Genomic DNA, 57671 nt, shown 5'->3' with positions numbered 1-57671 from the left:
GTTCAGGGATCCCAATGCCGGTATCGCGGATCTGCACCTCAATCTGCACTTTGTTATTGCTGATCGCGCGTTTTTCGACCAGAACGTCAATGTTTCCGTTTTCGGTAAATTTAATCGCGTTCCCCACCAGATTAGTGATCACCTGCTGAAGGCGCAGCGGATCGCCAATGACATTGTCCGGCACATCATTTTTGATGTTCAGCGTCAGCTCAAGACCTTTGTCGTGCGAGGAGTGCGCGAGTAAGGTCACAATTTCATCCAGGGTGCTACGCAGCGGGAAGGGAATGCTTTCGAGGATCAGTTTGCCCGCTTCCAGTTTGGAGAAATCAAGCACGTCGTTAATGATCGCCAGCAGATTATTGGCCGAGCGTTCAATGGTATGCAGATGATCGCGTTGGGTGGGATTGAGCTCAGATTTAAGCGTCAGGCGCGTAAAGCCAATCACTCCGTTCAGCGGCGTGCGCAGCTCGTGGGACATATTGGCGAGGAATTCTGACTTAATACGGGCGGCTTCCTGGGCGCGTTTTTTCGCTAAATCCAGCTCGACGTTCTGTATCTCCATTTGCTCAAGGGTTTCGCGCAGATCCGAGGTGGCCTGATCGACGTTATGCTGCATCTCTTCGTGATAGGCCGCCAGCGACATCGCCATCGAGTTAATGCCATTTTTCAGCATATCCAGCTCGCCGAGCATAAATCCTTCGACACGACTGTCGAGTTGCCCACGGCGGATGCGGTCAACGGTATTCACCATATTACGAATGGGACTGGTGACGTCGCGCATTAAACGCCAGCCGAAAATGAGCGCAATCCCGATACAAAACAGCATCATCACGCTGGAGATAAATATTTCTTTGTACTGCTGGAGCCGCACTGACTTGAGATCCAACTCCAGCGCCACATATCCCAACATATTCTTACTGGCCTTGGCGTCTGATACGGCTGATTCATCCGGCGAATAGCTCTCCGATAAAATCGGTGTACGCAGAATCATAATATCGCCACGCCTTATCACGGTCAGTTGACGCGGGAAGGGCATGCCCTCGGCGATTTTCAGCTCGCTGGGATCGAGATGAAAATTAGAGGTGACGAACAGACGATTATTTTCGTCATACACGGAAATCGCCCGCACGATCTCTGAATGACGGCGATGCAGCACGCTGATGAGCTGCCCGAGAGAATCACGGTTTTGCAGATTCATGCCGTACTCACTCGACACCGCCAGCGGTTCGATGATGCTGGCTCCCGCATCTTCCAGTTGACGCTGCAAGTCATTGTAACGGTGCACAACAAAGAAGATGCTCAACAGCAAACCGATCAGGACGGTCGGGGCGAGAATCAAAATCATCATGCGCGCGCGCAGGCTGTAGTTGGTCATGGCGTTCCGTTATGGGACAATTAGGGTCATTATGTTTATTTGAGAAAATTCTCGGCGATGGCGCAATTCTACTCTGCAAAGCGACGCGTGACGACGCGTCAGATCATAACTGTTGAAGCCACAGACCTGGACCCGTTTGGTCAGGGCGTTGCGCGTCATAACGGCAAAGCGTTGTTTATTTCTGGATTATTACCGAATGAACGCGCCGAAGTCACCCTGACGGAAGACAAAAGCAAGTATTCGCGCGGTCAGGTAAAACGTCGCCTTAATGATAGCCCTGAACGCGTTACGCCACGCTGCCCGCATTTTGGCGTGTGCGGTGGCTGCCAGCAGCAACATGCAAGCGTTGCGCTACAACAGAGCAGCAAAAGCACTGCGTTGGCGCGTCTGATGAAGCATGACGTTAATGAGATTATCTCCGGGCAGCCCTGGGGATATCGCCGCCGGGCGCGTCTAAGCCTGAGCTATGAACCAAAAACGCAGAAACTGGCGATGGGTTTTCGCAAAGCGGCCTCGAATGACATCGTGGATGTGAAGCAGTGCCCCGTTTTGGTGCCCCATCTTGAAGCATTGCTCCCGCATTTGCGCAACTGCCTTTCCGATTTGCAGGGCGTGCGTGCGCTTGGACATGTTGAACTGGTCCTTGCTGATAATGGGCCACTGATGGTGCTGCGCCACACTGCGCCACTTTCCGCTCAGGATCGCGAAAAACTGGAACGCTTTTCGCATTCTCATGAACTGACGCTTTTTCTCGCGCCGCAAAGCGAGATACTTGAGCGCGTCTCAGGTGACGCGCCTTGGTATCTTTCTGACGGACTACGCTTAACGTTCAGTCCGCGAGATTTTATTCAGGTGAACGACGGTGTTAACCAGCAGATGGTTGCGAAAGCGATTGAGTGGCTTGATGTTCAGCCTGATGATCGGGTACTCGACCTGTTTTGCGGCATGGGGAATTTTACGCTGCCACTGGCGCAACGCGCGGCAAGCGTAGTCGGTGTAGAAGGCGTCAATGCGCTGGTCGAAAAAGGGCAGCAAAACGCGCGTCATAACACGTTGGAAAATGTGACATTTTTTCACGAAAACCTCGAAGAGGATGTCACTCAACAACCCTGGGCGAAGCACGGTTTCGACAAAATTTTGCTCGATCCCGCACGCGCAGGTGCGTCTGGCGTAATGCAGCATATAATTAAACTCGCGCCAAAACGCGTGGTCTATGTTTCCTGTAACCCAGCGACATTGGCGCGGGACAGCGAGGCATTATTAAGTGCGGGTTACCAGATTCAGCGTCTGGCAATGCTGGATATGTTCCCGCACACTGGGCACCTGGAATCTATGGTGTTGTTTCAGCTCTAGTGATTAGTTTCGGCTTGTCGAATTCGACAGGCCCTTGTCCCTAAAGGAGAGGACGATGGTTGCGGTAAGAAGTGCACATCTCAACAAAGCTGGTGAGTTTGACCCACAAAAATGGATCGCAAGTCTGGGGATTTCCAGCCAGCAGTCGTGTGAACGCTTAACCGAAACCTGGGCCTATTGTCTGCGCACGACGCAGGGCCATGCTGATGCTGATTTGCTGTTATGGCGCGGCATCGAGATGGTCGAAATCCTCTCCATGTTGAACATGGATATCGAAACGCTGCAGGCCGCATTGCTGTTCCCCCTTGCGGATGCCGACGTGGTCAGCGAGGACGTGCTGCGTGAGAGCGTAGGGAAATCCGTTGTTGAATTAATACATGGCGTGCGGGATATGGCCGCCATTCGTCAGCTTAAGGCGGCTCACACGGATTCGGTCTCTTCCGAACAGGTTGATAACGTTCGCCGCATGCTGCTGGCGATGGTGGATGATTTCCGCTGTGTCGTCATTAAGCTGGCCGAACGCGTTGCCCATCTGCGTGAAGTGAAAGATGCGCCTGAAGATGAGCGCGTCCTGGCGGCAAAAGAGTGCACCAATATCTATGCACCTCTCGCTAACCGTTTAGGCATCGGACAGCTGAAATGGGAGCTTGAGGATTACTGCTTCCGCTATCTGCACCCTGCGGAATACAAACGCATTGCCAAACTGCTGCACGAACGCCGTATCGATCGCGAGCACTATATTGACGAGTTCGTCGGCGGATTACGTCAGGCAATGAAAGAAGAAAACGTGCGCGCAGAGGTATATGGCCGACCGAAACACATCTACAGTATCTGGCGCAAAATGCAGAAAAAGCATCTTGCCTTTGATGAGCTGTTTGATGTGCGTGCGGTGCGTATCGTCGCCGATCGTTTGCAGGACTGCTACGCCGCGCTGGGGATAGTGCATACTCACTTCCGTCATTTACCGGATGAGTTTGACGATTATGTCGCCAATCCAAAGCCGAACGGCTATCAGTCCATTCACACTGTTGTGCTGGGGCCTGGCGGCAAAACGGTTGAAATTCAGATTCGTACCAAACAGATGCATGAAGACGCCGAACTGGGCGTCGCGGCACACTGGAAATACAAAGAAGGTCCGTCCACCGGAACGCGTACCGGCCATGAAGATCGTATTGCCTGGCTACGTAAGCTTATCGCCTGGCAAGAAGAGATGGCCGATTCGGGCGAATTGCTCGACGAAGTGCGCAGCCAGGTCTTCGACGACCGGGTGTATGTCTTTACGCCAAAAGGGGACGTTGTTGACCTGCCGACAGGTTCAACGCCGCTCGATTTTGCTTACCACATCCACAGCGATGTGGGGCATCGCTGCATCGGCGCGAAGATTGGCGGCCGTATCGTGCCGTTTACTTATCAGCTCCAGATGGGTGATCAGATAGAAATCATCACCCAGAAACAGCCGAATCCAAGCCGCGACTGGCTGAACCCGAACCTGGGTTATGTCACCACCAGCCGTGGCCGTTCCAAAATCCATGCCTGGTTCCGCAAACAAGATCGCGACAAAAATATCATCGCGGGTCGCCAGATCCTGGACGATGAGCTGGAACATTTAGGCATCAACCTGAAAGAAGCGGAAAAACACCTGCTGCCGCGCTACAACTTCAACGAAATGGATGAGCTGTTGGCGGCCATTGGCGGGGGCGATATTCGTCTCAACCAGATGGTGAATTTCCTGCAGTCGACGTTCAATAAGCCGAGCGCGGCTGAACAGGATGCGGCTGCGCTGAAACAGCTTCAGCAGAAGACCTACACGCCGCCACATCGCAGTAAAGACAATGGCCGCGTGGTGGTTGAGGGCGTCGGCAACCTGATGCACCATATTGCCCGCTGCTGCCAGCCGATTCCCGGCGATGAGATTGTCGGCTTTATTACTCAGGGTCGGGGGATCTCGATTCACCGTTCGGACTGTGACCAGTTGGCTGAGCTGCAATCTCATGCGCCAGAACGCATCGTGGATGCGGTGTGGGGCGAAAGCTATTCCGCGGGTTACTCGCTGGTGGTGCGCGTCACCGCCAATGACCGTAGCGGTTTGCTGCGTGACATCACCACAATTCTTGCCAACGAGAAGGTCAACGTACTGGGCGTGGCCAGCCGCAGCGACACGCGCGAGCAGCTCGCCACCATCGATATGACAATCGAAATCTACAACCTGCAGGTGCTGGGCCGCGTGCTGGGCAAACTGAATCAGGTGCCTGATGTGATTGACGCCCGTCGTCTGCACGGCGGTTAATCCTCTTTATACCAGCCGGGTAAGGCGTCATCGCCGCCCGGCGTTTCTCATTTTTACCAGGAACTCCTCATGACCCAAATCGACCGCCTGCTCGGCATAATGAAACGCCTGCGTGACCCGGAAAACGGCTGCCCGTGGGACAAAGAGCAGACTTTCGCCACTATCGCGCCCTACACCCTCGAAGAAACCTACGAAGTGCTGGACGCTATTTCGCGTGAAGATTTTGACGATCTGCGCGGTGAGCTGGGCGATTTGCTGTTCCAGGTGGTGTTTTACGCGCAAATGGCTCAGGAAGAAGCGCGTTTCGATTTTGACGATATTTGCGCGGCCATCAGTGACAAACTTGAGCGTCGTCATCCGCACATTTTTGGAGAGGCAACGGCAAACAACAGCACCGAAGTGCTGGCCCGTTGGGAGCAAATCAAAAGTGCTGAACGTGCTGAAAAATCACAGCATTCCGCGCTGGATGATATTCCGCTGAACCTGCCTGCCTTAATGCGCGCCCATAAAATTCAAAAGCGTTGCTCAACCGTGGGCTTTGACTGGACCTCATTAGGACCTGTGCTGGACAAAGTGCATGAAGAAATCGATGAAGTCATGCACGAAGCTAAACAGGCTGTAGTCGATGAAGCCAAACTGGAAGAGGAGATGGGCGATCTGCTGTTTGCTACGGTAAATTTATCTCGTCATTTAGGCGTGAAAGCGGAGACCGCGCTGCAAAAAGCCAACCTGAAATTTGAGCGCCGCTTCCGCGAGGTTGAGCGTATTGTCGCCGCTCGTGGCCTGGAAATGACCGGTGTTGACCTCGATTTGATGGAAGAGGTGTGGCAGGAAGTAAAACGCCAGGAACATGATCTCTAACGAATTTTTGCGATCAAGCGCAATTTGTGTGATTTTTTAAATGACAAGCGCTTGATTTGCGTCAAAAACAATTAACCAAAAGCGGCTATTTTCTCACTCCCTATGTTTGTCAAAGCCTGAGTCAGGAGACGGAGAATGAAAGTTTGTGGCACTCGCCGTGTTCGGGTATACTACTTTCCCGTCCTGGTTATTCCATCATTCCAACCTAACTTCTCAGGTTCAGCATGACAACGAACTATATTTTTGTGACCGGCGGGGTTGTATCCTCTCTGGGTAAAGGCATTGCCGCAGCCTCTCTCGCGGCCATTCTTGAAGCCCGTGGCCTCAATGTGACCATGATGAAATTGGATCCGTACATCAACGTTGATCCAGGCACCATGAGCCCAATCCAGCACGGCGAAGTGTTCGTTACCGAAGACGGCGCTGAAACCGATCTGGACTTAGGTCACTACGAGCGCTTCATTCGCACCAAGATGAGTCGCCGCAACAACTTCACTACGGGTCGTATCTACTCCGACGTTCTGCGTAAAGAGCGCCGTGGCGACTACTTAGGCGCAACCGTTCAGGTTATCCCGCATATCACTAATGCAATCAAAGAGCGCATCGTTGCCGGTGGCGAAGGCCACGACGTTGTGCTGGTTGAAATTGGCGGTACAGTCGGTGATATCGAATCGCTGCCATTCCTGGAAGCAATTCGTCAGCTGGCGGTAGATATTGGCCGTGAACACGCGCTGTTTATGCACCTGACGCTGGTGCCGTACATGGCTGCTGCCGGTGAAGTGAAAACCAAACCGACTCAGCACTCCGTGAAAGAACTGCTCTCTATCGGTATCCAGCCGGATATCCTGATTTGCCGTTCCGATCGTGCCGTTCCAGCCAACGAACGTGCGAAAATTGCATTGTTCTGTAACGTTGCTGAAAAGGCTGTAATTTCTCTAAAAGACGTCGATTCCATTTATAAAATCCCGGGCCTGTTGAAATCACAGGGGCTGGACGATTATATTTGTAAACGATTCAGCTTGAACGTTCCTGAAGCTAACTTGTCCGAATGGGAACAAGTTATTTACGAAGAAGCGAATCCGGCAGGCGAAGTGACTATCGGTATGGTTGGCAAGTACATTGAACTGCCAGACGCCTATAAGTCAGTTATCGAAGCGCTGAAACACGGTGGTCTTAAGAATCGCGTCACTGTTAACATCAAGCTGATTGATTCGCAGGATGTTGAAACGCGTGGCGTCGAAATTCTGAAAGATCTGGATGCTATTCTGATCCCTGGCGGCTTCGGCTACCGTGGAGTAGAAGGCAAGATCGCCACCGCACGCTTTGCGCGTGAAAATAATATTCCTTACCTTGGCATTTGCCTGGGTATGCAGGTTGCGTTGATTGAGTTTGCCCGTAACGTCGTGGGTATGGAAAACGCGAACTCTACGGAATTTGTGCCAGACTGTAAGTACCCTGTTGTGGCGCTTATCACCGAATGGCGCGATGAAGACGGTAACGTCGAAGTTCGTACCGAGAAGAGCGATCTGGGTGGCACGATGCGTCTTGGCGCACAGGCTTGTCAGGTTTCTGAAGACAGTCTGGTTCGCAAGATGTATGGCTCGACGACCATTACCGAGCGCCATCGTCACCGCTACGAAGTCAACAACATGCTGCTGAAACAAATTGAAGCTGCGGGTCTGCGTATTGCGGGCCGTTCCGGAGATGATCAGTTAGTCGAGATCATTGAAGTGCCAAACCATCCTTGGTTTGTTGCTTGTCAATTCCACCCGGAATTTACTTCAACGCCGCGTGATGGGCATCCGCTGTTTGCAGGCTTCGTAAAAGCCGCCAGCGAGTACCAGAAGCGTCAGGCGAAGTAAAAAAAGTTAGAACGACAACGCGTACCTTGAGTACGCGTTGTTTGTCTGGAGTTTTAGTTTAACTTGTACTGAGGAAAATCTAATGTCCAAAATTGTTAAAGTCATCGGTCGTGAAATCATCGACTCCCGTGGTAACCCTACCGTAGAAGCTGAAGTTCACCTTGAAGGTGGTTTCGTTGGTATGGCTGCTGCGCCGTCAGGTGCTTCTACTGGTTCCCGCGAAGCGCTGGAACTGCGCGATGGCGACAAATCCCGCTTCATGGGCAAAGGCGTACTGAAAGCTGTTGGCGCGGTTAACGGCCCAATCGCTCAGGCTGTTATTGGCAAAGATGCCAAAGACCAGGCTGGCATCGACAAGATCATGATCGATCTGGACGGTACTGAAAACAAATCTAACTTCGGTGCGAACGCAATCCTGGCTGTGTCTCTGGCAACCGCTAAAGCTGCTGCTGCTTCTAAAGGTCAGGCGCTGTTCGAACACATCGCTGAGCTGAACGGCACCCCAGGCAAATACTCCATGCCGGTTCCGATGATGAACATCATCAACGGTGGTGAGCACGCGGACAACAACGTTGATATTCAGGAATTCATGATTCAGCCAGTTGGCGCGAAATCCCTGAAAGAAGCGGTTCGTATGGGTTCTGAAGTGTTCCATAACCTGGCTAAAGTTCTGAAAGCTAAAGGTATGAACACTGCTGTTGGTGACGAAGGTGGCTATGCGCCAAACCTGGGTTCCAACGCAGAAGCACTGGCTGTTATCGCTGAAGCGGTTAAAGCTGCAGGTTACGAGCTGGGCACCGACATCACTCTGGCGATGGACTGTGCAGCATCTGAATTCTACAAAGACGGTAAATACGTTCTGGCTGGCGAAGGCAACAAAGCCTTCACCTCTGAAGAGTTCACTCACTTCCTGGAAGATTTGACCAAACAGTACCCAATCGTGTCTATCGAAGACGGTCTGGACGAATCTGACTGGGACGGTTTTGCATACCAGACTAAAGTTCTGGGCGACAAAATCCAGCTGGTTGGTGACGATCTGTTCGTAACCAACACCAAGATCCTGAAAGAAGGTATCGAAAAAGGCATCGTTAACTCCATCCTGATCAAATTCAACCAGATCGGTTCTCTGACCGAAACTCTGGCTGCGATCAAAATGGCGAAAGACGCTGGCTACACTGCCGTTATCTCTCACCGTTCAGGCGAAACTGAAGACGCTACCATCGCTGACCTGGCTGTTGGTACCGCTGCTGGCCAGATCAAAACCGGTTCTATGAGCCGTTCTGACCGCGTTGCTAAATACAACCAGCTGATTCGTATCGAAGAAGCGCTGGGCGAAAAAGCACCGTACAACGGTCGTAAAGAGATCAAAGGTCAGTAATACTGAACTTTCGATTTAAAGAAAAACCCGCTTCGGCGGGTTTTTTTATGCCTGCGTTACAACAGTAGCGGAAGCGTCGCGCTGGCCGTTTGCTGACTGGCATCACCGTATCGATCGTCCAGTGAAATCAAAGTCATTGCCAGAAGCTCTACAAGCAGCATCACGCCGACTTTGGCATTCAGCGCCCCGGCGCTGAGCGGGCCTTCTGGCTTTGCAGCCACCAGCAATATATCGCTCAATGATGTCAGCGGACTGCGCGGGGTATTGCTCAACGCCAGCACCTGCGCGCCACGTTTTCGCGCGAGTTTTACGACGTGCAAAAGATCCCGCGTCGAGCCGGAACTCGAAATGGCCACCACCAGATCGTCAGACGTTAAGGTCGTCGCATTCATCGAAGCACGATGCATATCGCTAAATAGCTGTGCCGACTTGCCGAGACGAAGCAATTTGTAGTGCAGATAATCACCGATAATGGCGCTTGCCGCCACGCCATAGATGTATATGGAGCGCGACTGATGTAATGCCTGAGCGGCTTTTAACAAAATTTCCCGGTCGAGCAGACGAGAAGTATCCTGTAGCGCCAGAATCGACTCTTCGACGATTTCGTCAATCTCATCGCCTTTCTTTACGGGTACATGCTCACGCTTAACATCCAGCGCCAGCGCCATTTTAAATTCGGTATATCCCTTACACCCTAGCGTACGGCATAGCCGCGTCACGCTCGCTTCGCTGGTGTCGCTTTCACGCGCCAGCTCGGTAATCGTCAGGTAAAGCACTTTCGAAGGATCGTTGAGGATAAACGATCCTAACTTTTGCTGCGTAGGACTGTATCCAGAGACGCCTTGGCGCAGCCTGAGCAGCAGGTTTTCATTTTCTGACATGCCTGGTCCTTGATGCGTTTTTCTAGCGCTAGTGTGGCGGAAAGCGGGGGAAAGATGCCAGTCATTTTAAAAAAGTATGATCCCTCTCCGCTTTTTTGATGATAATTTTCATTTTATAAACTTAATGTGGTAAAAATTTTCATCAATTAAAGAGAGAGTGAAAATCATGATGCAAATGTTCAGTGGTGCCTCATCAGGCGTGTGGTTTGAAAAAGCCCAGCGTTTTGGTAAGTCGTTTATGTTACCCATCGCCGTGTTGCCTGCGGCGGGTTTACTATTAGGTATTGGCGGCGCGTTATCAAATCCGAACACGCTTACGGCCTATCCGTTTCTGGATATCGGCTGGCTGCAGGCCATTTTCACCATTATGAGCAGCGCGGGTTCGATTGTTTTTGCAAACCTGTCGGTGCTGTTTGCGGTTGGCGTCGCGGTTGGTCTGGCGAAAACGGACAAAGGCACGGCTGGGCTTGCAGCATTGCTCGCGTTTCTGGTGATGAATGCCACCATCAATGCCTTGCTGATTCTGACCGGCAAGCTCGCGCTGGAAAATCCCGGTGCCGTAGGGCAGGGAATGACGCTTGGCATTCAGACGCTGGAGACCGGCGTCTTTGGTGGCGTGGTGATTGGTCTTGTCACCTGCACTCTGCATCACCGGTTCAATAAAATCGCATTGCCGCAGTTCCTCGGCTTCTTCGGCGGCTCACGCTTTGTGCCGATTATCAGCTCCCTCGCCGCCATCGTCGTCGGCGCGGCGATGACGGTCGTATGGCCGCACTTTCAGAAACTGATTTTTGGACTGGGCGGCCTGGTGGATGCCACGGGTTATCTCGGCACACTGCTGTATGGTTTTATCCTGCGCATGCTAGGCCCGTTCGGTTTGCACCATATTTTCTATCTGCCTTTCTGGACGACGGCGCTGGGCGGCAGTGAGATCGTGAACGGTCATCTGGTCGAAGGCACGCAGCGGATCTTCTTTGCGCAACTGGCTGACCCGAATACCCAACAGTTTTACCTCGGCACGTCACGCTTCATGTCCGGGCGCTTTATCACCATGATGTTTGGCCTGATCGGGGCGTGTCTGGCGATGTATCACACCGCCAAACCCGAGAATAAAAAGCGCGTGGCGGGGCTGTTAATTTCCGCAGCGTTGACCTCTTTCCTGACAGGAATTACCGAGCCGATTGAGTTCTCGTTCCTGTTCGTGGCACCGGTGCTTTATGTCATCCACGCTTTATTCGATGGACTGGCATTTATGCTCGCCCACATTCTGCATATCACCATTGGCCAGACGTTCTCCGGTGGTTTTATCGATTTCATTCTGTTTGGCGTTCTGCAAGGCGAGGCCAAAACGAACTGGATGTATGTCCCGCTGGTCGGCGTGCCGTGGTTCTTCCTCTATTACTTCACCTTCCGCTTCATGATCACGCGTTTTGGCTATGCCACGCCGGGGCGCGAAAAAGAGGCGGTGGTCGAAAGCACCCTCCCGCAAAGTGAACGCGCGGCGGCGGTGATTGCAGGGCTGGGCGGCAAAGACAATCTGGACGAGGTGGACTGCTGTGCGACGCGGTTACGTGTGACGGTCAAGGATGGCGGAAAGGTTAATGAGGCCGCGCTGAAAGCCACTGGTGCACGCGGTGTAATCGTCCGCGGTAACGGCGTCCAGGTGATTTACGGCCCGCATGTCACCATTATCAAAAACGAAGTGGAAGAGATTTTATCGTGAAGAAAACTGTACTGGATGTATTGAAAGGCAAATTAATCGTCTCCTGTCAGGCGCTGGAAAACGAACCGCTGCATAGCCCATTCATTATGTCGCGCATGGCGCTGGCCGCAGCGCAAGGTGGCGCGGTAGCGATTCGGGCCAACAGCGTGGTAGATATCGCTGCCATTAAACAGCAGGTGTCGCTGCCGGTGATTGGCATCATTAAGCGAGATTATCCGGGCAGCGAGGTCTTTATTACCGCTACGCTCAAGGAGATCGATGAACTGATGACGGTGAATCCGGAAATTATCGCGCTGGACGCCACCGCCCGACCGCGTCCGGATGGCGAAACGCTGGAGTCGTTGGTGGGGAAAATCCGGTCCCGCTATCCGTCGGTGCTGTTAATGGCCGATATCGCCACCCTTGCGGAAGCGAAAACGGCGCAAGCGCTGGGGTTTGACTGCGTGGGCACCACGCTATACGGCTATACGGCGGAAACACAGGGCCATTCGCTTCCTGAAAATGACTGTGAATTTTTACGAGACGTGGTGGCTGCCGTCAGTATTCCTGTGGTGGCTGAAGGCAATGTCGACACGCCTGAGCGTGCTGCGCGCTGTCTTGCGCTGGGGGCTCATACGGTTGTTGTCGGGGGCGCCATTACGCGTCCTCAGCAAATCACGACACGTTTCGTCGCGGCGATTGAGGCACACAGCACCGATCGGGCATGAAACATCGGCGGGGATCTGCGATAATTAACGATTATCCCCAAAGTGAGATGACTATGCAGTACCCGATTAACGAGATGTTCCAAACCCTGCAAGGCGAGGGTTACTTCACTGGCGTTCCTGCTATTTTTATTCGTTTGCAGGGATGCCCGGTTGGTTGTGCCTGGTGTGATACCAAACATACGTGGGACAAACTGGCAGATCGGGAAGTATCGCTGTTTAGCATTCTTGCCAAAACCAAAGAAAGCGATAAATGGGGAGCCGGGAGTGCTGAAGATCTGCTGGCGATTATTGGTCGTCAGGGCTGGACAGCGCGCCACGTTGTCATCACCGGCGGTGAGCCGTGCATTCACGACCTTATGTCGCTGACCGATTTGCTGGAAAAGAACGGCTACAGTTGCCAGATTGAAACCAGCGGTACGCACGAAGTGCGCTGCTCTCACACCACCTGGGTTACCGTATCGCCAAAAGTGAACATGCGCGGTGGCTATGATGTGCTTTCGCAGGCGCTTGAGCGTGCCGATGAGATTAAACATCCCGTTGGTCGCGTGCGCGATATCGAAGCGCTGGATGAACTGCTGGCAACGTTGACCGATGAAAAGCAGCGAATCATTGCCCTGCAGCCGATCAGTCAGAAAGACGATGCGACGCGTCTGTGCATTGAAACCTGTATTGCCCGCAACTGGCGGTTGTCGATGCAGACGCATAAGTATCTGAATATTGCCTGAAAAAAAGCCCGGTTAATTCGCCGGGCTTTTTCTTACTCTCCGCGATACACGCAGCCTGCGGTACACGTCTCTTTGATCATCACCGAGCTTAACAGCGGCACCCGCGGTTTCATCTGATCCCAGATCCATTTTGCCAGCACTTCGCTGGTGGGATTTTCCAGTCCGGGAATGTCATTCAGATAGTAGTGATCGAGGCGATCGTACGTCGGCTTGAACGCCGCTTTCAGTTCGGAGAAGTCCATAATCCAGCCAGTGTGTGGATCGACTTCACCGGTAATCTCAAGACGCACCATAAAAGAGTGTCCGTGCAGACGGCCACATTTATGCCCTTGCGGGACATGCGGGAGGTGATGGGCGGCTTCGAAGATGAAATCTTTAAACAATGTGGTGGACATCATGTGCTCTCAGTAGTGCGGAAAAAACCGCCGCATAGTACCGGAAAGCACATTTTTAATCATTAACTAAAACGGCCATCCACCATTGCGGGGTTGCGTTGGGCAAATTTAAGGAATTTTATGGTTATATTTCAGTCGGTTGCTTAACCAGTTTTGTTGTTAACAACCATGACTAAAACAGGTTAGTTCTTTTGGTTATTTGTTATTTCCATCCCTTCTTTAATTGTTATTATCCCCGCCGTTAACCTTATCTTCAGTTTGGATTTTATGCCCGCCATACTTCAGTTGTCGCTGCTTGGCTGCAACTCGAACTATTCAGGACATATTACTTGAAGTCCGCTTTGCTACTGGAACATAACGACGCATGACAACACAGGCCCCACCTTCGAATTTGCTTCCTCTGAACCCGGAGCAACTGGCGCGCCTTCAGGCGGCCACCACTGATTTTTCGCCCACGCAGCTTGCCTGGGTTTCCGGCTATTTCTGGGGAATGCTCAATCAGCAACCTGGAGCGGTCGTGAATGCGCCAGCCGCAGCGGTTGAAATTCCGGCGATTACTGTTATTTCTGCTTCGCAAACGGGCAATGCCCGTCGCGTGGCGGAAGCGCTGCGTGACGATCTGCTCGCCGCCAAACTGAACGTGAACCTGGTGAACGCCGGGGATTATAAATTCAAACAAATCGCGTCAGAAAAACTGGTGGTGGTTGTCGCATCTACGCAGGGCGAAGGCGAACCCGCTGAAGAAGCGGTCGCGCTGCATAAATTCTTGTTCTCCAAAAAAGCGCCAAAACTCGACGGCACCGCGTTTGCCGTCTTTGGTCTGGGCGACACGTCCTATGAGTTCTTCTGCCAGTCCGGTAAAGATTTCGACAGCAAGCTGGCGGAACTGGGCGCTGAGCGTCTGCTGGATCGCGTGGATGCCGACGTTGAGTATCAAGCCGCGGCCGCCGAATGGCGCGCACGCATTGTGGATGTGCTGAAAGCGCGCGTGCCGAAAGACACGCCGGCGCAGGCGGCGATCAGTGCTTCAGGTGCGGTCAATGAAGTCTCTACCAGCCCGTACACCAAAGAAGTGCCGCTGGTTGCGAGCCTGTCCGTAAACCAAAAAATTACCGGTCGCGACTCTGAAAAAGACGTTCGCCATATCGAAATTGATCTGGGTGATTCCGGTTTGCGTTACCAGCCGGGCGATGCGCTTGGCGTGTGGTATCAAAACGATCCTGCATTAGTGAAAGAGCTGGTTGAACTGCTGTGGCTGAAAGGCGACGAGCCGGTCACGGTCGAAGGCAAAACGCTGCCGCTTTCCGAAGCGCTACAGTGGCATTTTGAGCTGACGGTAAACACCGCCAATATTGTCGAGAATTACGCCACGCTGACCCGCAGCGAAACTCTGCTGCCGTTGGTGGGCGATAAAGCTAAGCTACAGCATTACGCGGCGACTACCCCGATTGTCGATATGGTGCGATTCTCTCCGGCACAGCTGGACGTCGATGCTTTAGTCGGTCTGCTGCGCCCGTTAACGCCGCGCCTCTATTCCATTGCTTCGTCTCAGGCGGAAGTGGAAAGCGAAGTGCATATCACTGTGGGCGCCGTACGCTTCGATATCGAAGGTCGTGCGCGGGCGGGCGGGGCATCGAGTTTCCTTGCCGATCGCGTTGAAGAAGAGGGCGAAGTCCGCGTCTTTATTGAGCATAACGACAACTTCCGCCTGCCAGCGAATCCTGAAACGCCGGTCATTATGATTGGTCCTGGCACGGGGATCGCGCCGTTCCGCGCGTTTATGCAGCAGCGTGCAGCCGAGGAAGCGCCTGGTAAAAACTGGCTGTTCTTCGGCAATCCACACTTTACGGAAGATTTCCTTTATCAGGTGGAGTGGCAACGCTACGTCAAAGAGGGCGTGCTGAACCGCATCGATCTGGCCTGGTCACGTGACCAGAACCAAAAAATATACGTACAAGACAAACTGCGCGAACAGGGCGCAGAGCTGTGGGCGTGGATCAATAATGGTGCCCACCTTTATGTCTGTGGCGACGCCAATCGCATGGCGAAAGACGTTGAGCAGGCTTTATTGGAAGTGATTGCCGAATTCGGTGGTATGGATATCGAATCGGCGGATGAATTTTTAAGTGAGCTGCGCGTAGAGCGCCGTTATCAGCGAGATGTCTACTAATGAGCGAAAAACACCCCGGCCCACTGGTGGTCGAAGGCAAACTGACTGATGCCGAGCGCATGAAAGTTGATAGCAACTATCTGCGCGGCACCATAGCCGAAGATTTAAACGACGGTCTGACCGGCGGTTTCAAAGGTGATAACTTCCTGCTGATCCGCTTCCACGGTATGTACCAGCAGGACGACCGCGATATTCGTGCGGAACGTGCTGAACAAAAGCTGGAGCCGCGTCATGCGATGCTGCTGCGCTGCCGTCTGCCGGGTGGGGTTATTACCACTAAACAGTGGCAGGCGATTGATAAATTCGCACATGACAACACGATTTACGGCAGCATTCGTCTGACCAACCGCCAGACTTTTCAGTTTCATGGCATTCTGAAAAAGAACGTCAAGCCGGTCCACCAGATGCTGCATTCCGTCGGGCTGGACGCGCTGGCGACTGCAAACGACATGAACCGTAACGTGTTATGTACCTCTAACCCGTATGAGTCAGAGTTACACGCTGAAGCGTATGAATGGGCGAAGAAGATCTCGGAACATTTGCTGCCGCGCACCCGCGCGTATGCGGAGATCTGGCTCGATCAGGAAAAAGTCGCGACCACCGATGTCGAGCCGATTCTGGGTCAGACCTATCTGCCACGTAAATTCAAAACCACGGTTGTCATTCCGCCGCAGAATGATATCGATCTGCACGCCAACGACATGAACTTCGTGGCGATTGCGGAAAACGGCAAACTGGTTGGCTTTAACCTGCTGGTGGGGGGGGGGTTGTCCATCGAACACGGCAACAAGAAAACCTACGCCCGCACGGCGAGCGAATTTGGCTATATCCCGCTGGAGCACACGCTGGCCGTGGCCGAAGCGGTAGTCACCACGCAGCGCGACTGGGGTAACCGTACCGATCGTAAAAATGCGAAAACCAAATATACGCTGGAGCGTGTCGGCGTAGAGACATTCAAAGCGGAAGTCGAACGTCGCGCGGGGATCACGTTTGAGCCTATCCGTGCGTATGAATTTACCGGTCGCGGCGATCGCATTGGCTGGGTGAAAGGTATCGACAATAAATGGCACCTGACGCTGTTTATCGAAAACGGCCGTATTCTGGATTATCCGGGTCGTCCGCTGAAAACGGGTCTGCTGGAGATTGCTAAGATTCATAAAGGCGAGTTCCGCATCACTGCGAATCAGAACCTGATTATCGCCGGCGTGCCGGAGAGCCAGAAAGCGAAGATCGAGAAGCTGGCGCGCGAGCATACGCTGATGGATGGCGTTAAGCCGCAGCGCGAGAACTCAATGGCCTGCGTGTCATTCCCAACCTGTCCGCTGGCGATGGCAGAAGCTGAGCGTTTCCTGCCGTCATTCACCGATAAAGTGGAAGCGGTACTGGCGAAACACGGTATTCCGGATGAGCATATCGTGATGCGCGTGACGGGGTGCCCGAACGGCTGTGGCCGCGCGTTGCTGGCCGAACTTGGCCTGGTGGGTAAAGCGCCGGGTCGTTACAACGTGCATCTTGGCGGCAACCGCAGCGGAACGCGTATCCCGCGTATGTATCGTGAAAACATTACTGAACCCGAAATTCTCGATTCATTGGACGAGCTTGTCGGGCGCTGGGCGAAAGAGCGTGAAGCGGGTGAAGGCTTCGGCGACTTTACGGTGCGTGCGGGCATCATTCGCCCTGTGCTCGATCCCGCCAGAGATTTTTGGGAATAAAAGAGAGGTTGCTATGTCCTTGCTCGATCTGAATGCCCTTAACGATTTACCGAAAGTGGAACGCATTCTGGCGTTGGCAGAAACCAACGCCAAACTGGAAAAACTGGATGCCGAAGGACGCGTAGCGTGGGCGCTGGAAAATCTGCCAGGTGAGTATGCGCTCTCATCAAGTTTTGGTATTCAGGCTGCGGTGAGTTTGCACCTGGTGAACACGATCCGCCCCGATATTCCGGTGATCCTTACGGATACGGGCTATCTGTTCCCTGAAACCTATCAGTTCATTGATGAGCTGGCGGAAAAGCTCAAGCTGAACCTGAAAGTTTATCGCGCAGATCAGAGTGCGGCGTGGCAGGAAGCACGCTACGGCAAACTCTGGGAGCAGGGCGTTGAGGGTATTGAGAAATACAATGAGATCAACAAAGTCGAGCCGATGAATCGGGCGCTCGAAGAGCTGAATGTGAAAACGTGGTTTGCAGGTCTGCGTCGCGAGCAGTCCGGCAGTCGCGCCAGCTTGCCGGTGTTGGGCATTCAGCGCGGCGTGTTCAAAGTGCTGCCGATTATCGACTGGGATAATCGTACGGTTTATCAGTATCTGCAAAAGCATGGGCTGAAATACCATCCGCTGTGGGATCAGGGCTATCTGTCTGTGGGCGACACCCACACCACGCGGAAATGGGAGCCAGGAATGGCGGAAGAAGAGACGCGATTCTTTGGGCTTAAGCGCGAATGCGGATTGCACGAGGGATAATTTTTCCCTCACCCTAGCCCTCTCCCAAGGGGAGAGGGAATCACCCTGAACTCTCTTTTCGCTTCTCCCACTGGGGGAAAGACTGGCACGAAGCAGTCTTTTCTCGTCTCCCAAGGGGAGAGAGAATCACCCGGAATTCTCTTTTCACTTCACTCACTGGGAGAGTGAGTAGAACGAAGCTGTCTTTTCTCCCTCTCCCTGTGGGAGAGGGGCGGGGTGAGGGCATCAGACTACGCTACCCTTTCCCAGCTTTTGCCAACTCTTTGACCAGCGGTAGCATCACTTTCACCACGTCGCGGGTGCGGCGCTCTATGCGCTGCGGGAGCGATGCGTCAATATACTGTTGGTTATCGAGTCGCACGTCGTGCCAGCTCGTGCCGTCCGGGAACGCTTTCGATTTTGCCCGCTGCTGATACCCATCTTTTTTGCCTAACGACCAGTTGGTCGCTTCGACGTACAGCACCGGGATACCCGCTTTATCAAACGTTTCACCGTCGGTACAACACCCCGTGCCTTTTGGGTAATTCGGGTTGCGTCCTGGATTAATCGCCGCCTGAATGCCCTGACCACGCGCAATCGCCAGTGCGCGATCGCGCGTGAGCTTGCGTACCGAGTTTGGCGTCGTCTTGCCGCTGTTGAAATAGAGTTTGTCACCCACGATCAGGTTATCGAGATTAATCACCAGCAGGGTATTTTTCTTTTCAGCCGCGCTCATACGGTTAAGCAGGTTTTCCGCGCCGAGTTTGCCCTCTTCTTCGCCGCTGGTGGCGACAAAACGAATGCCGTAGTGCGTCGGGATATTTTTCAGACGTTCAGCCAGCTCAAGCATGACGCCCAAACCTGCTGCGTTATCGTCCATTCCCTGTAGCGTCAGGCCGCCGAGATTATGATCGGTGTCCTCATCGCTCATAGGCGCGAAGGTATCCAGGTGCGCCATGATGATAATCTGCTGCGCCGTTTTACCTTCATGCGCAGCAATGACCGTACTGCCCGTCACGTTGTGCCAGTTTTTACTGTTGTTGCGCGAGGTATAAATGTATCGGCTGTGAAAGGCGCGGATATCGCTCTGGTAGCCCATGTCGGCAAACTGTTGGCGCAGATAATCAGCGGAGAGCATTTCTGCTGGCGTGCCGGTCATCCTTCCCGGAAAAACGGTGGCGATGTGGCGCGCCTGTGTTGAGGCGATTTCACCGAAAGAGTTTGCTGTTGCGTGAGCCGGAAGAATAAAGCAAACGCCGAACGCCAGGGCAGCGATACGGTGGCGCATTGCGGAAAACATAGTGAGTCCTTAAAAATCGGAGCTAATTTTAACTCGCCTAGTATGAAACTGTGATCGCGCTTACACAATTTCATTTGCTCTTAAACGCCCGATATTCCGCGTGTTAAGCACTTTTTGATATGAGCTTTTCCAGGTCGTTATTCCATTGAGTAACTACTCATTCCAATTCGTAATTTCATTCACCCTGAGTCGCCCCCTATAGTCCCACTATTCCTGTTTGTGAGTGAGTTGTCACATCGCGCACTGTCCGTCTGTATCAAAGCCCGTCTGGGGCTTATGACCGACACCGTTAATACCGTGAACATCTTGCCAAAAATGCCCCCATGCCCGCCCTGAATGTGGCGGGAGAATAAGGAACGGTTATGGACCAAAAACGACTTACCCACCTGCGGCAACTCGAAGCAGAAAGCATTCATATCATCCGCGAGGTGGCTGCCGAATTCTCCAATCCCGTGATGATGTATTCCATCGGGAAAGACTCCAGCGTGATGCTGCATTTGGCGCGTAAAGCGTTTTATCCGGGCACACTGCCTTTCCCGCTGCTGCATGTGGATACCGGCTGGAAATTCCGTGAGATGTACGAATTCCGCGACCGTACGGCTAAGGCCTACGGCTGCGAACTGCTGGTGCATAAAAACCCGGAAGGCGTGGCGATGGGGATCAATCCCTTTGTGCACGGCAGCGGTAAGCATACCGACATCATGAAAACCGAAGGGCTAAAGCAGGCGCTGAACAAATACGGCTTTGATGCTGCATTTGGCGGCGCGCGCCGCGATGAAGAAAAATCGCGTGCCAAAGAGCGTATTTACTCTTTCCGCGATCGCTTCCATCGCTGGGACCCAAAAAATCAGCGCCCTGAGCTGTGGCACAACTACAACGGTCAGATTAACAAAGGCGAAAGCATCCGCGTGTTCCCGCTCTCCAACTGGACCGAGCTGGATATCTGGCAGTACATCTATCTGGAAAATATCGACATTGTTCCGCTGTATCTGGCGGCAGAACGCCCGGTGCTGGAGCGCGACGGTATGCTGATGATGATCGATGACGATCGTATTGATTTGCAGCCTGGCGAAGAGATCAAAAATCAGATGGTGCGTTTCCGTACCCTCGGCTGCTGGCCGCTGACCGGCGCGGTGGAGTCAAACGCGCAAACGCTGCCGGAGATCATCGAAGAGATGTTGGTCTCCACCACCAGCGAGCGGCAGGGGCGCGTCATTGACCGCGACCAGGCCGGCTCAATGGAGCTGAAGAAACGCCAGGGTTATTTCTAAGGAGCCGCCATGAACAATACGATTGCACAACAAATTGCTGATGAGGGCGGCGTCGAAGCCTATCTGCACGCTCAGCAGCACAAGAGCCTGCTGCGTTTTCTGACCTGCGGCAGCGTTGATGACGGCAAAAGCACGTTGATTGGGCGTCTGCTGCATGACACCCGTCAGATTTACGAAGACCAACTCTCCTCGCTGCATAACGACAGCAAGCGTCACGGCACGCAGGGCGAAAAGCTCGACCTGGCATTGCTGGTGGACGGCCTTCAGGCTGAGCGCGAGCAGGGCATTACCATTGACGTGGCGTATCGCTACTTCTCCACCGAGAAGCGCAAATTTATCATTGCCGATACTCCAGGCCACGAACAGTACACCCGTAACATGGCGACCGGGGCCTCAACCTGTGAACTGGCGATTCTGCTGATGGATGCGCGCAAAGGCGTGCTCGATCAAACGCGCCGCCACAGCTTTATCTCTACGCTGTTAGGGATCAAACATCTGGTCGTTGCGGTTAACAAAATGGATCTGGTGAACTTCAGCGAAGAGGCGTTCGAAGCGATTCGCCAGAGCTACCTGACGTTTGCCGAGCAGTTACCTGGTCATCTGGATATCCGCTTTGTACCGCTTTCGGCGCTGGAAGGGGATAACGTCGCTTCTCAGAGCGCCAATATGCCGTGGTACAGCGGCCCAACGCTGCTGGAAGTGCTTGAAACCGTCGAAATACAGCGCGTGGTGGAAAACCAGCCGATGCGTTTCCCGGTGCAATACGTGAACCGTCCGAACCTCGATTTCCGTGGTTTCTCCGGCACGATCGCGTCTGGCACGGTGAAGGTCGGCCAGCGCGTCAAAGTCCTGCCGTCAGGCGTGGAATCGGCGATTACCCGCATTGTCACTTTTGACGGTGACTTGCAGGAAGCGGGTGCCGGTGAAGCGGTGACGCTGGTACTGAAAGATGAGATTGATATCAGCCGTGGCGATCTGCTGCTGGATGCTGAGGAAAGCGTCCCTGCCGTGCAAAGCGCGTCGCTGGACGTGGTGTGGATGGCGGAGCAACCGCTGACTGCGGGCCAGAGCTACGACGTTAAAATCGCAGGTAAGAAAACGCGAGCACGCGTAGACGGTATTCAGTATCAGGTGGACATCAACAGTCTGGCGCAGCATAAGGCGGACGAATTGCCGCTGAACGGCATTGGCCTGGTGGATTTCACCTTTGACGAACCGCTGGTGCTGGATAAATACCAGCACAATCCGGTCACCGGTGGTCTGATCTTTATCGACAGGCTGACGAACGTCACCGTGGGCGCAGGGCTGGTGAACGAACCACATCTGCAGGCCAACGCGACGCCGTCAGAATTCAGCGCGTTTGAACTGGAGCTGAATGCCCTGGTACGCAAGCACTTCCCGCACTGGGGCGCGCGCGATCTGCTGGGAGGCAAGTGATGGCGGAGCATGATGAGAACGTCGTCTGGCATCCTCATCCGGTGACGGTCGCTCAGCGCGAACAACTCCACGGTCACCGTGGGGTTGTACTGTGGTTTACCGGGCTTTCAGGCTCCGGTAAGTCGACGGTTGCGGGCGCGCTGGAAGAGGCTCTGCATCATGCCGGCGTAAGCACCTATCTGCTGGACGGCGACAACGTGCGCCATGGCCTGTGCAGCGATTTGGGGTTCAGCGATGACGACCGGAAAGAGAACATTCGCCGCGTCGGTGAAGTGGCGAGCCTGATGGCCGATGCGGGGCTGGTGGTGCTCACGGCGTTTATTTCACCGCACCGCGCGGAACGCCAGATGGTGCGCGAGCGCGTCGGAGAGAATCGGTTTGTTGAAGTCTTCGTCGATACGCCGCTGGCGATCTGCGAAACGCGCGATCCGAAAGGGCTGTACAAAAAGGCGCGTGCCGGAGAACTGAAGAATTTCACGGGGATTGATGCGGTTTACGAAGCGCCTGAATCGCCAGAGATTCACCTGGATGGTCAACAATTGGTAACAAATTTAGTAAGCCAATTATTAGACCTGCTCCGACAGGACGATATTATCAGATCCTGAGACGGTATCGGATAGTGAGCTATCCGGTTGTCATCGGCCACAGGATTCGTTATGCGCAACAGTCAGAATTACATTATCAGCGGGTCGGAAACGTTATCGACCAATGACGAGACGACCTGGTCACTGCCTGGGGCCGTGGTGGGCTTCGTCTCGTGGTTGCTGGCGCTCGGCATTCCGTTCCTGATCTATGGCCGCAACACGCTGTTTTTCTTCCTCTACACCTGGCCTTTCTTTCTGGCGCTGATGCCCGTGGCGGTTGTGGTCGGCATTGCGCTGCACTCGCTGCTCAATGGCAAACTGCTTTATACCACCTTGATCACGATTGTGGCGGTTGTCGCCATCTTCGGTCTGCTGTTTTTATGGCTGATGGGTTAACTTCAGCCATAATTCAAATCGTAACGAATAATGTGCCTTTGTTGTGCTTACGTATCCGTGGCAAAAATGTGGTACATTTGCCCGCGATGTTGCGGCATCTCCGTCGCCCCAGAGTAGAGTCAGGGGCAAAGTTGTGGGATGATGATGCCGTTTTTCAGGGGGCAGGATGGGTAAACTAACGCTGCTGTTGCTGGCCTTGCTGGTCTGGCTACAGTATTCGCTGTGGTTCGGTAAGAACGGTCTTCATGACTACGGTCGCGTCAACGATGACGTGACGGCACAGCAGGCAACGAACGCAAAACTTAAAGCGCGAAACGATCAACTTTTTGCCGAAATTGATGACCTCAATGGCGGGCAAGAGGCGATTGAGGAACGCGCACGTAACGAACTCAGTATGACTAAACCGGACGAAACCTTTTATCGTCTGGTGCCGGATGCGTCTAAACGCAACCAGGGCTCAGCACAAAATAATCGATAATCAGGCCCAGGATTACGACATGGCAGTGACTTTTTCGGATGTATGCGCCGTGGTACCGGCCGCTGGCTTTGGTCGGCGCATGCAGACAGAGTGTCCTAAGCAATACCTTTCAATCGGTGATAAAACGATCCTTGAACATACCGTGGCGGCGCTGCTGGCAAATCCACGGGTGACGCGCGTCGTTATCGCTATCAGTCCGGGCGATGCCCGTTTTGCCGCCCTACCGCTGGCGAATCATCCGCAAATTACCGTTGTTGACGGTGGCACCGAACGTGCCGACTCGGTGCTGGCTGGCATTCGTGCGGCGGGGAATGCCGCGTGGGTATTGGTTCACGATGCCGCGCGTCCCTGTTTACACCCGGACGATCTCGCACGTTTGCTGGCGATAAGCGAAACAAGCGCTGTGGGCGGTATTCTGGCCGCGCCGGTACGCGACACCATGAAGCGTGCGGAGCCAGGGCTGAATCATATTGCTCACACCGTTGAGCGCGTTGATCTTTGGCACGCGCTGACGCCCCAATTTTTCCCCCGCGAACTGCTTCATGATTGCTTAACCCGTGCGCTCAACGAGGGCGCAACCATCACCGATGAAGCCTCGGCGCTGGAATATTGTGGTTTCCATCCTGAGCTTGTAGAAGGACGCGCTGATAATATCAAAGTGACGCGCCCCGAAGATTTACAGCTCGCGGAATTTTATCTTACCCGTATGACCTATCAGGAGAACGCATAATGCGAATTGGACACGGTTTTGACGTACACGCCTTTGGCGGCGTTGGCCCGATTATCATTGGCGGCGTGCGCATTCCTTTTGAGAAAGGACTGCTGGCGCACTCCGATGGCGATGTGGCGCTGCACGCCCTGACCGACGCCCTGCTGGGCGCTGCGGCGCTGGGCGATATCGGCAAGCTGTTCCCGGATACCGATCCGGCCTTTAAAGGGGCGGATAGCCGCGAACTGCTGCGTGAAGCCTGGCGACGTATTCAGGCGAAGGGCTACACGCTCGGCAACGTTGACGTGACCATTATTGCGCAGGCGCCAAAAATGCTGACGCATATCCCGCAGATGCGCGTGTTTATCGCCGAAGATCTGGGTTGTCATATGGACGACGTGAATGTTAAAGCGACCACCACCGAGAAACTTGGATTTACCGGGCGCGGCGAAGGCATCGCCTGCGAAGCGGTTGCGCTGCTGGTGAAGGCGGCCAAATGACAGAGTTTGAGAATCTGACTTATCTGCACGGAAAACCGCAGGGGGCTGGCCTGCTAAAAGCCAATCCCGAAGATTTCGTGGTGGTAGAAGATTTAGGTTTTGAGCCTGACGGCGAGGGTGAACACATTCTCGTGCGTATTCTGAAAAATGGCTGTAACACCCGTTTTGTCGCTGACGCGCTCGCGAAATTCCTTAAAATCCATGCCCGCGAAGTGAGTTTTGCCGGTCAAAAAGACAAACACGCCGTAACGGAACAGTGGCTTTGCGCCCGCGTTCCTGGCAATGCGATGCCTGATTTAAGTCAATTTGAGCTTGAAGGCTGTAAAGTGCTGGAATACGCCCGTCATAAGCGCAAGCTGCGTTTAGGCGCGCTTCAGGGCAATGCCTTCACCTTGATTCTGCGCGAAGTGACGGATCGTGACGACGTGGAAAAACGCCTGACCGCGATCGCGGAGCAGGGCGTGCCAAACTACTTCGGCGCACAGCGTTTCGGTATCGGCGGCAGCAATTTGCTGGGTGCGTTGCGCTGGGCGCAAAGTGATGCGCCGGTGCGTGACAGGAATAAGCGCAGTTTTTGGTTGTCGGCAGCCCGCAGCGCGTTGTTTAATCAGATTGTGAGTGAACGACTGAAAAAACCGGACGCGAATCAAGTTGTTGTCGGCGATGCGCTACAATTAGCGGGACGCGGCAGTTGGTTTGTGGCCACAGCGGAAGAAATCACCGATGTGCAGGCGCGCGTTGATAATAAAACGCTGATGATTACCGCCGCGATGCCCGGCTCGGGAGAGTGGGGCACGCAGGGCGATGCGCTCGCGGCCGAACAGGCGGCGATTGCCGATGCGCCAGAATTACAATCATTGCTGATGCGGGAGAAAGTCGAGGCGGCGCGCCGCGCGATGCTGCTCTATCCGCAGCAGCTTAGCTGGAACTGGTGGGACGACGTAACCGTCGAGTTACGCTTCTGGCTACCGGCAGGTAGCTTCGCCACCAGCGTTGTCAGGGAACTTATCAACACCTCGGGTGATTATGCGAATATTGCTGAGTAACGATGATGGGATACATGCACCGGGCATTCAGACGCTGGCGAAATACCTGCGCGAGTTTGCCGACGTGCAGGTTGTTGCTCCTGACCGTAACCGCAGCGGGGCGTCCAATTCATTGACGCTGGAATCGTCACTTCGTACGTTTGCGTTTGAGAATGGCGATATCGCCGTGCAAATGGGCACGCCGACCGACTGCGTGTTTTTGGGCGTCAATGCGCTGATGCGTCCCGGGCCGGATGTGGTCGTGTCGGGGATTAACGCGGGTCCAAATCTGGGGGATGACGTGATTTACTCGGGTACCGTCGCCGCCGCGATGGAAGGCCGCCATTTGGGATTCCCTGCGCTGGCGGTCTCCCTGAATGGCCACCAGCACTACGATACAGCCGCAGCGGTAACCTGTTCGATTCTGCGTGCGCTCAGCCGTGAACCGCTGCGCACAGGACGTATTCTGAATATCAACGTTCCCGATCTGCCTCTTGACGAAATCAAAGGCATTCGCGTGACGCGCTGTGGCAGCCGACATCCGGCTGACCAGGTGATTCCGCAGCAGGATCCGCGCGGCAATACGCTTTACTGGATTGGTCCTCCTGGCGATAAATGCGACGCAGGCCCGGATACCGATTTTGCAGCCGTGGATGAAGGGTATGTCTCCGTCACCCCGTTGCACGTAGATTTAACTGCGTACAACGCGCAAGATGTGGTGTCAGGCTGGCTTGAACGTGCCGGGGTGAACACGCAATGGTAAGTCAACGTGTACAAGCACTTCTGAATCAATTGCGCAGCCAGGGCATCGCCGACGAGCGTGTGCTGGAGGCTATCTCGCAGGTACCGCGCGAGAAATTTGTGGATGAGGCGTTTGAACACAAAGCGTGGGAAAACGTGGCCTTACCCATAGGACAGGGGCAGACAATCTCTCAGCCCTATATGGTTGCGCGTATGACGGAATTACTGGAGCTGACGCCGGAATCTCGCGTTCTCGAAATAGGGACAGGGTCGGGTTATCAGACGGCAATTCTGGCCCATTTCGTTCATCATGTCTGCTCTGTTGAGCGCATCAAAAGCTTGCAATGGCATGCGCGCCGTCGTCTTAAACAGCTGGATTTACATAATGTTTCTACACGTCACGGTGACGGATGGCAGGGGTGGCAAGCCCGCGCTCCGTTTGACGCTATTATCGTGACGGCTGCACCGCTTGAAATCCCCGCTGCGCTCTTGTCGCAACTGGCGAATGGCGGCATTCTCGTGTTACCCGTGGGCGATGAACATCAGCTGCTAAAGCGCGTTCGTCGGCGGGATGACGAGTACATCATCGATACTGTAGAAGCCGTGCGGTTTGTGCCTCTCGTGAAGGGAGAACTGGCCTGAGACTCGGAATTTTCCAGGGTTTTTCAGGAAAATTCAGCGTATGGTGAGGCGCAAACCGTTTGTGCGATTACGGTTAATTTTAAGTCACTGGTAGTTAACACATTCCTGGGGGATAAATGAGCGCGGGAAGCCCAAAATTCACCATCAGCCGTGTTGCGGCATTGTCACTGGTTTCACTTTGGCTGGCAGGTTGTACAAGTTCTAATAACGCCCCTGCTCCGGTGAGCTCTGTCGGTGGTAATAGCGGTTCCGAAAATTCGTCCGGCGGAATGCTAATTACCCCTCCACCAAAAATGGGCACAGCAACAACGCAACAAAATCCGCCAATTCAGCCGATGCAGCCTCCTGCTGCACAGCCAACGCAGATGCAACCAGTGCAACAAACTGTGCAGACCGAGAATGGCCGCATAGTCTATAACCGTAAGTATGGGAATATTCCCAAAGGAAGCTACACCGGCGGGAGTACGTATACGGTTAAACGTGGCGACACGCTTTTCTATATCGCGTGGATCACCGGGAACGATTTCCGTGACCTTGCGCAGCGAAATAGCGTGCAGGCCCCGTATGGCCTGGAAGTTGGGCAAACGCTTCAGGTCGGTAATGCGACCGGTACGCCATTAACGCCGGGTAACTCTGTCTCCGCAGCGGATGTCACCGCTCAAAATAACAGCGTTAAACCTGCGCAAAATACAAGCGCAGTGGTTGCTTCACAGCCCACAATTACGTATTCTGAGGACTCAGGTGAACAGAGTGCTAACAAAATGTTGCCGAATAATAAGGCGTCTGCGACTGTCGTCACAGCACCGACTACGGCACCTGTGGTTAGCTCTACCGTACCGACTGCCAGCAGTATGACCTCCAGTGCGCCTATCTCCACCTGGCGCTGGCCAACTGACGGTAAAGTATTCGAAAACTTCTCTTCCTCCGAGGGGGGAAATAAAGGGATCGATATCGCAGGAAGTAAGGGACAGGCTATTACCGCGACCGCAGATGGACGCGTTGTATATGCCGGTAACGCTCTGCGCGGTTACGGTAATCTTATTATCATAAAACATAACGATGATTACCTGAGTGCCTACGCCCATAACGATACAATGCTGGTCCGGGAGCAACAAGAAATCAAGGCGGGGCAAAAAATCGCTACCATGGGTAGCACCGGAACCAGTTCTACACGCTTGCATTTTGAAATTCGTTACAAGGGGAAATCCGTAAACCCGCTGCAGTATTTGCCGCAGCGATAATTTGGCGGGGCATGCCACTTCAGGATGTCTCGTTCAGGGATCACGGGTAGGAGCCACCTTATGAGTCAGAATACGCTGAAAGTTCATGATTTAAATGAAGACGCGGAATTTGATGAGAACGGAACCGAGTCTTTTGATGAGAAAGTCTTAGTTGAAGAGGAACCCAGTGATAACGATTTAGCTGAAGAAGAGCTGTTATCGCAGGGCGCCACACAGCGTGTGCTTGACGCGACTCAGCTTTACCTTGGGGAGATTGGTTATTCTCCACTGTTAACAGCCGAAGAAGAAGTTTATTTCGCGCGTCGCGCACTGCGTGGAGATGTTGCCTCACGCCGTCGCATGATTGAAAGTAACTTGCGTTTGGTTGTGAAAATTGCCCGTCGTTACAGCAATCGTGGTCTGGCACTGCTGGATCTGATTGAAGAGGGTAACCTGGGCTTGATCCGCGCAGTTGAGAAGTTTGACCCTGAACGTGGGTTCCGATTCTCGACTTACGCTACCTGGTGGATTCGTCAGACCATCGAACGGGCAATCATGAACCAAACCCGTACGATTCGTTTGCCGATTCACATCGTCAAAGAGTTGAACGTCTATCTGCGTACCGCGCGCGAGTTGTCCCATAAACTGGACCACGAGCCAAGTGCAGAAGAGATTGCAGAGCAACTCGATAAACCGGTTGATGACGTAAGCCGTATGCTGCGTCTCAATGAGCGCATTACCTCAGTCGACACCCCACTGGGTGGCGATTCCGAAAAAGCGCTGCTGGACATCCTGGCCGATGAAAAAGACAACGGCCCGGAAGACACCACGCAAGATGATGATATGAAACAAAGTATCGTCAAATGGCTGTTCGAACTGAACGCCAAACAGCGTGAAGTGCTGGCACGTCGTTTCGGTCTGTTAGGGTATGAAGCTGCGACACTGGAAGATGTTGGCCGTGAGATTGGTCTGACTCGTGAACGTGTTCGTCAGATTCAGGTAGAAGGTTTGCGTCGTCTGCGTGAGATTCTGCAGGGGCAAGGACTGAATATCGAAGCGCTGTTCCGCGAATAATGACCTTTTCATCAAAAAAGGCCGGTCGAAAGACTGGCCTTTTTCTTTGGGCTTAACTGGCCCGACATATTCTGTCGGGCACTGTTATCACACTAAATTCTTCAAACGATAAATCCACTCTAACGCCTGACGCGGCGTCAGAGAGTCCGGATCGAGATTTTCAAGAGCTTCCACCGCAGGTGATGTCTCTTCCGCTGGCATCAGGAGCGACATTTGTGAACCATCCACCTGAGTCGCAGCTGCATTTGGCGATAAGCTTTCCAGTTCGCGTAGCTTCTGACGCGCACGTTTAATCACTTCTTTTGGCACACCGGCCAGCGCGGCAACGGCAAGGCCGTAACTCTTGCTGGCAGCACCATCCTGAACCGTATGCATAAACGCAATGGTATCTCCGTGCTCCAGCGCATCCAGATGCACATTCGCCACGCCTTCCATTTTTTCTGGTAACTGCGTTAGCTCGAAATAATGCGTCGCAAAAAGGGTTAGCGCTTTGATTTTATTCGCCAGACTTTCGGCGCAGGCCCACGCCAGAGAAAGACCATCATAGGTTGATGTACCGCGACCAATCTCATCCATCAACACCAGACTGTTTTCAGTCGCATTATGCAGAATATTCGCCGTTTCGGTCATTTCGACCATAAAGGTTGAGCGGCCGCTCGCCAGATCGTCCGCAGCGCCCACGCGGGTGAAAATGCGATCGATAGGACCGATTTCGACTTTCTGCGCGGGAACGTAGCTACCAATATAGGCCAGCAGGGCAATCAACGCAGTCTGCCGCATGTAGGTGCTTTTACCGCCCATATTTGGACCGGTGATAATCAGCATACGGCGTTGCGGAGACAGGTTAAGCGGGTTAGCAATAAAGGGTTCGCGCAATACCTGCTCGACAACGGGATGACGGCCCTCGGTGATACGAATGCCGGGTTTATCAATAAAGGTTGGGCAAGCGTAATTTAGGGTGTCGGCGCGTTCTGCCAGGTTGATCAGCACATCGAGTTCAGCCAACGCGCTTGCGCTTGCCTGTAACTCGGCGAGATGTGGCATCAGCATATCGAACAGCTCTTCATAAAGCTGTTTTTCAAGCGCCAGCGCTTTACCTTTGGAGGTGAGAACTTTGTCCTCATACTCTTTCAGTTCAGGAATGATATAACGCTCGGCGTTCTTAAGTGTCTGACGACGGACATAGTGAATCGGGGCGTGGTGGCTCTGACCACGGCTGATTTGAATGTAATAGCCGTGAATAGCGTTATAGCCGACTTTCAACGTATCCAGACCCAAACGCTCGCGCTCGCGGATTTCCAGTTTATCGAGGTAATCCGTTGCGCCGTCGGCCAGGGCTCGCCATTCATCGAGTTCCTCGTGATAGCCAGGGGCAATGACGCCGCCATCACGAACCAGAACCGGTGGGGCTTCAACAACCGCGTGCTCCAGTAATTCGCACAGCTCTGTGAATTCACCCATCGTTTCGCGCAGTTTTTGTACGGGTGCGCTGTTCACTTCGGCCAGTTGCACACGTAATGCCGGAAGCTGCTGGAAGGCATGACGCATGCGAGCCAGATCGCGTGGGCGCGCCGTACGAAGTGCCAGGCGAGCAAGAATACGTTCTAAATCTCCCACCTGGCGCAGCACGGGTTGCAGCTCTGTAAAGCGATCCTGCAACGCACCGATGGTTTGCTGGCGGCTGACCAGCACATCCGTATCTCGCACGGGCATATGCAACCAGCGCTTGAGCATACGGCTACCCATTGGCGTGACGGTGCTGTCGAGCACGGCGGCGAGGGTGTTTTCCACGCCACCGGCCAAATTCTGAGTGATTTCGAGATTACGACGTGTAGCGGCATCCATGATGATGCTGTCCTGCTGGCGTTCCATCGTAATCGAACGGATATGGGGAAGGGTCGTGCGTTGGGTGTCTTTCACGTACTGCAACAGACAGCCTGCGGCGCACAGGCCACGCGGTGCATTCTCAACGCCAAAGCCAATCAGATCCCGCGTACCAAACTGCAGGTTTAACTGCTGGCGCGCCGTATCAATTTCAAATTCCCATAACGGACGGCGACGCAGGCCCCGACGGCCCTCAATCAGTGCCATTTCCGCAAAATCTTCGGCGTACAGGAGTTCTGCAGGATTCGTTCGTTGCAATTCAGCCGCCATCGTTTCGCGATCGGCGGGTTCACTCAAACGAAAACGACCGGAGCTAATATCCAGCGTGGCATAACCGTAACCTTTGCTGTCCTGCCAGATCGCCGCCAGCAGGTTATCCTGTCGCTCCTGTAACAGCGCTTCGTCACTGATAGTGCCTGGTGTGACGATGCGAACCACTTTGCGTTCCACCGGACCTTTTGACGTGGCCGGATCGCCAATCTGTTCGCAAATCGCGACGGACTCGCCTTGGTTGACGAGCTTCGCCAGGTAGTTTTCTACGGCATGATGCGGAATGCCCGCCATCGGAATAGGTTCACCCGCCGATGCGCCACGCTTGGTCAGTGAGATGTCGAGCAGCTGTGACGCGCGTTTTGCATCATCATAGAAAAGCTCGTAAAAATCCCCCATCCGATAAAAAAGCAGGATTTCCGGATGCTGAGCTTTGAGTTTCAGATACTGCTGCATCATCGGCGTGTGTGCGGTTAAATTTTCGATTGTGCTCATGGAGTTAAGATATCCATTTCATTGAAATTATTGCGTTTTGCGCGACCTGCTGGCCGTTAGTTACCTCTATTGTCGCATGAACAAATGACAGGGGGCAGCAAAATGTCGAGACTTTATGCTGTGTCTTCTTTCATCAACTCAATGAGCAATTTTCCGTGTTCGACTCTCACACTGACCTGCGAATGGGTTTTAAACCCTGCTTTTTCGAGCCAGTCGCCTTTTAGGCTCAGTGCCGCATGAACGCTGTAACGTTTTGGAATTTTGGTATTACGATCTTCATGGCGCTTTCTAAAGTAGCCCACTTTGAGATGGCGTTGTGACGGGGTGATCGGGATATCAGACATACAGGCTCCATTAACAGCAGACGAAAAGGGAATGAAATCACCTGTATAAAATGCCAGTGGTTATGGGCGAAAACAAATCTATAACTGGAAGCCGTCTTCAGAAAATGAAATGCAACAAATGAAATCAAGCTGAAAAGGCGATTTTAAAGATGTATTATTCATGCAATTTATTAATGGGTGATCTGTTATGTCAGGAAAACGAATCTCTCGTGAAAAAGAGACGATCGGTAAAATGATCGCGCTCTATGAAACGCAATGCCCTCAGGCATCTTGCGAGCCTGGGTATTATCAGGCCTTGAACGCGTATGCAGACAAACGACTGGATAAATGCGTTTTTGGAGAAGATAAACCAGCCTGTAAACAGTGCCCTGTCCACTGCTACCAACCTGCAAAACGAGAAGAGATGAAACAGGTTATGCGCTGGGCCGGGCCACGTATGTTATGGCGTCATCCGATCCTCACTATTCGTCATTTGATAGACGACCGCCGCCCGGTGCCGGAACTGCCCGAGAAATGCCGACCCAAAAATAAGGCTTAAACTTTACGACCACGCGCGCCTTGCATCGGACGGCAAATGATCACCATCGCTATCGCGCTGCACAGCGGGAAAAAGGCTAACTGCAACCAGGGATAAATGGCCTCTTTCGACGGCACTAAAGCATGATCAAGTTGACTGCCGAACAGGAGATTCCCCGCCAGCACAGCGCAGCCCCCGGCTGTGGCCAGCGCGCCATAATGTGCACCAAGCGTTGCCTCATCAGCAAACCAGGGGATGAGATCTTTTGCGGCGGGCACCAGCAGCATCTGGCCCAGCGTTAACAGCGTGACAAAACAGGCGGACGGCAAGAGTCGAAGCCACCCCTCCGGCGGGACTGTTGCCGCGAACAGGGCGACGCTGACAAAGGAGGCGGAGACGAACAGGAACCCAAAGGGAAGGATCCTGGTAGGACCCATACGACGCGCAAAACGTGCCAGCGGAAGTTGAAAGGCAATAATCAATACCGAGGCCAGCATAAAAAGCGGTCCCAAATCTTTTTCGCTGCCGCCAGCACGTTGAATTTCGACGGGCAGTGCCAGATAAAGTTGGTTGTAACTCAGTAACCATGCGCTGTAGGCGATAATGAAGGCGACAAAACGCGGCTGACGGAAGGTGGTCCACCACGGTGTCATTTCAAGCGTTTGCTTTTTTGCAGGCGCAGAAGGCAGCGCGAAAAACAGGACGATCAACGCCACGACAAAGACACTCGCGCCGGCCAGTGCAACCTGGCGGAAACCAAGTCCCGTCATGAGGGCTCCTGCAACCGGCCCAAGTACAGCCCCCAGCTCGCCACACACGGCAAACAGCGCAAACCACTCCGCACGACTGCGTTTGCCCCGCGCCTCACTTTGTGTTCCGGCTTTCGCCAGCAATGCTTCAATGGAGGGCGAAAACAGCGCTCCGCCAATCCCGGTCAAACAGGCTCCCACTATAATCGGCCAAAGCGATTGCCCAAACGCCAGCAGCAAATAACCCGACACGCGAATAAGACAGCCGGCCAGGATCACGATACGTGCCCCGAATCGGTCTGATAGGGCTCCACCCACGAAAAACATCCCTTGTTGGGAAAAGGTCCGCAGCCCAAGGATCAGCCCAATCAGCCCGCCGGAGAGCATCATGTCTTCGCGCAAAAAGATCGCAAGAAAGGGAACGACAGCATAAAAACCGATGTTGAAAACAAACTGGCTACCCAGTAACACAGGCGGCCAGACCTGTGCGGCTGGCCGAAAGAGAGGCAAAGACATGCGGGTTACCCGGCGTTAAGCGATGTAGTGGATATGTTTTTTGCCATGAAACGGTGAAATTTCAATTTTCGTTTCGACCCGGAAGACATCCCACAACAGCGTTTCGGTCAGGATCTCATCAGGTGTTCCGGAAGCAACGATTTCTCCATTTTGCATCACGATGAGTGCGTCACAGAACATCGACGCATGGTTGAGATCGTGGATGGCCACAATGCTGGTGACGGGTAATTCGCTGATGAGTTTCATCAACTGTATTTGATGATGAATATCCAGATGGTTCGTGGGTTCATCAAGCAGGATCTCGGTTGGTGTCTGCGCAAGCGCGCGGGCAATGTGCACGCGCTGGCGTTCACCGCCGGATAAACTTTGCCAGCCTTGCTCGCTTTTTTGGAGCATATCCACACGTTCCAGCGCAGCAGTGACGGTTTCATCGTCCTGCGTGCTCCAGTTCGAAAAAGGCGAATGATGGGGGATGCGGCCGAGTTTCACCACATCGCGAACGCGCATATTCGCTTCTGTCATTCCATGCTGTTCAACAAAAGCGACGCGGCGCGCCAGCTGTTTTTTGGTGATCTGGCTAATGTTTTTATCGTCCAGCGTGACGCAGCCCGAGTGAGGACGACGCAAGCCCGCCAGAACGCGCAGCAAAGAGGATTTACCTGAACCGTTTGGGCCAAGTAACCCAACCGTTTGCCCACGAGAAACCCTCAGTGAGACATTGTTGACGATAACTTTTTTACCCACCTTCCAGGTAATATTTTCGGCAGTGATGCTCATCACTTATTCCTTGAACGATAGATAATAAGGGCAAAGAACGGTACGCCAACCAGGGCGGTGACGACACCCACCGGCAGGCTTTGCGGTGCAATCAGCAGACGAGACGCAATATCGGCAAGCACCATCAAAATGGCACCCGCCAGGGCGCTGGCGATGAGCAATGTGCGATGCAGCGGCCCAAAGAAATAGCGCATCACATGCGGAACGACCAGGCCGACAAAGCCAATAGAGCCCGCCATGCTGACAATGGTTGCGGTAATAAGCGCTGTGACGGTGAATAGAATTAAACGCACCCACGGGACGGCGATCCCAAGCGACGCTGCGGCATCATCGCCAAACGTAAAGGCATCCAGAGCACGAGAATAGTAAAGGCAGATAGCTAATCCGGTCAGCACGACGATCAGCACCAACTGGAGCTCAGGCCATCTGACGCCGCTAAAACTGCCCAGCAGCCAGAACATCACATCACGGGCCTGCTGAGCGCTGGCGGAAGTGCTGATGGTGTAGGCGGTGATGGCATTAAACAGCTGCGAGGCGGCAACGCCCGCCAGGATAGTGCGCTCGTTACCGCCACGCGCGCCATTAGTCAGGAGCGCGACAAACACAAAGGCAGCAAAAGCACCGGCAAACGCGCCCGCGGAGAGCGAAACTGCGCCTGTCCCGATGCCTAATACCACAACAGACACTGCGCCTGTCGAGGCTCCCGCAGAGACCCCGAGAACATACGGTTCTGCGAGCGCATTTTTCAGCAGGCTCTGGAGTACTGCCCCACAAATGGCCAGCCCCGCGCCGCAGCAAGCCGCAACCAATGCACGGCTCAGGCGAAAGTCCCAAATCACACTTTCAAAAATGCGACTCAGCGGCACATCGGTGAATCCCATTTTATTGCCGATCGCGTAAAACACGGTTTGCAGCGGAATCGATAGCTCACCCACGCTGACGCCAATAGCGATGACCAGAATAAGCAAGGCAATAGAAAGGATGCAGGATGTGCCGAGAAACACCCCCTGCCGTGCCTGTTGAACGGCTGAACTCATTAGTTCAGCCCCATCTTTCTAAGCTGTTCGCCAACCTGTTCTGCGCCGTAAAGGGTACGGATAGTGGGGTTCATGGCCTGGCCGTCCATCACCACGATATGACCTTTTTTGACGGCATCAAGCTGACTGACCGCGGGATCGCTTTTCAGGAATTTGATTTTTTCTTCCGCGTTATCCAGAACCCAACGGTTACGATCGAGGCTTGAGACGACGATCACGTCAGGGTTTGCGGCGATGATGCTTTCCCAGCCCACCGTTGGCCATTCGGTTTCAGAGGTAATGGCGTTATGACCGCCCAGAACATTCGCGATAAAGCCGGATGCGCTGTTTTTACCGCCCACGTAGGCGTCTGCGGAAGGTGAGGCGCTGGAGAACCAGAAGACAAACGAAAGGTCTTTTTTGTTTTTACCAAATTCGGCACGCAAATCTGCTTCGCGTTTTTTGAAATCGGCAATCACCGCCTGACCGCGCGCTTCCACGTTAAAAATTTTAGCGAAATCTTCAATTTCCTGGTACAGGAACGTCATATCCCAGAGTTTTTGACGGCTACCGTACATGTCGCCCACGCCCTTTTTGGTGGCGCACATGCCGGGTGAAACATAGCTGTTAACGCCGACAGTCGCGAGATCTTCTCGTTTTGCCACTTTGCTTTCAGGGCCCAGCAATAACGGCAATTGTGCCGGAACAAAATCAGGATTCTGGGCGAGAACGGACTCGAGTGTCGGGATTTCGACCGTCAGCAGTTTGATTTTGGCATTTTTCTCCGCCAGTTCCGGCAGCACTTTGGTTGGCCAAAAAGCGCTGGCAGCGATCTTATCCTGCAGTCCCAACAGCAGCAAAATTTCGACGGTGTTCTGACCCAGCGCCACAACGCGCTCAGGGGCTTTGGTGAAGGTTTGCGTGTACCCGCAATTCTCGATAGTCAGAGGATAAGTGGTTGCATATACGGAGCTAACCGAAGCGAATACCAGGCCTAAGGCGCTGAGGACCTTTTTCATAAAAACGCTATCCTTCATCAATATATTATTTATTAGCAGGTCAGGGGGTTTTAATGATAATGAAACTCATTTTAATGGGTGGGATTTATACAATTTAAAATATATTGTGTCAATAACTGATAATAACGTGTTGTTATTAATTGAGAATTATGATGGCTGGAGAAATAAGTGCCGTGCGTAACACGGCATTGAGAGTGGGGTTAAACCAATAAATCTTTATCGATGCCCAAACGTTTCATTCGCGAAAGCAATGTTGTGCGCTTTAAGCCGAGACGGTGCGCTGCGCCTTTTGGCCCGGCGACGACACCGTTGGTCTCTCTCAAAATACGAACAATCAGCTGGTACTCGTCCTCACCGTCCTGCGCAATTTCCCTTGCGGGCAACGGCGGCTCTGAGATCATGACTTCCGGAAGCGACAGCTGAAGCACGTTGCCGCGCGTTAACAGCACGGCACGTTCAATCACATTTTCCAGTTCACGAACGTTGCCCGGCCACTCCATTGTGGAAAGCATGCGCAGCGTTTCCGCTGGAATGCTGTCGATATTCCGTCCCATCCGGCGAGCAATTTTGGCGGTGAAGGCTTTTACCAGCAGCGGAATATCATCCGGGCGCTCGCGTAGCGGCGGTAAGCAAATTGGGAACACGTTAAGACGGTAATAAAGGTCGTTACGAAATTCGCGGTCGGCGACCATTTTTTTCAGATCGCGATTGGTCGCGGCAATCAACCGGACATTGGTCTGAATGAGTTTGTTACTTCCCAGACGTTCAAACTCTTGTTCTTGTAACACTCGCAGCAGTTTTGGCTGCAATTCCAGCGGCATATCACCCACTTCATCCAGGAACAGCGAGCTTTTATCCGCCAGTTCAAAGCGGCCAATACGCTGGGTGCTGGCGCCGGTAAACGCGCCGCGCTCGTGACCAAAAAGATCGCTTTCAAGCAATCCTGCGGGCATTGCCGCGCAGTTCATCTTCACCATCCGTCGGCTGTTTCGATTGCTGAGATTATGAATAGCTCGGGCGATCAGCTCTTTGCCGGTGCCCGTCTCGCCAAGGATTAATACCGTGCTGTCGCTTTGCGCCACCATCTCAACTTGCTTCAGGACGCTGTACATGGCATCACTGCGGCCAATGATTTCACCGAATTCGCTGTCGACATTGTTCAACTGCTCGGTCAGCGCGAGGTTTTCGTCCACCAGCCGCTCTTTCAGACGATGAATTTCCTGGTACGCCAGCGCGTTGTCGAGCGCAATAGCAATGCGCTCTGCGATTTGGCGCAGCAGCTTAAGATTGGTGGTGGTAAAGGCTTGTTCTTCGCATTGCGCCAGTTTTAGCACGCCGAGCATGGTATTGCCGGACATCAGCGGCAGCAGGCACAGCGTCTGGATCTGATTGCCCCAGCACTGGAATAGCATCCGTTCGTAAGGTGCCAGCTCATCGCGTTCGCTCAGATTCAGCAGCAGCATCTCTTTGCTTTTAAATACCCGTTCGGAGAGCGTTCCCGATTCATCCACTTCGCTTTGCTCGTGCGCGGGATTAGTTTCATCAAGATAATGAGTGGAGTGGATCGTCAGCTTGCCCTTGCGATGGCCGCGCAACACGATGCTTATCGCGTCGATTTTAAAATAGTGGTGGATCTCTTTGGCGACTTCACTCACCAGTTCGTCCATGTCCAGCCTGGACAGTACCGCATTGGTGATGGCGACGAGAATACGGAAGTTATCGCGTTCGCGGCTCAACAGATCGTAATCGACGTTATCGGTGACGCGGCTGTGGATCTGCTCGGCCACCACGCTGACAATCTGCGTGAACGTATGCAGACGCTCATATTCCGCCTCGCTCCACGGCTGATCCGTATTGCGGATAAATTCGCAGCCACCAAAAATGCGTCCCTCAGCGGTGAGCGGCAGCAGGCAGTAATGGCCAAAAGGTGAATACAAATTGCTCTGCGCAAGCAGCGGCCAGGCCTGCTGGAATTCATCGAAGTTGCAGTGCAGGGCGTCCGGGCGCGACAAAATACGGCGAACCGGACCGTTCGCCAGCACGGTTTCGTCTTCATATTCGACAGACTTCCCCTTATCGCGCGTCGCAAAGTAGCTGGCACGACGGCTTGCGCTGTGCCACAGCACGATAGCGGCACTGTCTGCCAGCGCAGACTGCTGCACCAGACGCGTCAGGGCTTCGCTGAGCGAACCCAGATCGGGCTGCTGTAACAGTGTGCGCGTAATATCGAACAGCCCTTGCTGTCCAAGATCGCTCATCGGTGTATACGACATATTGCTTCCAAAGAAACGGGCAAAAAAATAAGAGTGCTGACCACGTTTAGCGCAGTTCTAGCAAATTCGGGGTAACGGTTCCGCGTGCGGTAAATCCAGCGTGCGTTTAATGCCGTAAAGTCCGGTCAGGCGCACCCCTTTGCGCTCAACCACTTCACCGATCACGGCGGCATCCTGACCAAGTGGATGATCGCGCAGCTGCGCCAGCACGGCTTCTGCCGCAGAACGCTCGACGCCGATTAACAATTTGCCTTCGTTGGCAAAGTTTAGCGGATCAAGGCCAAGAAGTTCGCACAGGCCGCGTACGGCGGGTTTGACCGGCAGATGTTGCTCTGTCAGCTCAATGCCGCAGCCGCTGCTGGCGGCAAATTCATGGGCAACCGCATTGACTCCCCCGCGCGTCGCATCGCGCAGGGCTTTGACCCCTGGGAGGTGACGGAGCGTCTGGATAAGCGGCGTCAGCACGGCGCAGTCGCTGCGTAATTCCCCGCCCAGGCCCAGACCTTCACGCAGGTTTAAAATCGTCGCGCCATGACAGCCCAGCGTACCGCTCACGATTAACACATCACCGACCGCCAGCCGTTGTGCGCCCCAGTGAACGTCCGTGGGGATTGCGCCCAGCCCTGCAGTATTAATAAACAGTTTATCCGCCGCGCCGCGCTGCACGACTTTAGTATCACCGGTGACAATAGCGATACCCGCTTCGCGTGCGGTGCGCGCCATGCTCTGGACGACGGCGTTTAGCGTGTCCATCGCCAGCCCCTCTTCAAGAATAAAACCGCACGAAAGATAGCGAGGGGTAGCGCCGCTGACGGCCACGTCATTGGCGGTGCCGCACACCGCCAGCTTGCCGATATCACCACCCGGAAAGAACAGCGGATCAATCACGTAACTGTCGGTGGAGAACGCCAGCCTGTCGCCCTGCGCGGTCAGTGTCGACAGGGCAATGCGCGCCTGATCTTCCTGCTCCGCCAGCCATGGGTTGGCAAAGGCTTCCAGAAACAGTTGGCTGATGAGTTTTTGCATCGCCTGGCCGCCGCTGCCGTGCGCCATTTCAACCGTGTTCATGCTTCACACTCCTGATTGCGATACTGATACCATGCGGCGCAGGCGCCTTCGGAAGAGACCATGAGCGCGCCAAATGCGGTTTGCGGATTGCAGGTGTTGCCAAATAGCGGGCACTGATGCGGTTTGCATTTACCGGTCAGCACGGCGCCGCAGCGGGCCCGTGGATCGTCACAAACCTGCTGTGGCTGCGGGCGAAAATGCGCTTCGGCGTCGAATGCGCGATACGCGGGGGTTAACTGCACGCCAGACGCCGCAATCAATCCCAAACCGCGCCATTCGCTGTCACCTTCAACGGCAAAAACCTCGGCGATGGCTTTTTGCGCCAGCGGATTTCCCGCATCGGGCACGACGCGGCGATACTGATTTACGACCACGCTCAGGGCTGCTATTTTCTGCTCAACCAGCATGTTGACGCCTTGCAGTAGATCAAGTGGTTCGAAACCAGCGACCACTAATGGCCGATGATAGTCCGCTGCAATAAAACCGTACGCCTCTGTGCCAATCACCATACTGACATGGCCGGGTGCTAAAAAAGCATCAATTCCGTTATCCGGTTCTTCCAGCAGGCTGCGCAACGTAGGGATCAGCGTGATGTGCTGGCAAAAAAAGAAGAAGTTATCGAGACCTTGCGCTTTTGCCTGTTGCAAAGTAATCGCCGTGGCGGGCATGGTGGTTTCAAATCCCAGGCCGAAAAACACCACTTTGCGCGTTGGATTTTCCGCCGCTAGCTTCAGCGCATCCACAGGAGAATAGACAATTCGCACATCCGCACCGCGCGCTCTGGCCTGTAACAGTGAACCGTTTTTGCCCGGCACGCGCATTGCATCGCCAAAAGTGCAGAAAATCACGCCCGGCTGACTGGCGATTTCGATGCAGTTATCGATACGGCCCATCGGCAGCACGCACACTGGACAGCCCGGACCGTGGATAAACTCGATGTTCTCCGGCAGCAACTGGTCAAGGCCAAACTTGAAGATGGCATGCGTGTGTCCGCCGCACACTTCCATAATCCGCAGCGGACGCTGCGCGGTGTACTCGAGTAATGTTGCCCGAATCTTAAGGTGAGCGATAAGCCGCATCACCTGTTCTGGCGCACGATATTCATCAACGTAGCGCATCGGCTATCGCTCCTCGCCATATAGCAGCGCGCCGACGTCGGGCTCGACGTCGAACATATTTTGCAGCGCCGCCAGGGTGTCGCGGGCTTCGTCCTCGTCAATCACGCTCATCGCAAAACCCACGTGGACCAGCACCCACTGGCCAAGACGCGATGCGCCAGTTTCATCCACGCACCCGACCAGCGTGAGATCAACGTCGCGGAGCACGCCGCAGACTTCTACTTTCGCCTGATTGCCATCGATGGAATGAATTTGTCCCGGAACGCCTATGCACATCGTTCGTTCTCCAGCCATGCAAGCCAGCTTTCCATGCCGTCGCCGCGCGTGGCGGAAACCAGCAGGATCTGAATATCCGGGTTCACCTCGCGCGCGTAGGCCAGGCATTTATCGACATCAAAATTCAGATACGGCAGCAGGTCGATTTTATTGAGCAACATGAGCGAGGCAGCGGCAAACATATGCGGATATTTCAGCGGCTTGTCTTCCCCTTCGGTCACGGACAGCACCGCGACTTTGTGGCGTTCGCCCAGATCAAAGCTCGCCGGACAGACCAGATTGCCAACGTTTTCGATAAACAGAATGCCCTTGTCCGCCAGCGGCAGACGCGGCGCGGCGTCGGCGATCATTTGTGCATCCAGATGGCAGCCTTTACCGGTATTCACCTGAATGGCCGGGGTGCCGGTTTCGCGGATACGCGCGGCGTCATTCACGGTTTGCTGATCGCCTTCGATAACGGCGCACGAGACGCTGCCGTTCAGGCGTTTGAGCGTTTCGGTTAGCAGAGTGGTTTTGCCCGAACCGGGGCTGGAAACCAGGTTCAGGACCAGCTGTTGACGCGCGGCAAAGCGCGCGCGATTGCGCGCAGCCAGCTGATTATTCTTGTCCAGCACGTTGATTTCGACTTCCAACATTTTGCGCTGGCTCATGCCTGGCGCATGCGTTCCCGCTTCGCCGTGGCCGTAATGCAGATCGCCTGCATCCGACGGCTTCGGTGCGAACCGAATGCCGGTTAACGCCGCTGTGGCACGCGGTGCAGGGGAGAAAGGTGCGGAGCGAAACGCGGAATGGGGGCGATGCTCATCGCCTTCGATATACAGGTTGCCTTCGGCGCAACCGCAGGTACTACACATGATTTACTCCTGGTCTATTTCGAGGCGCTGGATCTGCAAACCGTCGTCGGCCACGATGCGCAGCCCAACGTTCTGGCACTGCGGGCAGAGGCGCACTTTAGAGGACAACAGCGTGACGTACTGCTGGCAGTGTTCGCACCAGCATTCGGCCTGCTGTTCTTCTATATGCAGCTGGCAGCCTTCTGCCAGCGTGTCGCGGCACACCAGCTCAAAGCAAAAGGTGAGGGCGCTGGTTTCGACGCAGGAAAACGCCCCCACTTTCAGCCACACGCCCGTCACGCGTTTCGCGTGATGCGCTTTTGCCTGCTGTTCGATTAACTCCAGCGCTCGCTGGCAGAGGGTGATTTCGTGCATGACGCCTCCTCAATGATTTGCCCCATTAATGCAATAAAGATGCCAGCTTAATTTTGATTAGGGTGTGACGATGACACTGCTGACGAAATGACACGTCGACAGGCTGTCGTTGACAGATTGATTCGGATTAAATTCTATAAATTTCAACATGATAAAAATTGGCACAAAATCTGCTTAACAGCCGTATCTCCATTAACCGGATACCTGAGATGACTATTTGGGAAATTAGCGAAAAGGCGGATTACATCGCGCAGCGCCATCAATCACTGCAGGAACAATGGCAGCATTACTGTAATTCGCTGGTCCAGGGGATCACCCTGTCAAAAGCGCGTCTGCATCACGCCATGAGCTGTGCGGCACAAGAGGATTTGTGCTTTGTGCTGTTCGGCCACTTCATGATTTACGTCACCCTGGCGGATAACTTTAACAGCCACACCATTCAGTACTTCGTCGAGACGAAAGAGGGCGAAAGAGAGCTGATTGCGCAGGCGCAGTTGATGGCTGACGGGATGGTTGACGGTCACGTCAGCAACCGCGATCGCCAGCAGGTGCTTGAACACTATCTGGAAAAAATCGCACCTGTTTACAACAACCTCTATTCCGCGGTTGAGCACGATTTACCGGTGGATTTAAAAGCGTTGGTGAGCGAGCCGCGCACCGTCTGATGTTACGTGTCGAGACGTGTCGATATGGCACTTTTTCGTCAAAAATGACTATGTCCTGAGGACTCCCCGGTGAACCGTTTTGTAATAGCTGACTCGACGGTCTGCATTGGCTGTCACACCTGTGAAGCGGCGTGTTCAGAAACACACCGTCTGCACGGGTTACAGTCGATGCCACGTTTAAAAGTCATGCGAAATGAGAAAGAGTCTGCACCGCAGCTCTGCCATCATTGTGAAGATGCCCCCTGTGCGGGAGTCTGTCCCGTCAACGCCATCACCCGCGTTGAGGGGGCTGTGCAATTAAATGAAAGCCTGTGCGTGAGCTGCAAATTGTGCGGAATCGCCTGTCCATTTGGTGCCATTGAATTTTCCGGCAGCCGTCCGCTGCACATTCCCGCAAATGCAAATTCGCCAAAAGCGCCACCTGCGCCACCGGCTCCGGCGCGCGTCAGTACGCTGCTGGATTGGGTGCCGGGCGTGCGTGCCGTGGCGGTGAAATGCGATTTTTGTAGCTTTGACGAACAAGGCCCCGCCTGTGTTCGCACCTGTCCGACAAAGGCGCTGATTTTAGTGAATATTCGTGATATTGCGCGCAGCAGCAAACGTAAACGCGAGCTGACCGTGAATACCGATTTCGGCGATCTGTCGCTGTTCCAGACGCAAAATGAGGGGGCGAAATGAACGCTGTCGATTTGATTATCAGCGCTGTAGCGTGCCTGGCGGCGACGGCCGTTCTGTCACTCCTCTGCTCATTTTACAAGCCGCTGAGCGGCTGGGTCGCCGGGCTAGGCGGCGCAGTGGGGAGCGTGATGACGCTGGCTGCGGGCTTTGTCGTGTTGACGCGCGGACTGAATGCTGCGGCGGTGATGCCTTTTATTCACCACAGCATTGCCATTACGCCGCTCAACGCCATCTGGCTGCTGACCTTTGGCTTGTGCGGCCTGTTTATCAGCCTGTTTAACATCGACTGGCATCGTCATGCGCAGACCAAACCGAACGGGTTGTTGGTTAATTTGCTGTTGGCTACCGCCATTTGTGCCGTGGTTGCCAGCAATCTGGCGGCGCTGGTGGTGATGGCGGAAATCATGGCGCTTTGCGGGGTGTTTCTCACCGGCTGTATGCCGTCGGGCAAGCTGTGGTTTGTGCTGGGACGTCTCGGAACGCTGCTGCTGGCGCTGGCGTGCTGGTTGACGTGGCAACGTTACGGCACGCTGGATCTGGTGTTGATCAATGAACGCACACCGATGCTGCCACTGGGCGCTGACATCTGGCTGCTGGGGATGGTGGGCTTTGGTTTGCTGGCCGGGATTATTCCGCTACACGGCTGGGCTCCGCAGGCACATGCTAACGCTTCTGCACCTGCCGCGACCCTGTTTTCAACCGTGGTGATGAAAGTCGGTCTGTTCGGCATGTTGACGTTGACGCTGGTGGGTGGACAACCGCCGCTGTGGTGGGGCGTGGCGCTGCTCCTGGTCGGAATGCTCACTGCTTTCGTAGGCGGACTGTATGCCCTGATGGAACACAATATCCAGCGTCTGCTGGCGTACCACACGCTCGAAAATATCGGCATTATTTTACTGGGCTTTGGCGCAGGTGTTACCGGACTCGCATTGAACCAACCGGCCCTGATTGCGGCTGGTTTTATCGGCGGGCTATATCACCTCATCAACCACAGCCTGTTTAAAAGCACCCTGTTTCTGGGAGCGGGCAGCGTCTGGTTCCGCACCGGGCATCGCGATATCGAGAAGCTCGGCGGGATCGGTAAAAAAATGCCGTTTATCTCACTTGCCATGCTGGTCGGGCTGATGGCGATGGCCGCACTGCCGCCGCTCAACGGCTTTGCTGGCGAATGGGTTATCTACCAGTCCTTTTTTGCGCTCGGTCAGAGCGACGTGTTTATTGCACGCCTTCTTGGACCGATGCTGGCGGTGGGTTTAGCCATTACGGGTGCGCTGGCGGTGATGTGTATGGCAAAAGTGTATGGCGTGACATTCCTTGGCGCGCCGCGAACCCGTGAAGCTAAACAGGCATTTAGCGCCCCTTTCCTGATGACGATGAGCGTAGTTCTGCTGGCGATGTGTTGTATTGCGGGTGGCGTCGCGGCGCCATGGCTGCTGCCACTGCTGGGAACGGCTGTTCCGCTGCCGCTGACGACGGCGCACACCACCGTTTCTCAACCGATGATTGCGCTGCTGCTGATTGCCGCGCCGCTGCTGCCGTTCGTGCTGATGCTGTTCTTCAAACGCGATCGCCTGCCTGCCCGTTCGCGCGGCGCGGCGTGGGCCTGCGGATATGAACACGAACAATCCATGGTGATCACCGCCCACGGTTTTGCGATGCCGGTAAAAGAAAACTTTTCTGCCGTGCTGAAACTGCGAGAGAAGTTCAATCCGGTGGGCTGGATCCCCGGCTGGCAGAGTACTGCCGCGCCTGGTTTTTTCCGTCGTCTTGCCGTGATCGAGCTGGCCGTTCTGGTGGTGATTGTGATTTCACGAGGAGCCTGACATGAGTTTGTTACTGGCATTATTTCAGGCGCTGGTGTTGTTTGCCGTCGCGCCACTGCTCTCCGGCGTGACCCGTGTGGCGCGTGCGCGGATGCATAACCGTCGTGGTCCTGGCGTGCTGCAAGAATATCGCGACCTGTTCAAGCTGATGGGGCGTCAAAGCATTGCGCCCGATGCGGCGGGTTGGGTGTTTCGTCTGACGCCGTTTGTCATGGTCGGCGTGATGCTGACGATTGCCACCGCGCTGCCGGTGGTGACGGTGTGGTCACCGCTGCCTGTTTTGGGCGATCTGATCACCCTGATTTACCTCTTTGCTATCGCGCGCTTTTTCTTTGCCATTGCGGGTCTGGATACCGGCAGTCCGTTCACCGGCATCGGGGCCAGCCGCGAGGCGATGCTGGGCGTATTAGTGGAGCCGATCCTGCTGCTGGGATTGTGGGTCGCCGCGCAGGTTGCGGGATCTACCCATATCAGCTTTATCACCGATACCGTCTATCACTGGCCCGTTGCGCGCAGCATCCCGCTGATTCTGGCGCTGTGCGCCTGCGCGTTTGCCACCTTTATCGAGATGGGCAAACTGCCGTTCGACCTTGCAGAAGCGGAGCAAGAGCTGCAGGAAGGCCCGCTGACTGAATACAGCGGCTACGGCTTTGCGGTGCTGAAGTGGGGCATCAGCCTTAAACAGCTGGTTGTGTTGCAGATGTTTGTCGGCGTCTTTTTCCCGTGGGGGCAAATGATCCACTTTTCCGTCGGTGGTCTGGTGCTGGCCGTGGTGATTGCCGCGCTCAAGCTGATGGCCGGCGTCCTCATTATCGCCCTGTTTGAAAACAGCATGGCGCGACTGCGGTTTGTTGCCACCTCACGCATCACCTGGGCTGGTTTTGGTTTTGCATTTTTAGCATTCGTCTCCTTGCTGGTGGCGTGATTACAGAGAGTCAGAGCATGTCAGAAGAAAAAATAGGTCAAAACTATCTCGCCGCGCTGCATCAGGCCTTCCCCGGCGTGGTGCTGGAAGAGTCCTGGCAGACGAAAGATCAGATAACCGTCACCATTAAGGTGAACTATCTGCCAGAAGTGGTGGAGTTTCTTTATTACCAGCAGGGTGGCTGGCTGTCGGTGCTGTTCGGTAACGATGAGCGTCAGCTGTGCGGTAATTACGCGGTGTATTACGTGATGTCGATGGAGCAGGGCGTGAAGTGCTGGCTCACCGTTCGCGTCGAAGTGGATCCGAATAAACCGGAATACCCGTCCGTCACGCCGCGCGTGCCCGCGGCCGTCTGGGGCGAGCGCGAAGTGCGCGATATGTACGGTCTGGTGCCTGTTGGCCTGCCGGATGAGCGCCGTCTGGTCTTGCCTGACGACTGGCCGGACGAACTCTATCCGCTGCGTAAAGACAGCATGGATTATCGTCAGCGCCCTGCGCCAACGACCGACAGCGAAACCTACGAATTCATCAACGAGCTGGGCAGCAAAAAAAATAACGTGGTGCCGATTGGCCCGTTGCACGTCACCTCCGATGAGCCAGGCCATTTCCGCCTGTTCGTCGATGGCGAAAACATTATCGATGCCGATTACCGTCTGTTCTATGTTCACCGTGGCATGGAGAAACTGGCGGAAACCCGCATGGGCTATAACGAAGTCACCTTCCTGTCTGACCGTGTGTGCGGCATTTGCGGCTTTGCCCACAGCACCGCCTACACCACGTCGGTAGAAAACGGCATGGGAATTGTGGTGCCGGAACGTGCGCAGATGATCCGCGCCATTTTGCTGGAAGTGGAACGTCTGCATTCGCACCTGCTCAACCTGGGACTGGCCTGCCACTTTGTAGGTTTTGACTCCGGGTTTATGCAGTTTTTCCGCGTGCGTGAAGCCTCCATGAAAATGGCGGAAATCCTCACCGGAGCGCGTAAAACCTACGGTTTGAATCTGATCGGCGGGATTCGTCGCGATCTGCTGAAAGATGACATGATCCAGACCCGCTTGCTGGCGCAGCAAATGCGCCGCGACGTGCAGGAGCTGGTCGATATGCTGCTCAGTACGCCAAACATCGAACAACGTACCGTGGGCATTGGTCGCCTTGATCCGCAAATTGCCCGCGATTTCAGCAACGTCGGCCCGATGGTTCGCGCCAGTGGTCACGCCCGCGATACCCGCACCGATCACCCGTTTGTCGGGTATGGCCTGCTGCCCATGACGATTCACACCGAACAGGGTTGCGACGTAATTTCGCGTTTGAAAGTGCGTATCAACGAGGTGTTCACCGCGCTGAATATGATCGATTTTGGTCTGGATAACCTGCCGGGCGGTCCGCTGATGGTCGAGGGCTTTACCTATATTCCTAACCGCTTTGCGCTTGGCTTTGCCGAAGCGCCGCGTGGGGATGATATCCACTGGAGCATGACTGGCGACAATCAAAAACTCTATCGCTGGCGCTGTCGTGCGGCGACCTACGCCAACTGGCCGACGCTGCGCTACATGCTGCGCGGCAACACCGTCTCTGATGCGCCGCTGATCATTGGCAGCCTGGATCCGTGCTACTCCTGCACCGACCGCATGACGGTGGTCGATGTGCGTAAAAAGAAAAGCAAAGTGGTGGCGTACAAAGAGCTTGAGCGTTACAGCATCGAGCGTAAAAACTCGCCGCTGAAATAAGGACTCGTGATGTTTACCTTTATCAAAAAAGTGGTCAAAACCGGCACGGTTACCAGCAGTTATCCGCTGGAGCCGATTCCGGTCGATAAAAACTTTCGCGGCAAACCTGAACACAATCCGCAGCAGTGCATCGGCTGCGCCGCCTGCGTGAACGCCTGTCCGTCGAATGCGCTGACGGTTGAAACGGATCTGGCAACCAAAGAGCTGGCCTGGCAGTTCAACCTTGGGCGCTGCATTTTTTGCGGTCGCTGCGAAGAGGTTTGCCCAACGGCGGCGATTAAGCTGTCGCAAGAGTACGAACTGGCGGTATGGAAAAAAGAGGATTTTCTCCAGCAGTCGCGCTTTGCCCTGTGCAACTGCCGGGTGTGCAGTCGTCCTTTTGCCGTGCAAAAAGAGATCGACTACGCGATTGCGCTGCTGAAACACAACGGTGACGTCCGCGCAGAACATCACCGCGAAAGCTTTGAAACCTGCCCGGACTGCAAACGCCAAAAATGCCTGTTGCCGTCCGACCGCATCGATTTAACTCGCCATATGAAAGAGGCCAGCTGATGAGCCATTTACTCGGCCCGCGCGATGATAATGGCATTCCAGTGCCGATGACGGTGGACGAATCCATCGCCAATATGAAGGCGTCGCTGCTGAAAAAAATCAAACGCTCTGCCTACGTTTATCGCGTCGACTGCGGCGGCTGCAACGGCTGCGAGATTGAAATCTTCGCCACGCTGTCACCGCTTTTTGATGCCGAACGTTTTGGTATTAAGGTCGTGCCCTCTCCGCGTCACGCCGATATTTTGCTGTTTACCGGCGCGATGACCCGCGCGATGCGCTCACCTGCGCTGCGGGCATGGCAGTCTGCACCCGATCCGAAAATTTGTATTTCTTACGGCGCCTGCGGTAACAGCGGGGGGATTTTCCACGATCTGTACTGCGTGTGGGGCGGCACCGACAAAATCGTACCGGTCGATGTCTATATTCCTGGCTGTCCCCCGACGCCAGCGGCCACGCTGTACGGTTTCGCCATGGCGCTGGGTCTGCTGGAGCAGAAAATCCACGCTCGCGAGCCGGGTGAAATCGACAGTCAACCCGCGACGATCCTGCATCCGGACATGGTGCAGCCGCTGCGCGTTAAAGTCGATCGCACTGCGCGCAGGCTAGCGGGATATCGCTATGGTCGCCAGATTGCCGACGATTATCTGCGCCTGCTGAGCCAGGGCGAACATCAGGTGGCGCGCTGGCTGGAGGCAGAAAACGATCCGCGACTGAATGAGATCGTTGCCAACTTAAATCAGGTCGTCGATGAGGCGCGTATCCGATGAGTGAAAGGGTGGTGTTCAGTCAGCTGAGCCGTAAGTTTATTGACGAAAACGATGCCACGCCGGATGCGGCGCAGCAGGTGGTTTATTACAGCCTGGCGATTGGTCACCACCTTGGGGTGATCGACTGCCTCGAAGCGGCGTTAAGTTGCCCGTGGCAAGAATATCTGGCGTGGATTGGCACGCTGGAAGCGGGGAGCACCGCGCGGCGCAAGATGGAGGGCGTGCCGAAATATGGCGAAATCGTTATCGACAGTAACCACATCGCGATGCTGGCGAACGCGTTTGATGCGGCACTCGCAATACAATCGCCCGAGCAGCAGGCGTGGAGCAAAACCGTGCTCAGCATGCTGCACGATATTCATCAGGAGAGCGCCATCTACCTGATGGTGAGGAGAATACGTGACTGACGTTTTACTGTGTGTCGGCAATAGCCTGATGGGTGATGACGGCGCAGGTCCGCTGCTGGCGGAAATGTGCGCTGTGCATCCGCAAGGAAACTGGGTGGTGATTGATGGCGGCAGTGCGCCCGAAAACGACGTCGTCGCCATTCGCGAATTGCGCCCGGACCGGGTGCTGATTGTGGATGCCACTGATATGGGGCTGAATCCCGGCGAAATCCGTCTGGTCGATCCCGACGATATCGCCGAGATGTTTATGATGACCACCCACAATATGCCGCTCAATTATCTGGTCGATCAGATTAAAGACGATGTGGTTGAGGTGCTATTTTTAGGCATTCAGCCCGATATTGTCGGTTTTTATTATCCGATGACGCCGCCCATCAAAGAGGCAGTAGACGTGGTTTACTCTCGTCTTGCGCAGTGGGAAGGGGACGGGGGATTCGCTCAGCTGTGAGTTGTTGCCCTCGCCCTTACCCTCTCCCACAGAGAGAGGGTGAGGGCATCAGGCTAATCCAGATCCGCGCCGTTACTCGCTATCACCTTTTTGTACCACCAGAACGATTTCTTCCGAATGCGATCCAATGAACCGTTGCCCGCGTCGTCACGATCCACGTAAACAAACCCGTAGCGCTTGCTCATTTCACCCGTCGATGCCGCCACCAAATCAATACAACCCCATGAGGTGTAGCCGATAAGCGGTACGCCATCTTCGATCGCATCGCCCATTGCACGGATGTGTTCGCGCAGGTAGCTGATGCGGTAGTCGTCGTTGATCTCGCCGTTGGCGTCAAACTCGTCTTTTGCGCCCAGGCCATTTTCGACCAGGAACAGCGGTTTCTGATAGCGGTCGTACATCATGTTCATGGTGATGCGCAGGCCCAGCGGGTCGATGCCCCAGCCCCACGCGCTCACTTCGATGTGCGGATTACGCAGCGATTTAACGATGTTTGCCGCGCTGGTGTTGTTGGCATTCATGTCTGCGGAGGCACAGCGAGAGGCGTAATAGCTGAACGACACAAAATCGACGGTGTTTTTCAGCAGCGCATCATCGCCAGGGTCTTTAACTATCGTCACCCCTTTTTCGCGAAATACGCGGGCAGAGTAGGACGGATAGCGCCCGCGCGCCTGCACGTCGATAAAGAACAGATTTTCGCGGTCTTTCTCCAGCGCCATCCACACGTCTTCCGGCTTGCAGGAGTAAGGATAGAAATTACCGCCCGCCAGCATACATCCGACCTGGTTTTGCGGGTTCACTTCATGGGCGATTTTGGTCGCCAGCGCACTTGCGACCAGTTCATGGTGCGCGGCCTGGTATTTCACCTGATCTTCGTTTTCACACTCTTCAAACACCAGCCCGGCACCGGAGAACGGGCTGTGGAGCATGATGTTGATTTCGTTGAAGGTGAGCCAGTATTTCACCAGACCGTTAAACTCTTCAAAACAGGTACGGGCATAACGGGCGAAGAAATCGACCATTTTACGGTTACGCCATGAGCCATATTCAGTGACCAGATGCATCGGCACGTCAAAGTGGCACAGCGTCACCAGCGGTTCGATGTTGTACTTTTTGCACTCTTCAAAAACCGCACGATAAAAGGCGATACCTTCCTGATTGGGCAGCGGCTCGTCGCCGTTCGGATAGAGGCGGCTCCAGGCAATCGACGTGCGGAAAACGGTAAACCCCATCTCTGCCATCAGGGCGATGTCTTCTTTGTAGCGATGGTAAAAATCAATCGCCTCGTGGCTCGGATAAAATTCGTCCTCGCGCAGCGCAAAACGTTTTTCCTTACCGACCTTCACCGCCAGGCGACTGGCACCGTGGGGGATCATATCGACCGTGGTCAGCCCTTTCCCGCCCTCGCGGTACGCGCCTTCACTCTGGTTGGCGGCCAGTGCGCCGCCCCATAGAAATCCTTGTGGAAAAACAGACATTTTTACCTCGCTATTCATTTTATGCTCGTGCTTCCTGTGCCTGAACCGGCGCGGTTTGCAGGGCGCGTGCTTTTTCTGCATCGTCTTCGACCGGGATATCCTCAAAGCCGAGGAGCAGGGTCAGAACAAACGATAACACCACCGCCAATGCCATCACGCCAAACACCCATACGATCGTCATTGGGTTGGCCGGATCAAAGAATTGTACGCTGGTAAACAGGCCTGGAGCGGCCATCGAATGGCTGGCAAGACCGGCCATTCCGGCCACTGCACCGCAGATAAACCCGCTGATTAAACTCGCAATCAGAGGACGTTTCAGACGGATTGCTACACCGTACAGCGCGGGTTCAGAAATACCCGCCATGATGGCAGACGCCGCCGCCGCTAACGCCGTCTGGCGCAGTTCCGGGTTTTTGGTTTTCCAGGCGACCGCCAGAGAAGAACCGCCGAGTGACAGGTTTGCGCCAATCTCAGACGGCATCACCATCCCTTCTTTGCCCGTTTCAGCAATGGTCTGGATAATCGTCGGGGTAAATACGCGGTGCATCCCGGTCATGACCAGCAGTGGCCACAATGCGCCCATAATCGCGACCGACAGCCAGCCCAGATAACCGTGAACAGTGTAAACCAGCGCGGAGATGGCGCTACCGATCCAGATCCCCAGCGGGCCAATTAAGACGATGGCAAGCGGAGCCGCAATCAGCACGATCAGCATCGGTTTAAGGAAGTTTTTGGTCACCGCAGGGGTAATTTTGTCTACCCAGACTTCGATGTACGACAGACACCAGGTCATCACCAGCGCGGGGATCACGGTGTAGGTGTATTTCACCGCGGTCACTGGAATAAATGCGAACTCAACGTGCTCGCCCTGCGCGGCTTTCGCCATCAGTTCGATAAAACTCGGATGCACCAGTACGCCGGCGATGGCAATTGCCAACGACACGTTGGTTTTGAATTTAATCGCGGCGGACGCGGCGACCATCAGCGGCAGGAAGAAGAATGCGCCGTCGCCGATAACCGTCAGAATAGTCAGTGTCGGCGCGCCTTTTGGTAGCACACCGGTCATTTCCAGAATCATTGCCAGCAGCTTCACCATTGAGCCGCCAATGATCGCCGGGATCAGCGGAGACATCGTACCGATCAACGCGTCCAGTATTCCGGCCCCGATGCGCTTAAGCGTGAGTTTTTGCGGGCCCTGCGGCTGAGCGGGCTGCATTCCTGCCGGGAGCAGGCTCACCACTTCGCGATACGCTTGTGAAACGGTGTTGCCGATAATCACCTGGCACTGGTTGTCATTACGCACCACGCCGAGCACGCCGCTGAGGCTTTTCAGCGTCGCGGTATCCACTTTACTTTCGTCGTGCAGCACGAAACGCAGGCGCGTCATACAGTGGGTGACGGCAGCGACGTTGTCTTTACCGCCGAGCGCGCTGACGACATCGTTCGCCAGTGCAGCATAATTTTTGGCCATCGGGTGAGATCCTGTTGTCGTTTTGAGAATGGGTAGGAAACCGGTTTCACAAAATCATGAATAGTTTTCTAATATGAAACAAGATCGAAATATGTACATTTTTTATATTCGTGATAACGATCACTTTGGCATATTGAAAGCGTGAGATTCGTGCTGCGACAATGTTTACGCAGTGCAGTACACTGCGGCTCATCAGGTTGAGAGGGAAAAATACAATGACCACGATGCTGGAAGTGGCGAAGCGGGCAGGGGTGTCGAAAGCGACGGTGTCGCGGGTGTTGTCGGGCAATGGCTATGTGAGCCAGGAGACCAAAGATCGCGTTTTTCAGGCGATCGAAGAGAGCGGTTATCGGCCCAATTTGCTGGCACGAAACCTGGCAACAAGACGTACGCAAACTCTCGGGCTGGTGGTGACCAACACCTTGTATCACGGCGTCTATTTTAGCGAACTGTTGTTCCACGCCGCGCGAATGACCGAAGAGAAAGGGCGGCAGCTGATCCTGGCCGATGGCAAGCACAGCGCCGATGAAGAGCGCGAAGCGATTCAGTATCTGCTTGATATGCGCTGCGATGCGATCATCATCTATCCGCGCTTTTTGAGCGTGGAGGAGATGGATGACATCATTCAGAAACACGAACAGCCGATTATGGTGCTTAACCGCCGCCTGCGTAAAAACAGCAGCCACTGCGTTTGGTCAGATCATAAAGCCTCGTGTCAGGCGGCGGTGTCGCAGCTGATTGACATGGGGCATCGCGACATTGCGTTTATCACCGGATCGCTGGATTCTCCTACTGGGATCGAGCGCCTTTCCGGGTACAAAGACGCGCTGGCACAGCATCACATTCCCCTGAATGACGCCTTGATCGTGGAGGGAAAATGGAACCCCGAAAGCGGAGCGTTGGGCGTTTCAACGCTGCTGTCGCGCGGTGAGACATTTACCGCGCTGGTGGCCAGCAACGACGACATGGCGATTGGCGCGGTGAAACAGCTGCATGACAGCGGCGTCGCCACGCCGGGCCAGGTCTCAGTCATTGGTTTCGATGATGTATCCATCGCGCCGTACATCATTCCGTCGCTTTCCAGCGTGCGGATTCCGGTGACGGAGATGATCAAAGAGACCATCAGCCGCCTTATTTTCATGCTCGACGGTGGCGACTTTACCTTGCAGCAAACGTTCAGTGGTGAACTGATCCTGCGTGACTCGGTGATTGCCGGACCGCATGTCTAACGTCGACAGGTGTCATCGTCACTTGTGTCGATGACAGACCGTTGCCTTCGATAAATCCAGTGAAATCAGCCCACTAAAACATGGCACGGTTTATGTATGTTTTGCCGCATGAATGTCATGCTGGAGAAGCAAATGAACCGTTTTATTATGGCTGATGCGAGTAAATGTATTGGCTGCCGCACCTGCGAAGTGGCGTGTGTGGTGTCGCATCAGGCGCAGCAGGATTGTGCGTCCCTTACCCCGGAATCTTTTCTGCCGCGTATTCATGTCATTAAAGGCGTGAATATTTCGACGGCGGCTATCTGTCGTCAGTGCGAAGATGCCCCGTGCGCCAACGTCTGCCCTAACGGCGCCATCAATCGTGAAAATGGTTTTGTGCAGGTGATGCAGGAGCGCTGTATTGGCTGCAAAACCTGCGTGGTGGCGTGCCCGTATGGTGCGATGGAGGTGGTGGTGCGTCCGGTTGTGCGTAACAGTGGCGCCGGTCTGAGCGTGCGTGCGGATAAAGCCGAAGCCAACAAATGCGATTTGTGCCATCACCGTGAAACCGGTCCTGCATGTATGGAGGCCTGTCCGACACACGCGCTGGTGTGTGTGGATCGCAATAAACTTGAACAGATGAGTGCCGAAAAACGTCGTCGTGCGGCGTTTGATACGTCGTCTGCCATGCTGTTCTGACGATGAGTGACGGCGGCGTACAGCTGCGGGTGCGCGGCAAAGTGCAGGGCGTGGGGTTTCGCCCGTTCGTCTGGCAACTGGCGAATCAGCTGCATTTGCGCGGGGATGTCTGCAACGATGGCGAGGGCGTGCTGGTGCGCTTGTCGGGCGATGCGGTGGCGTTTACCGAGCAACTCTTGCAGCAGTGCCCGCCGCTGGCACGCATTGATGAAGTGGAGACGCAGCCATTTCATTGGCCGCGCCCGCCTGCGGAATTTACTATCCGGCGCAGCGCGGCTGGGTCGATGGCAACTCAAATCGTGCCGGATGCCGCCACTTGCCCCGCGTGTCTCGCGGAAATGCGCGACCCGCGTGAGCGCCGCTATCGCTATCCGTTTATCAACTGCACCCACTGCGGCCCGCGCTTTACCATTATTCGCGCCATGCCCTACGATCGTCCGGCAACGTCGATGGCGAATTTCCCGCTTTGCGCCCCGTGCGATGAAGAGTACCGGAATCCCGCTGACCGCCGCTTCCACGCCCAGCCTGTCGCCTGCCCGGACTGCGGACCGGCGCTGGAATGGCGATCCGGTAATGAACGCTGTTCACGCGAAAACGCGCTGCAAGCGGCGGTCACATCGCTCAAAGCCGGGGGGATTGTGGCCATCAAAAGCCTCGGCGGGTTTCATCTGGTTTGCGATGCTCGCAATGTTCTGGCGATCGCCCGGTTGAGGGAGCGCAAACATCGCCCGGCTAAACCGCTGGCGGTGATGGTGACGGACATCGCGCATTTACCGGCCTCCGTTCAGGAATTACTGAAATCACCTGCTGCGCCTATAGTCCTGACATCAAAAATGTTTCTCCCCGATCTGCCGCATGAGATTGCGCCCGGTCTGGATACGATTGGCGTGATGCTCCCTTCAAATCCGCTCCAACATCTGCTGATGGATGGCATGGCCTGTCCGCTGGTGATGACGTCCGGAAACCTCAGCGGTAAACCCCCCGCGATGACAAATCAGCAAGCGCTGAATGATCTGGACAATATCGCTGACGGATTTTTGCTGCACAACCGCGACATCTTGCAGCGGATGGATGATTCCGTTGTGGACGATGAAGGCGTGATGCTGCGTCGTGCGCGGGGCTACGTGCCGGATGCGATGACGTTGCCTGATGGGTTTAAGGATATTCCGCCGATACTGGCGCTGGGCGCAGACATGAAAAATACGTTTTGTCTGGTACGCGACGGGCAGGCGGTGTTGAGCCAGCATTTTGGCGATCTGGGCGATGAAGGTGTGGCGAGCCAGTGGCGCGGTGCGCTAGCGGTGATTCAGCAGATGTATCATTTTCGCCCTGAGCACACCGTGTGTGACGCCCATCCGGGCTATCGCAGCGCGAAATGGGCCAACGAAATGGCGCTGCCAACACAGACGGTATTGCACCACCATGCCCATGCTGCGGCGTGTCTGGCCGAAAATGGCTGGCCGCTGGAGGGCGGCGATGTTATCGCGCTGACGCTCGACGGTATCGGAATGGGTGAAAACGGTGCGTTGTGGGGCGGTGAGTGCCTGCGCGTAAACTATCTGACGTGCGAACACCTGGGCGGATTGCCTGCCGTAGCGCTACCCGGCGGCGATCTGGCAGCGCGGCAGCCCTGGCGAAATCTGCTCGCGCACTGTCAGGCATTTGTTCCTGACTGGCTATCGCGGCCTGAAACTCGCCCGGTGCAACAGCAAAACTGGCCGCTGCTGGCGACGGCGATCGCCCGGGGCATCAACGCGCCG

54 protein-coding genes (2 of these 54 cut by a window edge) are annotated in these 57671 nt (G+C 54.6%); 36 read left to right on the top strand and 18 right to left on the bottom strand.

What is annotated here, in order from left to right; all coding sequences use genetic code 11:
- A protein-coding gene (gene barA / locus I6L74_RS03775) for a two-component sensor histidine kinase BarA (protein ID WP_059177665.1) crosses the window boundary here: on the bottom strand, window positions 1-1375 show its 5' portion. Its footprint begins 1382 nt before the window's first position; only the first 1375 of its 2757 coding nucleotides appear in the window; it begins with the start codon at window positions 1373-1375; its stop codon lies off the left edge, out of view.
- A 57-nt stretch (window positions 1376-1432) separates the two neighbouring features.
- Here barA and rlmD point away from each other — a divergent pair, with 57 nt between their 5' ends.
- The 5 genes from rlmD (at window position 1433) to eno (ending at window position 9116) form a co-directional block, all read left to right on the top strand.
- Window positions 1433-2728, top strand: a complete 1296-nt coding sequence (rlmD, locus tag I6L74_RS03770) for a 23S rRNA (uracil(1939)-C(5))-methyltransferase RlmD (RefSeq protein ID WP_059177666.1) — start codon at window positions 1433-1435, stop codon at window positions 2726-2728.
- A 55-nt stretch (window positions 2729-2783) separates the two neighbouring features.
- Window positions 2784-5015 (top strand): GTP diphosphokinase, encoded by a 2232-nt coding sequence (relA, locus tag I6L74_RS03765; protein WP_059177667.1) that lies wholly within the window; start codon window positions 2784-2786, stop codon window positions 5013-5015.
- Window positions 5016-5084: 69 nt separating this feature from the next.
- A complete protein-coding gene (mazG, locus tag I6L74_RS03760) occupies window positions 5085-5876 on the top strand; it encodes a nucleoside triphosphate pyrophosphohydrolase (protein ID WP_059177668.1) in 792 nt (263 codons plus the stop codon).
- A gap of 224 nt (window positions 5877-6100) precedes the next feature.
- Window positions 6101-7738, top strand: coding sequence for a glutamine hydrolyzing CTP synthase (gene pyrG, locus I6L74_RS03755; protein WP_015960227.1), 1638 nt, complete (start codon window positions 6101-6103; stop codon window positions 7736-7738).
- A gap of 82 nt (window positions 7739-7820) precedes the next feature.
- Window positions 7821-9116, top strand: a complete 1296-nt coding sequence (eno, locus tag I6L74_RS03750) for a phosphopyruvate hydratase (RefSeq protein WP_059177669.1) — start codon at window positions 7821-7823, stop codon at window positions 9114-9116.
- Window positions 9117-9172: 56 nt separating this feature from the next.
- Here eno and I6L74_RS03745 read toward each other — a convergent pair whose 3' ends face one another.
- Window positions 9173-9997 (bottom strand): MurR/RpiR family transcriptional regulator, encoded by an 825-nt coding sequence (locus I6L74_RS03745; RefSeq protein WP_059177670.1) that lies wholly within the window; start codon window positions 9995-9997, stop codon window positions 9173-9175.
- A gap of 166 nt (window positions 9998-10163) precedes the next feature.
- Here I6L74_RS03745 and I6L74_RS03740 point away from each other — a divergent pair, with 166 nt between their 5' ends.
- From I6L74_RS03740 to queE, 3 genes are read left to right on the top strand one after another with little or no spacing between them, the layout of a single operon-like run.
- On the top strand, window positions 10164-11720 hold the full coding sequence (locus I6L74_RS03740) for a PTS transporter subunit EIIC (RefSeq protein WP_059177671.1): 1557 nt from the start codon (window positions 10164-10166) through the stop codon (window positions 11718-11720).
- Complete coding sequence (locus I6L74_RS03735) at window positions 11717-12427, top strand: N-acetylmannosamine-6-phosphate 2-epimerase (RefSeq protein ID WP_059177672.1); 711 nt, start codon at window positions 11717-11719, stop codon at window positions 12425-12427. The genes I6L74_RS03740 and I6L74_RS03735 overlap by 4 nt, the downstream gene beginning before the upstream one ends.
- A 53-nt stretch (window positions 12428-12480) precedes the next feature.
- Window positions 12481-13152, top strand: coding sequence for a 7-carboxy-7-deazaguanine synthase QueE (queE, locus tag I6L74_RS03730; protein ID WP_059177673.1), 672 nt, complete (start codon window positions 12481-12483; stop codon window positions 13150-13152).
- Between the two features lie 32 nt (window positions 13153-13184).
- Here the strand turns inward: queE and queD are convergent, their stop codons facing one another.
- Window positions 13185-13550 (bottom strand): 6-carboxytetrahydropterin synthase QueD, encoded by a 366-nt coding sequence (queD, locus tag I6L74_RS03725; RefSeq protein ID WP_096759542.1) that lies wholly within the window; start codon window positions 13548-13550, stop codon window positions 13185-13187.
- A 361-nt stretch (window positions 13551-13911) separates the two neighbouring features.
- Between queD and cysJ the strand changes: the two genes are divergently transcribed.
- The 3 genes from cysJ to cysH are packed head-to-tail and all read left to right on the top strand — an operon-like array spanning window position 13912 to window position 18177.
- Window positions 13912-15717 carry an NADPH-dependent assimilatory sulfite reductase flavoprotein subunit gene (gene cysJ / locus I6L74_RS03720; RefSeq protein ID WP_059177674.1) on the top strand — a complete coding sequence of 602 codons (1806 nt, stop codon included), beginning with the start codon at window positions 13912-13914 and terminating at the stop codon, window positions 15715-15717.
- The gene (cysI, locus tag I6L74_RS03715) at window positions 15717-17429 is read left to right on the top strand and encodes an assimilatory sulfite reductase (NADPH) hemoprotein subunit (protein WP_015960219.1); all 1713 of its coding nucleotides are present in this window, start codon (window positions 15717-15719) and stop codon (window positions 17427-17429) included. Before cysJ ends, cysI begins: the two co-directional genes overlap by 1 nt.
- A 13-nt stretch (window positions 17430-17442) precedes the next feature.
- Window positions 17443-18177, top strand: coding sequence for a phosphoadenosine phosphosulfate reductase (gene cysH / locus I6L74_RS03710; RefSeq protein ID WP_059177675.1), 735 nt, complete (start codon window positions 17443-17445; stop codon window positions 18175-18177).
- A 235-nt stretch (window positions 18178-18412) separates the two neighbouring features.
- On the opposite strand, the gene I6L74_RS03705 is transcribed toward cysH, so the two are convergent.
- The gene (locus I6L74_RS03705) at window positions 18413-19456 is read right to left on the bottom strand and encodes an aminopeptidase (protein WP_059177676.1); all 1044 of its coding nucleotides are present in this window, start codon (window positions 19454-19456) and stop codon (window positions 18413-18415) included.
- Window positions 19457-19818: 362 nt separating this feature from the next.
- Here I6L74_RS03705 and cysD point away from each other — a divergent pair, with 362 nt between their 5' ends.
- The 12 genes from cysD (at window position 19819) to rpoS (ending at window position 29533) form a co-directional block, all read left to right on the top strand.
- Window positions 19819-20727 (top strand): sulfate adenylyltransferase subunit CysD, encoded by a 909-nt coding sequence (cysD, locus tag I6L74_RS03700; protein WP_015960216.1) that lies wholly within the window; start codon window positions 19819-19821, stop codon window positions 20725-20727.
- Between the two features lie 9 nt (window positions 20728-20736).
- Complete coding sequence (gene cysN / locus I6L74_RS03695; protein ID WP_059177677.1) at window positions 20737-22164, top strand: sulfate adenylyltransferase subunit CysN; 1428 nt, start codon at window positions 20737-20739, stop codon at window positions 22162-22164.
- Complete coding sequence (gene cysC / locus I6L74_RS03690; RefSeq protein WP_059177678.1) at window positions 22164-22769, top strand: adenylyl-sulfate kinase; 606 nt, start codon at window positions 22164-22166, stop codon at window positions 22767-22769. Before cysN ends, cysC begins: the two co-directional genes overlap by 1 nt.
- 51 nt (window positions 22770-22820) lie before the next feature.
- The gene (locus I6L74_RS03685) at window positions 22821-23144 is read left to right on the top strand and encodes a DUF3561 family protein (RefSeq protein ID WP_015960213.1); all 324 of its coding nucleotides are present in this window, start codon (window positions 22821-22823) and stop codon (window positions 23142-23144) included.
- Between the two features lie 166 nt (window positions 23145-23310).
- The gene (gene ftsB / locus I6L74_RS03680; RefSeq protein ID WP_015960212.1) at window positions 23311-23622 is read left to right on the top strand and encodes a cell division protein FtsB; all 312 of its coding nucleotides are present in this window, start codon (window positions 23311-23313) and stop codon (window positions 23620-23622) included.
- A 19-nt stretch (window positions 23623-23641) separates the two neighbouring features.
- Window positions 23642-24352, top strand: coding sequence for a 2-C-methyl-D-erythritol 4-phosphate cytidylyltransferase (ispD, locus tag I6L74_RS03675; protein ID WP_059177679.1), 711 nt, complete (start codon window positions 23642-23644; stop codon window positions 24350-24352).
- Window positions 24352-24831 (top strand): 2-C-methyl-D-erythritol 2,4-cyclodiphosphate synthase, encoded by a 480-nt coding sequence (gene ispF / locus I6L74_RS03670; RefSeq protein ID WP_059177680.1) that lies wholly within the window; start codon window positions 24352-24354, stop codon window positions 24829-24831. The genes ispD and ispF overlap by 1 nt, the downstream gene beginning before the upstream one ends.
- Entirely contained in the window at window positions 24828-25877 is a 1050-nt protein-coding gene (truD, locus tag I6L74_RS03665) for a tRNA pseudouridine(13) synthase TruD (protein ID WP_059177681.1), read from the top strand. Before ispF ends, truD begins: the two co-directional genes overlap by 4 nt.
- Window positions 25858-26619 (top strand): 5'/3'-nucleotidase SurE, encoded by a 762-nt coding sequence (gene surE / locus I6L74_RS03660; protein WP_059177682.1) that lies wholly within the window; start codon window positions 25858-25860, stop codon window positions 26617-26619. The genes truD and surE overlap by 20 nt, the downstream gene beginning before the upstream one ends.
- Window positions 26613-27239 carry a protein-L-isoaspartate(D-aspartate) O-methyltransferase gene (locus tag I6L74_RS03655; RefSeq protein WP_059177683.1) on the top strand — a complete coding sequence of 209 codons (627 nt, stop codon included), beginning with the start codon at window positions 26613-26615 and terminating at the stop codon, window positions 27237-27239. Before surE ends, I6L74_RS03655 begins: the two co-directional genes overlap by 7 nt.
- 116 nt (window positions 27240-27355) lie before the next feature.
- Window positions 27356-28480, top strand: coding sequence for a murein hydrolase activator NlpD (gene nlpD, locus I6L74_RS03650; RefSeq protein WP_096759541.1), 1125 nt, complete (start codon window positions 27356-27358; stop codon window positions 28478-28480).
- A gap of 60 nt (window positions 28481-28540) precedes the next feature.
- Window positions 28541-29533, top strand: coding sequence for an RNA polymerase sigma factor RpoS (gene rpoS / locus I6L74_RS03645; RefSeq protein ID WP_015960205.1), 993 nt, complete (start codon window positions 28541-28543; stop codon window positions 29531-29533).
- Window positions 29534-29620: 87 nt separating this feature from the next.
- On the opposite strand, the gene mutS is transcribed toward rpoS, so the two are convergent.
- Together mutS and I6L74_RS03635 are read right to left on the bottom strand one after the other, a co-directional pair.
- Window positions 29621-32182: a DNA mismatch repair protein MutS gene (mutS, locus tag I6L74_RS03640; RefSeq protein ID WP_059177684.1), complete on the bottom strand. Its 2562-nt coding sequence runs from the start codon at window positions 32180-32182 to the stop codon at window positions 29621-29623.
- 113 nt (window positions 32183-32295) lie between these two features.
- Window positions 32296-32526 carry a SymE family type I addiction module toxin gene (locus tag I6L74_RS03635; protein ID WP_059177685.1) on the bottom strand — a complete coding sequence of 77 codons (231 nt, stop codon included), beginning with the start codon at window positions 32524-32526 and terminating at the stop codon, window positions 32296-32298.
- Between the two features lie 187 nt (window positions 32527-32713).
- Here I6L74_RS03635 and I6L74_RS03630 point away from each other — a divergent pair, with 187 nt between their 5' ends.
- Entirely contained in the window at window positions 32714-33064 is a 351-nt protein-coding gene (locus I6L74_RS03630; protein ID WP_059177686.1) for a nitrous oxide-stimulated promoter family protein, read from the top strand.
- On the opposite strand, the gene I6L74_RS03625 is transcribed toward I6L74_RS03630, so the two are convergent.
- The 10 genes from I6L74_RS03625 to hypA all read right to left on the bottom strand — a co-directional run bounded on the left by I6L74_RS03625 (window position 33061) and on the right by hypA (window position 43063).
- On the bottom strand, window positions 33061-34308 hold the full coding sequence (locus I6L74_RS03625; protein ID WP_072241737.1) for an MDR family MFS transporter: 1248 nt from the start codon (window positions 34306-34308) through the stop codon (window positions 33061-33063). The genes I6L74_RS03630 and I6L74_RS03625 overlap by 4 nt on opposite strands.
- A gap of 15 nt (window positions 34309-34323) precedes the next feature.
- On the bottom strand, window positions 34324-35085 hold the full coding sequence (eitC, locus tag I6L74_RS03620; RefSeq protein WP_059177687.1) for a siderophore ABC transporter ATP-binding protein EitC: 762 nt from the start codon (window positions 35083-35085) through the stop codon (window positions 34324-34326).
- Window positions 35085-36122 carry a FecCD family ABC transporter permease gene (locus I6L74_RS03615; RefSeq protein WP_059177688.1) on the bottom strand — a complete coding sequence of 346 codons (1038 nt, stop codon included), beginning with the start codon at window positions 36120-36122 and terminating at the stop codon, window positions 35085-35087. The genes eitC and I6L74_RS03615 overlap by 1 nt, the downstream gene beginning before the upstream one ends.
- On the bottom strand, window positions 36122-37120 hold the full coding sequence (eitA, locus tag I6L74_RS03610) for a siderophore ABC transporter substrate-binding protein EitA (protein ID WP_059177689.1): 999 nt from the start codon (window positions 37118-37120) through the stop codon (window positions 36122-36124). The genes I6L74_RS03615 and eitA overlap by 1 nt, the downstream gene beginning before the upstream one ends.
- Before the next feature lie 200 nt (window positions 37121-37320).
- Entirely contained in the window at window positions 37321-39393 is a 2073-nt protein-coding gene (gene flhA, locus I6L74_RS03605; protein ID WP_059177690.1) for a formate hydrogenlyase transcriptional activator FlhA, read from the bottom strand.
- A gap of 57 nt (window positions 39394-39450) precedes the next feature.
- Window positions 39451-40461, bottom strand: a complete 1011-nt coding sequence (hypE, locus tag I6L74_RS03600; protein WP_059177691.1) for a hydrogenase expression/formation protein HypE — start codon at window positions 40459-40461, stop codon at window positions 39451-39453.
- Window positions 40458-41579: a hydrogenase formation protein HypD gene (gene hypD, locus I6L74_RS03595; protein ID WP_059177692.1), complete on the bottom strand. Its 1122-nt coding sequence runs from the start codon at window positions 41577-41579 to the stop codon at window positions 40458-40460. The genes hypE and hypD overlap by 4 nt, the downstream gene beginning before the upstream one ends.
- A 3-nt stretch (window positions 41580-41582) precedes the next feature.
- Window positions 41583-41855, bottom strand: coding sequence for a HypC/HybG/HupF family hydrogenase formation chaperone (locus I6L74_RS03590; protein ID WP_059177693.1), 273 nt, complete (start codon window positions 41853-41855; stop codon window positions 41583-41585).
- Window positions 41846-42709 carry a hydrogenase nickel incorporation protein HypB gene (gene hypB / locus I6L74_RS03585; protein ID WP_059177694.1) on the bottom strand — a complete coding sequence of 288 codons (864 nt, stop codon included), beginning with the start codon at window positions 42707-42709 and terminating at the stop codon, window positions 41846-41848. Before hypB ends, I6L74_RS03590 begins: the two co-directional genes overlap by 10 nt.
- Before the next feature lie 3 nt (window positions 42710-42712).
- Entirely contained in the window at window positions 42713-43063 is a 351-nt protein-coding gene (hypA, locus tag I6L74_RS03580; protein ID WP_059177695.1) for a hydrogenase maturation nickel metallochaperone HypA, read from the bottom strand.
- A gap of 209 nt (window positions 43064-43272) precedes the next feature.
- On the opposite strand from hypA, the gene hycA reads away from it, so the two are divergent.
- The 9 genes from hycA to hycI all read left to right on the top strand — a co-directional run bounded on the left by hycA (window position 43273) and on the right by hycI (window position 51055).
- The gene (gene hycA / locus I6L74_RS03575) at window positions 43273-43728 is read left to right on the top strand and encodes a formate hydrogenlyase regulator HycA (RefSeq protein WP_059177696.1); all 456 of its coding nucleotides are present in this window, start codon (window positions 43273-43275) and stop codon (window positions 43726-43728) included.
- A 69-nt stretch (window positions 43729-43797) separates the two neighbouring features.
- Window positions 43798-44406, top strand: a complete 609-nt coding sequence (locus I6L74_RS03570) for a 4Fe-4S dicluster domain-containing protein (protein WP_059177697.1) — start codon at window positions 43798-43800, stop codon at window positions 44404-44406.
- Entirely contained in the window at window positions 44403-46229 is a 1827-nt protein-coding gene (gene hycC, locus I6L74_RS03565) for a formate hydrogenlyase subunit 3 (RefSeq protein ID WP_059177698.1), read from the top strand. Before I6L74_RS03570 ends, hycC begins: the two co-directional genes overlap by 4 nt.
- A 1-nt stretch (window position 46230) precedes the next feature.
- Window positions 46231-47154, top strand: a complete 924-nt coding sequence (locus I6L74_RS03560) for a respiratory chain complex I subunit 1 family protein (protein WP_059177699.1) — start codon at window positions 46231-46233, stop codon at window positions 47152-47154.
- 17 nt (window positions 47155-47171) lie between these two features.
- Window positions 47172-48881: a hydrogenase large subunit gene (locus I6L74_RS03555; protein WP_059177700.1), complete on the top strand. Its 1710-nt coding sequence runs from the start codon at window positions 47172-47174 to the stop codon at window positions 48879-48881.
- Window positions 48882-48890: 9 nt separating this feature from the next.
- Window positions 48891-49433 carry a formate hydrogenlyase complex iron-sulfur subunit gene (locus tag I6L74_RS03550; RefSeq protein ID WP_059177701.1) on the top strand — a complete coding sequence of 181 codons (543 nt, stop codon included), beginning with the start codon at window positions 48891-48893 and terminating at the stop codon, window positions 49431-49433.
- A complete protein-coding gene (locus I6L74_RS03545; protein ID WP_059177702.1) occupies window positions 49433-50200 on the top strand; it encodes an NADH-quinone oxidoreductase subunit B family protein in 768 nt (255 codons plus the stop codon). The genes I6L74_RS03550 and I6L74_RS03545 overlap by 1 nt, the downstream gene beginning before the upstream one ends.
- Window positions 50197-50607 (top strand): formate hydrogenlyase maturation HycH family protein, encoded by a 411-nt coding sequence (locus I6L74_RS03540; RefSeq protein WP_059177703.1) that lies wholly within the window; start codon window positions 50197-50199, stop codon window positions 50605-50607. The genes I6L74_RS03545 and I6L74_RS03540 overlap by 4 nt, the downstream gene beginning before the upstream one ends.
- Complete coding sequence (gene hycI / locus I6L74_RS03535) at window positions 50600-51055, top strand: hydrogenase maturation peptidase HycI (protein WP_059177704.1); 456 nt, start codon at window positions 50600-50602, stop codon at window positions 51053-51055. The genes I6L74_RS03540 and hycI overlap by 8 nt, the downstream gene beginning before the upstream one ends.
- A gap of 53 nt (window positions 51056-51108) precedes the next feature.
- Here the strand turns inward: hycI and I6L74_RS03530 are convergent, their stop codons facing one another.
- Complete coding sequence (locus I6L74_RS03530; RefSeq protein ID WP_059178035.1) at window positions 51109-52533, bottom strand: 6-phospho-beta-glucosidase; 1425 nt, start codon at window positions 52531-52533, stop codon at window positions 51109-51111.
- A gap of 19 nt (window positions 52534-52552) precedes the next feature.
- Window positions 52553-54004 carry a PTS cellobiose/arbutin/salicin transporter subunit IIBC gene (gene ascF, locus I6L74_RS03525; protein ID WP_059177705.1) on the bottom strand — a complete coding sequence of 484 codons (1452 nt, stop codon included), beginning with the start codon at window positions 54002-54004 and terminating at the stop codon, window positions 52553-52555.
- 215 nt (window positions 54005-54219) lie between these two features.
- On the opposite strand from ascF, the gene I6L74_RS03520 reads away from it, so the two are divergent.
- The 3 genes from I6L74_RS03520 to hypF all read left to right on the top strand — a co-directional run.
- The gene (locus I6L74_RS03520) at window positions 54220-55233 is read left to right on the top strand and encodes a LacI family DNA-binding transcriptional regulator (RefSeq protein ID WP_059177706.1); all 1014 of its coding nucleotides are present in this window, start codon (window positions 54220-54222) and stop codon (window positions 55231-55233) included.
- A 132-nt stretch (window positions 55234-55365) separates the two neighbouring features.
- Window positions 55366-55911 carry an electron transport protein HydN gene (gene hydN, locus I6L74_RS03515; protein WP_059177707.1) on the top strand — a complete coding sequence of 182 codons (546 nt, stop codon included), beginning with the start codon at window positions 55366-55368 and terminating at the stop codon, window positions 55909-55911.
- Between the two features lie 2 nt (window positions 55912-55913).
- Window positions 55914-57671, top strand: the 5' portion of a protein-coding gene (gene hypF / locus I6L74_RS03510; RefSeq protein ID WP_059177708.1) for a carbamoyltransferase HypF. Its footprint extends 498 nt past the window's final position; only the first 1758 of its 2256 coding nucleotides appear in the window; it begins with the start codon at window positions 55914-55916; its stop codon lies off the right edge, out of view.

Source organism: Lelliottia amnigena (assembly GCF_019047465.1).
GTDB classification, from domain to species: Bacteria; Pseudomonadota; Gammaproteobacteria; order Enterobacterales; family Enterobacteriaceae; genus Enterobacter; species Enterobacter amnigenus.
Note: the sequence above shows the minus strand (reverse complement) of the source record. Positions and strands in the feature narration are given on the sequence as shown.

Coding starts and splice junctions, on each gene's coding strand:
- rlmD (WP_059177666.1), top strand. CDS start 1,433: ATGGCGCAATTCTACTCTGCAAAGCGACGCGTGACGACGCGTCAGATC.
- relA (WP_059177667.1), top strand. CDS start 2,784: ATGGTTGCGGTAAGAAGTGCACATCTCAACAAAGCTGGTGAGTTTGAC.
- mazG (WP_059177668.1), top strand. CDS start 5,085: ATGACCCAAATCGACCGCCTGCTCGGCATAATGAAACGCCTGCGTGAC.
- pyrG (WP_015960227.1), top strand. CDS start 6,101: ATGACAACGAACTATATTTTTGTGACCGGCGGGGTTGTATCCTCTCTG.
- eno (WP_059177669.1), top strand. CDS start 7,821: ATGTCCAAAATTGTTAAAGTCATCGGTCGTGAAATCATCGACTCCCGT.
- I6L74_RS03745 (WP_059177670.1), bottom strand. CDS start 9,997: ATGTCAGAAAATGAAAACCTGCTGCTCAGGCTGCGCCAAGGCGTCTCT.
- I6L74_RS03740 (WP_059177671.1), top strand. CDS start 10,164: ATGATGCAAATGTTCAGTGGTGCCTCATCAGGCGTGTGGTTTGAAAAA.
- queE (WP_059177673.1), top strand. CDS start 12,481: ATGCAGTACCCGATTAACGAGATGTTCCAAACCCTGCAAGGCGAGGGT.
- queD (WP_096759542.1), bottom strand. CDS start 13,550: ATGATGTCCACCACATTGTTTAAAGATTTCATCTTCGAAGCCGCCCAT.
- cysJ (WP_059177674.1), top strand. CDS start 13,912: ATGACAACACAGGCCCCACCTTCGAATTTGCTTCCTCTGAACCCGGAG.
- cysI (WP_015960219.1), top strand. CDS start 15,717: ATGAGCGAAAAACACCCCGGCCCACTGGTGGTCGAAGGCAAACTGACT.
- cysH (WP_059177675.1), top strand. CDS start 17,443: ATGTCCTTGCTCGATCTGAATGCCCTTAACGATTTACCGAAAGTGGAA.
- I6L74_RS03705 (WP_059177676.1), bottom strand. CDS start 19,456: ATGTTTTCCGCAATGCGCCACCGTATCGCTGCCCTGGCGTTCGGCGTT.
- cysD (WP_015960216.1), top strand. CDS start 19,819: ATGGACCAAAAACGACTTACCCACCTGCGGCAACTCGAAGCAGAAAGC.
- cysN (WP_059177677.1), top strand. CDS start 20,737: ATGAACAATACGATTGCACAACAAATTGCTGATGAGGGCGGCGTCGAA.
- cysC (WP_059177678.1), top strand. CDS start 22,164: ATGGCGGAGCATGATGAGAACGTCGTCTGGCATCCTCATCCGGTGACG.
- I6L74_RS03685 (WP_015960213.1), top strand. CDS start 22,821: ATGCGCAACAGTCAGAATTACATTATCAGCGGGTCGGAAACGTTATCG.
- ftsB (WP_015960212.1), top strand. CDS start 23,311: ATGGGTAAACTAACGCTGCTGTTGCTGGCCTTGCTGGTCTGGCTACAG.
- ispD (WP_059177679.1), top strand. CDS start 23,642: ATGGCAGTGACTTTTTCGGATGTATGCGCCGTGGTACCGGCCGCTGGC.
- ispF (WP_059177680.1), top strand. CDS start 24,352: ATGCGAATTGGACACGGTTTTGACGTACACGCCTTTGGCGGCGTTGGC.
- truD (WP_059177681.1), top strand. CDS start 24,828: ATGACAGAGTTTGAGAATCTGACTTATCTGCACGGAAAACCGCAGGGG.
- surE (WP_059177682.1), top strand. CDS start 25,858: ATGCGAATATTGCTGAGTAACGATGATGGGATACATGCACCGGGCATT.
- I6L74_RS03655 (WP_059177683.1), top strand. CDS start 26,613: ATGGTAAGTCAACGTGTACAAGCACTTCTGAATCAATTGCGCAGCCAG.
- nlpD (WP_096759541.1), top strand. CDS start 27,356: ATGAGCGCGGGAAGCCCAAAATTCACCATCAGCCGTGTTGCGGCATTG.
- rpoS (WP_015960205.1), top strand. CDS start 28,541: ATGAGTCAGAATACGCTGAAAGTTCATGATTTAAATGAAGACGCGGAA.
- mutS (WP_059177684.1), bottom strand. CDS start 32,182: ATGAGCACAATCGAAAATTTAACCGCACACACGCCGATGATGCAGCAG.
- I6L74_RS03635 (WP_059177685.1), bottom strand. CDS start 32,526: ATGTCTGATATCCCGATCACCCCGTCACAACGCCATCTCAAAGTGGGC.
- I6L74_RS03630 (WP_059177686.1), top strand. CDS start 32,714: ATGTCAGGAAAACGAATCTCTCGTGAAAAAGAGACGATCGGTAAAATG.
- I6L74_RS03625 (WP_072241737.1), bottom strand. CDS start 34,308: ATGTCTTTGCCTCTCTTTCGGCCAGCCGCACAGGTCTGGCCGCCTGTG.
- eitC (WP_059177687.1), bottom strand. CDS start 35,085: ATGAGCATCACTGCCGAAAATATTACCTGGAAGGTGGGTAAAAAAGTT.
- I6L74_RS03615 (WP_059177688.1), bottom strand. CDS start 36,122: ATGAGTTCAGCCGTTCAACAGGCACGGCAGGGGGTGTTTCTCGGCACA.
- eitA (WP_059177689.1), bottom strand. CDS start 37,120: ATGAAAAAGGTCCTCAGCGCCTTAGGCCTGGTATTCGCTTCGGTTAGC.
- flhA (WP_059177690.1), bottom strand. CDS start 39,393: ATGTCGTATACACCGATGAGCGATCTTGGACAGCAAGGGCTGTTCGAT.
- hypE (WP_059177691.1), bottom strand. CDS start 40,461: ATGAACACGGTTGAAATGGCGCACGGCAGCGGCGGCCAGGCGATGCAA.
- hypD (WP_059177692.1), bottom strand. CDS start 41,579: ATGCGCTACGTTGATGAATATCGTGCGCCAGAACAGGTGATGCGGCTT.
- I6L74_RS03590 (WP_059177693.1), bottom strand. CDS start 41,855: ATGTGCATAGGCGTTCCGGGACAAATTCATTCCATCGATGGCAATCAG.
- hypB (WP_059177694.1), bottom strand. CDS start 42,709: ATGTGTAGTACCTGCGGTTGCGCCGAAGGCAACCTGTATATCGAAGGC.
- hypA (WP_059177695.1), bottom strand. CDS start 43,063: ATGCACGAAATCACCCTCTGCCAGCGAGCGCTGGAGTTAATCGAACAG.
- hycA (WP_059177696.1), top strand. CDS start 43,273: ATGACTATTTGGGAAATTAGCGAAAAGGCGGATTACATCGCGCAGCGC.
- hycC (WP_059177698.1), top strand. CDS start 44,403: ATGAACGCTGTCGATTTGATTATCAGCGCTGTAGCGTGCCTGGCGGCG.
- I6L74_RS03560 (WP_059177699.1), top strand. CDS start 46,231: ATGAGTTTGTTACTGGCATTATTTCAGGCGCTGGTGTTGTTTGCCGTC.
- I6L74_RS03555 (WP_059177700.1), top strand. CDS start 47,172: ATGTCAGAAGAAAAAATAGGTCAAAACTATCTCGCCGCGCTGCATCAG.
- I6L74_RS03550 (WP_059177701.1), top strand. CDS start 48,891: ATGTTTACCTTTATCAAAAAAGTGGTCAAAACCGGCACGGTTACCAGC.
- I6L74_RS03545 (WP_059177702.1), top strand. CDS start 49,433: ATGAGCCATTTACTCGGCCCGCGCGATGATAATGGCATTCCAGTGCCG.
- I6L74_RS03540 (WP_059177703.1), top strand. CDS start 50,197: ATGAGTGAAAGGGTGGTGTTCAGTCAGCTGAGCCGTAAGTTTATTGAC.
- I6L74_RS03530 (WP_059178035.1), bottom strand. CDS start 52,533: ATGTCTGTTTTTCCACAAGGATTTCTATGGGGCGGCGCACTGGCCGCC.
- ascF (WP_059177705.1), bottom strand. CDS start 54,004: ATGGCCAAAAATTATGCTGCACTGGCGAACGATGTCGTCAGCGCGCTC.
- I6L74_RS03520 (WP_059177706.1), top strand. CDS start 54,220: ATGACCACGATGCTGGAAGTGGCGAAGCGGGCAGGGGTGTCGAAAGCG.
- hydN (WP_059177707.1), top strand. CDS start 55,366: ATGAACCGTTTTATTATGGCTGATGCGAGTAAATGTATTGGCTGCCGC.